The organism is Marinobacter sp. DSM 26671 (genome assembly GCF_900112835.1).
Lineage (GTDB): Bacteria > Pseudomonadota > Gammaproteobacteria > Pseudomonadales > Oleiphilaceae > Marinobacter > Marinobacter flavimaris.
The window spans coordinates 259630-317300 of sequence record NZ_FONF01000001.1 but is presented as its reverse complement, the minus strand read 5'-3'; the positions used below and the strand labels follow the sequence as shown (position 1 = coordinate 317300).

Below are 57671 nucleotides of genomic sequence, written 5' to 3'. Positions count from 1 at the left end.
CCGATGCTGGAGCCGACCTTCTCGGACCACAGCTACGGGTTCCGCCCCGGCCGGAGTGCTCATCAGGCGGTCAAGGCGATGCAACGGCATATCAACGACGGCCATCGTTGGGTGGTCGATCTGGATTTGGCCCAGTTCTTTGACCGGGTCAACCACGATGTGCTGATGGGCCTGCTGGCCCGTCGCATCACCGACCGACGGATACTCACTCTGATCCGACGGTACCTGCGAGCCGGCATGCTCGAAGGTGGGCTGGTCAGCCCGAGACGGGAAGGGACGCCGCAAGGTGGCCCTCTCTCACCCTTGCTCTCCAACGTGCTTCTGACCGAACTGGACCGGGAGCTGGAGCGGCGGGGACACCGGTTCTGCCGCTACGCGGACGACTGTAATATCTACGTTCGCAGCAAAAGAGCCGGTGACCGGGTGATGGCCAGCATGACCCAGTTCCTGACAACGCGCCTGCGCCTAACCGTGAACACAGGCAAAAGTGCTGTGGATCGCCCATGGCGTCGGAGCTTCCTAGGGTACAGCGTAAGCTGGCATAAAAGGCAGGTACGGTTGAGGGTTGCACCGAAGAGCCTGAAGGCTTTTATGACCAAACTGCGCCCGTTGCTGAAGCGATCCAGGGGGCAAGCGCTAACCACGACCATCCGGAATCTGAACCCGGTCCTGCGAGGGTGGGCGACCTACTATCGCCTTACCGCCTCGAAACGATCGGTGGCAGCGCTGGATGGTTGGATACGGCGACGCCTCCGTCTGATCCTGTGGCAGCAGTGGAAGCTGGCCCGCACTCGGGCCCGAAATCTAGTGCGGTTCGGTCTTACTGAAACCCGGGCTTGGAAGAGCGCGACGAATGGTCGTGGGCCCTGGTGGAACAGCGGCGCGTCTCATATGAACGTGGCCTTACCTCATCGGGTATTCGACCGCCTGTCTCTGATAAGCTTGCTGGATACGATGAACCGGCTTCAGCGCCGTCCATGAACCGCCGTGGTACGGAACCGTATGCCCGGTGGTGTGAGAGGACGGGGGAGGTAACTCCCCCTCCTACTCGATCAGCGAGTGACTTCGCTGATATTCGTTCCAAGGAGGAACCCGTCTCCTTCCGGTTCGCAGCGAATGACTTCGCAGACAGTCTCCAGCGGCGGAAACTGATCACTGCTGGAGTGAAGAACCGTGTGAAGTTCCTCGCCAACGTTCACGGCCTGCTCAACGTAGAGTTGCATGCCGGTCGCGCTCAGATCACGGCAGATCCCTTTGAAGCGGTTGCCCTGGCTGTCGCTGATCTCAATCTCCGAGTTCACCTGCATACGGTGGAAATCGCGTTTCTCCGAATAATCCTTCATGGCATCAGGCCCAGTTGTCGGTTTTTCTTGTTGGTTTGAGCATTGGAATGATCAGTGCCAGCAAAACGCCACCGAGAACGAGGCCCGCGCCCAGCAACATGAAATCGTATTCCTTGCTGGCTTCCAGACGTTCGTTTTCAGCCGTGAGCACTTCAAGGTCGTTGCGAATCTTCTGGTTCTCTTCCCGCAGCTCGCGGTTTCGACGTTCCAGATTGATGGAATCGGCGGCGATACTCTTGATCCGCTGAAGCTCTTCCTGGAGCTCCTGTGAACGGTCAGAAAGCGAGGCTTCGGAGCTTTCCAGCGCGTTGCGCTCAGTGACGACGTTAGACAGCTGCTCTTTTACCTGGGCGAGTTCAGCGCGCGTTTCTTCCAACTGACGGTTGGCCGTACGCAGGCGATCTGCAGCAATGGGTGTCTCGCTCAGGTATTGACTGGAAACCCAGCCCTCGGTGCCCTTGGGAGTGCGAACGAGGGTGTATCCGGAATCGGAGGCCTCGATGACTTCCAGCGGCGTGCCACTGGGAACCGCGTTTTCAATGATGCGGAACTGGGAACCTGCGCCTGACCTCACTGGCAGGTACAACTGGTCGTCAACCCAGACAGTCTTTGCCTGGGCAACAGCAATGGAGGACACTGCGAACAACACACTGATTGCTAGACGAAAAAGCGTCACTGGTTACGTTCCCTGAAATTCTGCGGTTGAAATCTGAGTCTGATTAAAAGCGCAATTTTGTCACAGATGCCCCGCCGTGCAAGCGTGCCATCATTACAATAAACTCATGGGCCCCCAAGGCCCGCTCACGGGAGGACGGCTTTGAAAGGCTTTACCACAACCTTGTCATAAACGCCTGCCTCCACATAAGGGTCGGCATCCGCCCAGGCCTGGGCCGCTTCCAGAGAGTCAAATTCCGCGATTACCAGACTACCGGTAAAGCCGGCATCGCCGGGCTCTGGAGTATCCAGCGCCGGATGAGGGCCAGCGACAAGTAATCGGCCCTCGGCTTTCAGGGCCTGAAGCCGGTCGATGTGAGCCGGACGCGCAGACTGGCGCAACGGCAGGCTGTTCTCGACATCTTCACTGATAATTGCGTAGTACATTCAGCTCTCCGAACAGGTTTTCAAAGACAGGATAGTTGATCAGACAATCAGCGGTCGTGTCGTGCAAGGGTTGGCTGGTACACTGTTAAACCCTGGCAAGCCGCCAGTTATCTGAAGATTCAGGATATTTTGTGACTATACCGCAAGACCCGCATTTGTGCATTGATCTGCATTGCCACAGCACGGCTTCCGATGGCGCGCTATCACCGGCGGCACTGGTCGAGCGCGCTGCCGGTCGGGGGGTTACCCACCTGGCCCTTACTGACCACGACACGATCGCTGGCCTTGCCGAAGCCGAGGCGGCTGCGCAGGCGCAGGGTATCATCCTGATTCCCGGGGTTGAGCTTTCCTGCCTCTGGAAAAGCCGGACCATCCACATCGTCGGTCTGGATTTTGATCCCGGGCAGGCCGGTTTCAGGCAGGCGCTGGAGCAGCAGAACGAGAATCGCTGGGCTCGTGCCCGCATGATCGCGGACCGTCTGGGTAAGCTTGGTGTTGATGGCCTTCTCGATAAGGCCTCCGAGGCTGCCGGTGGCGACGTGCCTGGACGGCCACATTTTGCACAGGTTCTGACAGAGGCTGGCGTTGTTCGTAATGCTGCCCAGGCATTCAAGCGATATCTGGGTAACGGTAAGCCCGGTGATGTAAAAGCTTTCTGGCCGGAGCTTCCAGAAGTCGTGCGCTGGATCACCGAGGCAGGTGGCGTTGCGGTTCTTGCCCATCCCCGAAAATACCAGCTTACGGCAACCAAACTCAGGGAGCTGACCGCGGATTTCCGAAGGGCAGGGGGGCAGGCAATTGAAGTGTCCACTTCAGGTCAATCCAGTGGTGATCTGGGGTTTCTTGCAGAGCTTTGTCGGAAAGAGAAATTGCTGGCATCCCAGGGCAGTGATTTTCACTTTCCCGGCGCTCCCTGGTGTGAGCTTGGCCGCATCATGAAAATGCCAGACGGGCTTGAGCCGGTCTGGCATTCGTTCAGACAACCTGTTCCGGGTGCGGCGCCGCCTTAATCCGGCGCATGGAACAGCAGGTACAGATCCGTCAGTGAGTCCGGGATGGCGTCGGCCATCTGCCGGGATAGCTTTTCACTGTTGCGAACCTTCTGGAAGTCCTCGTCATCGAACAGTCCTGAGAGTGTCAGCATAGGCACCATCAGGTCCGCCGCTTCTTCTTCGCTGGCTGCTTCGAGCCACTCTTCTTCGTGTTCCAGAAAGGTGTCCACGAACCCGGCGCACCAGTTTTCCAGCGCGTTCATGGGGTCGCCATCCTCCGGCTCCGGCAGTTCCAGAGACTGCCCCATGTCCAGGGAGTGGGCCATGTCATTGGCCAGCTGGGTCGAGCAGCGCCTGAACACCTCGGGAATCCCGGTGTCGGGCACCTGATCGGTGCCCGTGGCGAGGCGGAAGATTTCTTCCGCGCTCAGTTCAGCCGGGCCGACGACGCTGGCGCAGACCACCCCATGGAAACCGAAGAAATCCAGGGCTTCATCGCCCCAGGGCTCGGCAAAGAGGATGTCTTCCAGCGCTTCTATGTCGGAGTTCGATAGCATCAGTTAGTTACTCCCGGCCTTTTTGGCCTCTTCCGCGGCCTTCTGGCGCTTGCGGACTTCTCTTGGATCATTGTAAGCGCGGCCCGGTGTTACAGGAACGTCGACTGCCGGGGCATCGGCAGGCGTGTCCTTGGCTGTTGCCTCCGGAGCGGAAGGCGTCTCTTCCTTCACTGGCTCTGCGGTTTTGGGCTCAACTTTTTCGGGCTCGGCTTTCTTGGGCTCGGCCTTTTCGGGGCTGGCCTGCGCTGCTTCAGGCTGCTTTGGCTCCGGTTGAGCCTCGGGAGCCTTACGCTCTGGTGCTACCTTCTCCTCCGCTGGCTTTTCAGCCTTCTCGGGTTGTGGTGCCTCCTCCGGTTCTGCCTTGGCGGCTGGCGCTTCCTTGGGCTTCGCCGGCTGCTTCTTCGCCCGCGGCGCTTGTTCGCCGTCGGCTGTCGCCCTGGACTCCGGCTTTGGCCTCGGAGCTGCCTCTTTTTTCTCGGGAGCCTGGTCAGTCACCGGCGTTGGCTCATCAGTGGCCGCGGTGCTCTTGGCAGGCTCTTTGTCTGTGGCTGCGCCTTGCGCCTGCCCGGTAACGTTTTCGCTCTTTTCCTCAGGCTTCTCAAGGGGTTCGGAGCTTTGTTCAGCCTTGGCGGGCTCGGCTTTTTCAGGTTTCGCTTGGACAGCTTCCTGCTTTTCAACCGGGCTCTCTGCGGCGGGTTTTGTTTCCGCTGCCGGTTTCGCTTCCGGCTTGCTCTCCGACGGCGCTTTGTCTGCGGATGCCTTCTCGGGCTTCTGCTCTTTTGCCGGTTCTTTCTGAGCAGCTTCCGGTTTCGGTGCTTCGCTGGCTGCCGGCGCAGTCTCGGCCCTTGTTTCGGGCTTGTCAGACGCTTTGTTGACTGTTTCCTTTACCTGCTCGGCTTTCACCTCGGGCTTGGCATCGTCACGACCGTTTTCCGGCTGCGTGTCCTTCTGATGCTTCTCGCTACGAGCGGCTTTTCGATCAGCCGGAGCGGACGCCGGTGCATCAGACGGAGAGCCGTCGCGGTTGCGCTGGCGACGTGGCTTTCTGCGTTTCTCTTCTGAACCGGTCTTGTCCGCTGGACCGGACTTGGCTGCATTATCCTGCTGGCCCTGATCCTTCTGGTCCTTCTGCTCGCGATTATCCTTCGGGTCGCGCTGGGGCCTGTTGCGGCCGCGGCCCTGGTTGTCGCGACGGTTGTCACGACGATTTTCAGAGCCTTTGTTATCGGCGCTCTTGTTGTCGCCTCCGCGATTATCCTGGCCTTTGTTTTCGGATGCCTGGCGATTCTGGTTGCCACGGTTCTGGTCGTCGTTGCGGTTGCGGCCGCGGCCACGGTTGTCGTCACCACGGCCCTGCTGGCCGCCCTGGCGACGTTCGTTGCCACTGCGGTTGCCACCTGCACGCTGGTCATCACCGCGGGCTACCCGGGATTTGCGACGGTCCTGACGGCCCTGGTTGCGACGATCTTCGCGCTGGCTCTGGCTCTGCTCGCGATTCTCGACTTTCTGTTCTTCCTCGCCACTAAAGAAACCAGCGATCTTGCGTCCCAGCCGGCGGAAGAGGCCTTCTTCCTGTTCAGTGGTTTCATCAGCCTTCGGTGCGGCCGGGGCAGGCGCGGGTGCGGGTGCGCTCGGCCGGATCGCTTTTACCGCAGCCTGCTCGCGTACCGGCTTCTCAGGGGTGGGCGCCTCGAAGATTTCTTCTTCACGCTCGCTGTACTCCTGGGCCACCTGATGGCTGGAAATGTGCTCGGGCGTTGTTTCATCCTGACGCATCCGGATGATTTCGAAATGCGGTGTCTCCATATGAGGAACCGGCACCACGACAACGCTCACTTCCTGGCGGGCTTCAATGTCGGCCAGCTGCTTGCGCTTCTCGTTGAGCAGGAAAGTGGCGACGGAAACCGGCACAACGGCTCGTACTTCGCCGGTCTTGTCCTTTGACGATTCCTCGTAGATCAGGCGCATGATGCTCAGGGCGAGGGACTCGATGCCACGAATGGTGCCCTGACCTTCACATCGGGGGCACACTTCGCTGCGTGTCTCTCCCAGGGAGGGGCGCAGGCGCTGACGGGACATTTCCAGCAGGCCGAAGCGGGAGATCTTGCCCACCTGAACCCGGGCCCGGTCGATTTCCAGGGCCTCACGCATCTTCTGTTCAACTTCCCGCTGATGCTTCGCAGGCGTCATGTCGATAAAGTCGATGACAATCAGACCGCCCATGTCACGCAGGCGCAACTGGCGGGCGATTTCCTCTGCCGCTTCCAGGTTGGTCTGGAGCGCGGTTTCCTCGATATCCTGGCCTTTCGTGGCGCGGGAAGAGTTGATGTCGATGGAAACCAGGGCCTCGGTCGGATCAATCACGATGGAGCCGCCGGAGGGCAGTTTCACTTCCCGCTGGAAGGCGGTCTCGATTTGGCCTTCGATCTGGTACCGGCTGAACAGCGGGATTTCATCCTTGTACAGCTTGATCTTGTTTTCGAAGGTGGGCATGACTGCACGCACGAAATTCAGGACGTCCTCATAGACGCCATTAGCGTCAATCAGAACCTCGCCGATGTCCTGGCGAAGGTAGTCACGGACCGCACGGATGATAACGTTGCTTTCCTGGTGAATCAGGAAGGGTGCCTTGCGCTCGCCGGCGGCCTGAGTGATGGCCTCCCAGAATTGCACCAGGTAGTCCAGATCCCACTGGAGTTCTTCAGTGGTACGGCCGATGCCGGCGGTACGAACGATGATGCCCATGGATTTCGGCACCTGAACATCGTTCATCGCTTCTTTGAGCTGCGCCCGCTCATCGCCCTCAATGCGACGGGAGATGCCGCCGGCACGGGGGTTGTTGGGCATGAGTACCAGATAGCGACCTGCCAGGGAGATAAACGTGGTCAGGGCTGCGCCCTTATTGCCACGCTCTTCCTTGTCGACCTGCACAATTACTTCTTGGCCTTCGGAAACAACGTCCTTGATGTTGATTTTGCCTTCGATCTGGCCGGGCGACTTCTTGAAGTATTCCTTGGAAATTTCCTTCAACGGCAGAAAGCCGTGGCGCTCGGCGCCGAAATCCACAAACGCGGCCTCGAGACTGGGCTCGACCCGGGTAATGCGGCCCTTGTAGATATTGGCTTTCTTTTGCTCGCGGGAGCTGGATTCGATATCAAGGTCGAATAGACGCTGGCCGTCAACCAGGGCGACGCGCAACTCTTCGGGATGAGTTGCATTGATAAGCATTCTTTTCATGGAAAGAAAGAGTTCCTGTCGTTTGATTTGACAGAAAACCGGAGGGGATCGCATCAGCGAAGCAGGATGTGCGTGCCGCGGGCCCTGTTACATCAAGGGCGGACCGGCGGCCAGACGAATCAGACCCTTCTGGGGTTTGATCCTTTCGGTCTGAGACCAACGCCGACGATCCGGCTGCCTGTGGGCAGGGAGAGGTCGTGTAAGGTTCGTGTCTGTTGACGCATGTTATCCGTTTTCAGGTTCACTCAGGTGCCTGGGTCTCACGTCGTATTCGTATGCTGGACGGCCCGGCCCTGGGTGGCAGTGATTCTTCGCGATGTCGCCCGCGGTTTTCCGCGCGGTTTTTCTCTCTCCCGGGTACAGGATGCAGCCTTTCGAAGATCTGTCCTGGTCCTCCGGGAGCATTTCTCTCGCCGTTCCCGGTAGTGATTGGGTGCACGGCGTTCAAACTCTCGAATAGTGTCGGTATACTTCTGCCGCTCCGGCTTCTGACTTGAGTTGGTCAGGCCGTAGACAAACGGCAAAGCACGCCGGAATATAACAGTATTCATGCAGCCGTTCAATCCTGCAGTCACTCCAGTAGCCAAGGAACTTCATGTCTCGAAAGTCTGCGAGCAGAAAGCCAGCCCAAACGCGGCCCGAGAGGGCAAAAAAAACCAGCAGGGCCGGCAGTGAGAGTCAGGCTGTTCGTGGAGAAGTCCGTCAGGGCGTCCAGTGGGTTACCGTGGACGAAGACAACGATGGTCAAAGGGTGGATAACTTCCTTCTTGCCCAGCTTCGCGGTGTGCCCAAGAGCATTATTTATCGTGTCATCCGCAAGGGCGAGGTTCGGGTCAATAAAGGACGGGTCAAGCCTGATTCCCGGGTGAGAACTGGTGATCAGGTGCGTATCCCACCGATCACCCGAAAGGAAAAGCCGGATCAGGTGGCGCCCGGCTCCCGAGTGCAGGGCGTGATGGAATCCGCGGTTGTTTTCGAGAACGAGCAGATGCTGGTGGTCAACAAACCGTCCGGTATCGCCGTACACGGCGGCAGCGGCCTGAGTTTCGGGTTGATCGAGGTGCTTCGTTCCGCTCGCCCGAACGCAAAGTTTCTGGAGCTCGTTCATCGTCTGGATCGGGATACGTCCGGACTGATCATGGTGGCCAAGAAGCGGTCGGCGCTTCGGTATCTTCAGGATGAGCTGCGGCAGAAACGAATCCGCAAGCATTACCATGCGCTGGTCGCCGGCGACTGGCCGGCCAGCGTTGACCGGGTGGATGTGCCTCTGCTGCGCTACGAGATGCCCAATGGCGAGCGTCGGGTGAAAGTTGACGCTGCCGGCAAGGCCTCGCTGACGACATTCCGCTGCCTCGAGCATTACGCGGGCTACAGCCTTGTCGAGGCGTCGCCAATTACCGGTCGTACGCACCAGATCCGCGTGCACAGCGCCTGGGCCGGTCATCCGATTGCGGGTGACGACAAGTATATGGATGATGTCAGCCTCAAGGCGTTCCGGTCCATTGGCGGGCAACGGCTGATGCTGCATGCGCGGGCCCTGGAGTTTACCTTGCCGGTCTCGGGTGAGGCTATGCGCCTTGAGGCGCCTTACGACGATGCATTCAATGACGTGCTCAGGAAACTTTCCGGGCGTCTTAAAGGAAACGACCAATGAACGTCAGAGTAGTAATTTTTGACTGGGACGGGACCCTGGTGGACTCGGTTGAGCATATTGCTGACAGCCTGCATCAGGCGGCAACCGAGCTGGGCTTTCCCGCCCTGGAGCGTGAGGCGTACCGGGATATTATCGGGCTTGGCATGGTCGAGGCGTTGGAGAAGCTTTATCCCGGTATCAGTCGGGAAGAAATGAACAGGATTCGCGACGGATACGGGCGCTATTTCTTCAGCAAGGTGACAACGCCGCAAAACGTGTTTGACGGTATGGCCGACGTGGTCGCAGATCTGCGAGGATCCGGTCGCAGTTGTTCTGTGGCAACCGGCAAGAGTCGGCGCGGCCTGGACTTTGCGCTGGCTTCCAGCGGTCTTGGCGACCACTTCGAGATCACCCGTTGTGCCGATGAGACACGCTCCAAGCCCGATCCCGCCATGCTTGAAGAGATTCTTCGTTTCTATCGCATTGAGCCCGAGGAAGCGGTGATGATTGGCGATACCCGATACGATCTTGATATGGCCCGGCGTATCGGCATGCCCTCCATCGGCGTTGAGTGGGGTGTGCACAAGCGGGATGTGTTGGGTGAATATTCGCCCCATGCCATTGTTGAATCCGTGCCAGACCTCCGGCGGGTGCTGGGGCTGTAAACAGACCGAATTCATTGACGTTGCTGACAGGATGCGCACATGAGTGACTGGGAATCTGACAAGTCTGCCGATTGGGGTGACAAACCGGTGGAGCCTGAAAAAGAAAGTAAGCCGTTGTTCGGGCGCAAGTCACCGAAGCTTCCGCCCGAGTCCGGACGTGACTGGAAGCTCATCGAAAAACTCGTCATGTCGCTGCAGTCTGAGCAGCGCAAGAGCCGGCGCTGGGGTATCTTTTTCAAGTTCCTGACGTTTGGTTACCTGATTGCCTTGCTGTTTTTGATCAAGTTTCCCCTGGGCGATTCACTGGAGGGTGTAACCGGCAAGCACACGGCTCTGGTAGAAATAAACGGTCCGATCGCTGCCGACGAACTGGCCAGTGCAGACAATATTGTAGGTTCTCTGCGAACAGCCTTCGAAGAGCCAAACTCGGTAGCAGTGATTCTGCGCATCAACAGCCCGGGTGGCAGCCCGGTGCAGTCCGGGTATGTCTACGATGAGATCAAGCGCCTGCGGGAGGAATATCCCGAGAAAAAGGTCTACGCCGTGATCTCGGATATCGGCGCTTCAGGGGCCTATTACATTGCTGCGGCCGCGGATGAAATCTACGCCAATCGGGCCAGCCTTGTCGGCTCGATTGGGGTGGTGGCCGGTGGTTTCGGCTTTACCGAGGTTATGGAGAAGATCGGCGTGGATCGCCGTCTCTACACGGCCGGCGAGAACAAGGCGTTTCTTGATCCGTTTTCGCCGGAGCAGGAAGAGGAAGTCACGTTCTGGCAGAGTGTCCTCGAAAACACCCACCAGCAGTTTATCGAGGCGGTCAAGCAAGGGCGTGGTGACCGCCTGGCGGATGATGAGCGCCTGTTCAGCGGGCTGGTCTGGAGCGGCGAGCAGGCCGTTGAGCTTGGCCTGGCTGATGGGCTCGGCAGCGCATCACACGTTGCTCGGCAGATCATAGGTCAGGAGGAACTGGTGGACTACAGCCGTCGCAAATCACCGTTCCAGGATATTGTTGATCAGCTTGGTGTCGCCTTTGGCGAGGGTTTCGCCAGTCAACTGGTCGAGTCCCGGCTCGAGCTTCGGTAATGCCTTATGAGGCAGGCCGGTTTTCCAGCAGGGGATTCCGGCCCCATTGCCTCAGCAGATCGTTCAGGGCAATAAGGGGGAGGCCCACCAGGCTGTTCGGGTCCCGGCCGTCAAGGGCCTCGAACAGAGTAATGCCGAGGCCTTCCATCTTGAAGCTGCCGGCGCAGTCGTAAGGTTTCTCCCGCAATAGGTAGGCCTCTATCTCCTCATCAGCCAGTTCCCGGAACCTGACGTTAAACGGCTCGCAAAGGCTGTCGATTTTGCCGGAATCGGAGTCGAGCAGCGCCAAGCCTGTAAGAAATAGTACCCTGTGACCACTGCTCTGGCGTAACTGCTCTGTCGCCATTTCGTGGTTGCCGGGCTTGCTCAGTACCGAGCCGTCGGGCAGGCAGGCGACCTGGTCCGAGCCGATGATCCAGTGGCCGGGGAACCGGTCCGCCAATTCGCGGGCCTTGCTCTCGGCCAGACGTGTCGCCAGGGCCTCGCCGGTCTCGCCTTGATAGGGTGATTCGTCGATATCCGGGCTTGCGCAGGTGAACGGCAAGCCAAGCCGCTCCAGGAGCGCTCTCCGGTACGGTGATGAAGACGCCAGTAAAAGCGGTTTTGGGGGCATTGATCGAGTCCTTTAAGTACCTGGCCAGTGCATCTGTTGTGCGATTATCGTAAATTACACCTATCTGCACTGGAACCCCCGTGAAAAAGCAACGAAGTCTTTGACAGCGGCCGGCTGCGCCCCTAAAATTGCGCGCCTATGTCAAACGCGTCCAACGCCGAGTTGCCCAAATCTGTTGATCCTTACCGGTTAGCGGAACATAACAGCACACTGGAGGGAGTGATTCCCATCAGCGGGCTTGGCCGTTTTCGGGAATCCGTTCTCGGGTTTTCGGAAGGCGCTGCGTGCCGGGTCAAACTGTCTTTTTTTATGGATGGTGAGCGTCGTCGCGTTGTTTCGGGCGAGCTGGCGGCCCCGGTTGATCTGGAGTGTCAGCGGTGCATGGGCGCCATGAGCGTGACTCTGGTCTCCGAGTTCAAGCTGGGTCTTGTTACCAGTGACGAGCAGGCGCAACAGCTGCCGAAAGAACTCGAGCCGTTTTTGACCGATGATTTTACGGCGGACCTCTGGTCGATGGTGGAAGACGAGCTGTTGCTGGTTTTGCCACCGTTTCCGCTTCACGAACGGGACCAGTGTCCTGCCCGGGAAGATTTGGAAGCCTACGAGCCTGACAGCTCCGGGGCAGAGCCGGTGAGAAAGTCGGGTGAGAATCCGTTCAGTGTCCTGGCGGATCTCAAGAAGACAAAGCATTAACCGGGCGTGGGTCGTCCCTCGGGAGACCGGCGCACATTTAACGAACAGACGTTACTTATTCAGCAATACAAGTTTACGTTAACAGGTCAGGAGCATAATCATGGCTGTACAGCAAAACCGTAAGACCCGTTCCAAGCGTGGCATGCGCCGTTCACACGACGCCCTGAGCGCCGCTGCTCTGAGCACCGATGCGACTACTGGTGAAGTTCATCGTCGTCACCACGTGTCTCCGGACGGCTTCTACCGCGGCAAGCAGGTAATCGAAGCACGCGACGAGTAAACTCGTTGCCGCTATGCACCGTCCCGAGTCGGATGGCAGAACGGTGAAGCCGGTCACCATCACGATTGATGCAATGAGTGGCGACCGCGGCGCTGCTGTCGTGGTTGCCGCATCGCTGCGGGCGGTGCGTGAAAACGAAGCCTTGAGCATCGTTCTGGTGGGAATCCGGAGCGAGCTCGAGGCTTTGTTGCGTGAGGGGCACGCCCGAATTCGCATTGTCGAGGCGGCAGACGTTGTTCGGATGAACGAGCGCCCCTCCCACGCTCTCCGCCACAAGAAAAACTCTTCCATGGCCATCGCCCTGAGTCTTGTCCGCGATGGCGAGGCCCAGGGCTGCGTCAGTGCCGGTAACACCGGTGCATTGATGGCGTTCGGGCGCACCATTATCCGCATGTATCCGGGTATCGAGCGCCCGGCTATTGCCAAACTGATTCCCTCGCTCAGGGGGCGCTGTCACGTCCTTGATCTCGGCGCCAATGTCGACTCAACCGCCGAGAATCTCTATCAGTATGCCCTGATGGGGTCCCTGATGGCCTCTGCGATCTGCAGCCAGGCGGAACCAAGGGTCGCTCTTCTGAACGTCGGTGAGGAAGAGATAAAGGGCAATGAACAGGTGCGGCTGGCGTCTCATATGCTGGCCCAGTGCGATACCATCAACTACATCGGTTATGTGGAAGGTAGCGATCTGTTCCGGGACGTCGCCGATGTGGTCGTCTGTGATGGCTTTGTCGGCAATATAGCCCTGAAAACCGGCGAGGGTGTTGCCGGTCTCCTCATAGAGCTGATGGAACAGGCCTTCACACGAAATCTCTACGGCCGACTGGTCGGCCTGCTGGCCCGTCCGATTATCGGTCGGCTTCTGCAATTGATGGATCCTTCCCGACACAACGGTGCCAGTTTGCTCGGTCTCCAGGGCGTGGTGATCAAAAGTCATGGCAACGCCAATGAGCGGGCCATGTTGTCGGCCATTCGACAGGCCGTTCGGGAAGTTGAGCTGGAAGTACCCCGCCGTATCAACGAGCGTCTCGACGATCTCATGCTTTGAGTGCCTGAGACTAAAGTCTGTCCCGGTTTGGCCACGCATTCGCGGATAATTGGCCTAACTTGTACTATTGGCTAATCTCACGTAACCACCCAATGACGATAAGATCCCGCTTATGAAATCAGCCTTTATTTTTCCAGGACAAGGGTCGCAATCGGTGGGCATGCTTTCGGCTGCCGCTGAAGCCTGGCCCATCATCGACAGAACCTTTTCCGAAGCCTCCAATGTTCTCGGCTATGACCTCTGGGATCTCTGCCAGAAGGGGCCGGCGGAGGAATTGAATAAAACCATGGTGACGCAGCCTGCGCTCCTGACGGCCAGTATTGCCCTCTGGCGGCAGTGGTTTGTTGCCGGCGGTTCTTCTCCCGATTTTCTCGCCGGTCACAGTCTGGGAGAGTACAGCGCCCTGGTGGCGGCAGAGAGCCTCGATTTTGTTGAAGCGGTCAAGCTGGTTCGCCTGCGTGGTGAGCTCATGCAGGACGCTGTGCCGGCTGGAGAAGGGAAGATGGCAGCCATCCTTGGTCTTGAGGATGATGCCGTTGTGGCAGCCTGTCAGGATGCGGCACAGGGCGATGTGGTATCTGCGGTAAACTTCAATGCCCCTGGTCAGGTGGTTATTGCTGGCTCGGCAGCCGCAGTTGAACGGGCTATTGAAGCCTGCAAGGAAAAAGGCGCGAAGAAGGCCATGCCATTGCCTGTAAGCGTGCCATCGCATTGCGCACTTATGAAAGGCGCCGCGGAGGAGCTGGCGAAAGCGTTGGAGGATGTTCGCTTTAATGATGCTGTCATCCCGGTTATACAAAATGTTAACGCTGCCGCCGAGACCGAATCCGCTACACTGAAGGCCAACCTTCTCAAGCAGCTTTATTCTCCGGTGCTCTGGACGGACTCTGTGCGTGCCCTCGTTTCCAATGATGTCGAAGTTGCAGTCGAGTGCGGCACTGGAAAAGTTTTGGCAGGGCTGGCCAAACGTATCGACCGGGCTTTGGCCGTTCACAGTATCGAAGACCCGGATTCGCTGGCGAAGGCGCTGGACGCTTTCGGTCAGTCCTGAAACGAAAGGGAGTTATTCATGTCTCTGGAAGGTAAAACCGCACTGGTCACCGGTGCTACCCGCGGTATTGGTCAGGCCATTGCCCGTGCGCTGGCCGCGCAGGGTGCCGAAGTTGTCGGAACAGCAACCAGTGAAGCCGGTGCAGAATCCATCACCAACGATCTCCAGTCGGCCGGTTACAAGGGTTACGGCATGGTCATGAACGTTGCAGACCCTGCCAGCATTGAAGCCGGTTTGAAGGCGCTGACGGAGAAATCGGGGGCGCCCCTGATTCTGGTCAACAATGCCGGCATTACCCGTGATAACCTCCTGATGCGGTTGAAAGATGATGACTGGGCCTCGGTTCTGGAAACCAATCTGTCCAGCGTCTATCGGACCAGCAAGGCTGTGCTTCGTGGCATGGCCAAGGCCAAATGGGGCCGGATTATCAATATCAGCTCCGTGGTTGCCGGTATGGGCAATGCGGGGCAGGGCAATTACTGCGCCGCCAAGGCCGGGGTTGAAGGGTTTACCCGAAGCCTGGCCAAGGAAATGTCGAACCGCGGTATCACTGCAAATTGCGTGGCTCCCGGATTTATTGACACGGATATGACAAAAAAACTGGACGACAAGCAGCGTGGGGCTATGCTGGAAATCATACCCGCGGGTCGTCTGGGTGAGCCGGAAGAAGTGGCAGCCGTGGTTGCCTTCCTGGCATCAGATGCAGCCGGATACGTGACGGGTGAAACCATCAACGTGAACGGCGGAATGTACATGGGATAAGCCCCTTTCGGGGTCTGTGCGCAACCCCTTGTCGCACAACATGTTTATCAGAATCCCTGCTTGTTTGCAGGTAGGGTTTAAACTAAACTGGCAGCACTAGAGTTGCTTGGTTGACACACAAAGTGAGGACATTATGAGTACAGTTGAAGAGCGCGTGAAGAAGATCGTTTGTGAACAGTTGGGCGTTAAAGAGTCCGAAGTTCAGAACTCATCTTCTTTTGTAGAGGATCTTGGCGCTGACTCACTGGACACCGTTGAGCTGGTTATGGCGCTGGAAGAGGAATTTGAAACCGAGATTCCAGATGAGGAAGCCGAGAAGCTGGCCAGTGTTCAGGACGCGATCGACTATATCGTCGCGCACACCTGATACTCTGCAATTAAGTAAGCCAGGCAAAAAGCCGTCCTTGTGAAACATCGAGGGACGGCTTTTTTATTGGCTGAATATCAGCTTCAATCTGCGTTCAGATTCATTCGGACAAGTTCAGGTGCAACAGGTTATGGCTAAACGGCGAGTTGTCATTACAGGTATGGGCATGCTGTCTCCAGTCGGCAATAGTGTGGCGTCGTCCTGGGAAGCGATTCAGGCTGGCCGGAGCGGGATTGGTATGATCGACCGCTTTGACGCGTCTGCCTATAACACAAGGATTGGAGGGGCTATCCGGGATCTGGATATGGAGTCCTATCTCTCCCCCAAGGACGCCAGAAAGCTCGATGCGTTTATTCACTATGGCCTGATTGCCGCCCAGCAGGCGGTGGACGACAGTGGCCTGGAATCGTTCGACAGACTTGACCGGGACCGCGTGGGTATTGCGATTGGCTCCGGCATCGGTGGCCTTGAGTACATTGAGAAAAGCGTTCTCACCATGGGCAAGTCCGGGCCCCGCAAGGTTTCTCCGTTTTTCGTGCCGGCGTCTGTCGTCAACATGATTTCCGGTAATGCAGCGATCCGCTTCGGCTATCGCGGTCCCAACATCGCCATTGTTACCGCCTGCACAACCGGAACCCATAATATCGGATACGCAGCCCGAACTATTGCCTACGGTGATGCAGAGGTCATGCTTGCCGGTGGCTCGGAAATGGCGACCACGCGGACCGGAATGGCTGCCTTTTCAGCCGCCCGCGCGCTGTCGACCCGAAACGATGAACCGGAAAAGGCCAGTCGGCCGTGGGATAAAGATCGCGATGGCTTTGTGCTCAGCGATGGTGCCGGTGTGGTAGTTCTGGAAGAGCTTGAGCATGCGAAGCAGAGAGGGGCCACCATATACGGCGAAGTCGTTGGCTTTGGTATGAGTGATGACGCCCATCACATTACTGCACCGCCGGAGAATGGTGAGGGCGCGGCCCGCTCCATGGTCAACGCTATCCGGGACGCCGGCCTGAAACCGGATGAAATCGACTATATCAATGCCCATGGCACATCTACACAGGTGGGCGATATTGCAGAAGTGGCGGCTGTACGGACGGTATATGGCAGCCATGCTGAAAAGCTGGCTATGAGCAGTACCAAATCCATGACCGGACACCTGCTTGGCGCCGCTGGTGCGGTAGAGGCAATCTTCTCCGTATTATCGATACGCGATGGCGTCTTGCCTCCAACCATCAATCTGGACAATCCCGATGAGGGGTGTGACCTGGATCTCGTTGCTCACAAGAGCCGACAGGCCGATGTGCGGGTAGCGCTCTCCAACTCATTTGGATTCGGCGGTACCAACGGAACCCTGATTTTCCGCCGTTACGAAGGCTGATCCTGGACGTGTTTCGTCTGTTCTGGGCCGATGAAAGCGGCCTCCCTGCTGATGACCGCGGTTTGGCCTACGGCGACGGGCTGTTTGAAACGATCCGCATGGTTGAGCAGAAAGGAGTCCTGCTTTCGCGACACCTTGAGCGCATGGTTCGTGATGCCGGTCGGTTGGGCATCGAGGTTTCGCGAAGGGATCTGGCGAACGTTTGTGTCCAGGCGGCGCAGCGCTTTGCCGGTCGATTCAGGGGGGAAGGCTGGATTCTCAAACTGACCCTGACCAGGGGCAGCGGTGGGCGGGGTTACCGGCCTGCTCCCGGGATGGAGCCAAACCTGCTGGTGTCGGCTTCACCGTTGCCTCCGATGCCGGATATTGCCGGAGAGGCCGTTGACTTCTCGAAAGTCCCCCTGTCTGTTAATCCTGTCTTGGCAGGTATCAAGTCTCTGAACCGGATCGAGCAGGTATTGGCCGCCGCTGAACTGGGGCCATCCCTTTTCGAGGTCATCATGGCTGATCACGGCGGCAATCTGGTGGAGGGTACCCGCACCAATCTTCTGCTCCGGCAAAGCGATGGCTGGGTGACACCGCCGGCATCCAGCCTTGCGGTTGCCGGCGTTCTCAGGCAATGGGTGCTTGAACGGCTGAGGCAACAGGGGGAAAGGGTGTCGGAGCGTCCGGTTGCTGTAGACGATGTCCTCGGTCCGGATTGCCATGGGCTATTTCTTCTGAATAGCGTTCTTGGGTTTGTTCCGGTTCGCACTATTGCCGGTCATGATTTGCCTGTCGATGGTGGACTTGCGACAATCTTCAATCCTCTCGAAACACTGGAATAAATCGTTTGTTCAAGAAGTTATTGCTTGCGTGTGTTTGTGCTGCTGTCCTGATCTCAGCGGGAACCGGTCTGTGGGTGTGGCAAGGCTTGAAAGGCCTTGAAAAGCCAGTCGAGTTCGAAGAGCCGCTGCTTTTTCAGGTTCCCCAGGGTGCGTCTTTCACGGAAGTGGCGGGTCGCCTTGAAGATGAAGGATTGGTCTCGGACCGGCTGTGGCTCAGGCTATATGGTCGCCTTGACCCTGGGCAGACCCGAATCAAGGCTGGCGAGTATGAATTCCTTGATGGCATGAGTCCCGTCGACATGATTGGCATCATGGTCTCCGGCGATACCAAGCACTGGTATGTGCAATTTATCGAGGGATGGACTTTTCAGGATATGAGGGCAGCACTGGCAAACGCCGAGCGATTGCAAAAGCTCACAGGCGAGTGGTCCAGTGAAAAGATCATGGCGGCTGTCGGTGCGGAAGGGGAGCATCCTGAGGGGCGGTTTTTCCCGGATACCTACGCCTTTACCAGCACCGAGTCCGATCTGGATCTTCTGAGGCGTGCCTTCAGCCGTATGGAATCAGTGCTGGCTGAGGAGTGGGCAGCACGGGAAGATGGGTTGCCCTATGAAAACCCCTATGAAGCTCTGATCATGGCCTCTATTGTGGAGCGCGAAACTGGCGCCCCGGAAGAGCGCGACCAGGTTGCAGGGGTATTTGTTCGCCGCCTCCAGAAGGGAATGCGCCTGCAAACCGATCCCACGGTTATTTATGGTATGGGCGATAGTTATCAGGGCCGTATCGGCCGTAAGGATCTGCGCACCTACACGCCCTACAACACATACAGAATCAATGGACTGCCCCCAACGCCCATCGCCCTGCCTGGCCGTGAATCCATTCACGCGACCCTGCATCCGGATGATGGAGATGCGCTCTATTTCGTTGCCCGTGGCGATGGTACCCACAAATTTTCACGCACACTGGCGGAACACCAGAAGGCTGTGCGTGAGTTTCAGCTTAACCGACGTGAGGATTACCGCTCCTCGGTTAAGCAGGGTGGAGAATGAGCATGAGAGGGCAATTCATTACGTTTGAAGGTACAGAAGGCGTTGGCAAGTCCACTCAGTTGGCGAATGCCGCCAGTACCCTCGAGAACCTCGGTGTGGATGTGTTGGTAACCCGTGAGCCTGGCGGCACCCCCATGGCCGAGCACATTCGCGAGCTGCTGCTGGCAACCCGGGATGAGGTGGTTCACGAAACCACGGAACTGCTGTTGATGTTTGCAGCCCGCGCCCAGCACTTACATACGAGAATCCTGCCGGCACTCGACGCTGGTCAGTGGGTGCTGTGCGACCGGTTCACCGATGCCACATTTGCCTATCAGGGAGGTGGGCGCGGTGTGTCGCAGGAGCGGATTGCATTGCTGGAAAACCTGGTTCAGGGTAACGTCCGTCCTGATCACGTGATATTGTTCGATGCGCCAGTGGAAACCGGAATGGCCAGAGCAAGGCGTCGGGGTGAACTGGACCGGTTTGAGCAGGAAGATCTGGAGTTTTTTCAGCGAATCAGAAATACCTACCTCGACCGTGCCAATGAGGCCCCGGATAGATATCATATTATCAACGCGGCGCGCCCACTGAATCAGGTTTCCGAGGAGGTTGTCCAGCTGCTTACCGGTTTATTGAGCCCGACTGGTCATGGCTGAGGCCAGCTTGGTAGTTTTGGAGGTTTAGCCTTCATTCGTGCACTTTTTGTAAGGTTCTGCTTTAATTGATGTACATTCTCAATTAAAGACTGGCAGTCTTGATGGTCGACGCAAAACTTCTAAAACTCCCCAGCGCAGCGCATCAGCACCGCCACGAACATCATCAGATCGTGATCGGTGTCAGAGGGGAAGCCGAACTGAGTGTCGACGGGACAGGGGCTCGTCTGGATACCTGGAGAGCCTGTTTCGTGCCCACGGAAGCCCAGCACGATTTTTGTGGCAGTCACTCCAACCATGTTCTGGTCATTAATCTTGATCCACTGACTCCCGCGTTTAACACTCCGGCCCATGCGGATTACGAGCGGATGATGCGAGTCTTTGAGAAGCCGCGCACCCTGCAAATGGACAGTCGTTTGCAGGGCTTTGTCCAGTTCACCGCTACCGAATTTGATCGCGCGCCAGAGAACGCAACGCTCCAGCAGCACCTGGCTACCAGTATTCTCTACTGCATGGCCGACAGGATAGCCGGCGGGCAGACGCAATCTCCCGATCGGAACCCCGTAAGCCCGGAAGTCGTTCGATCGTACATCCTCAATAACCTGCACCGAAAAATCACCGTTGAGGAAATGGCGGGGAAGGCCTGTCTCAGTGTCAGCCGCTTTCACGAGGTATTCAGGGATGCCGCTGGTATAACGCCCCATCAATTCCTTCTTCAGACGCGTCTGGAGCAGGCCTCTGAACTTCTTGTCTCAACGTCACTCTCGGTATCTGAAATCAGTTACAGAACCGGCTTCTCATCTCAGAGCGCTTTGACCAACGCGTTACGAAAATACAAGGGAACCACGCCGTCCAGGCTACAGGCGGGTGCTTACGCTGCCTGATTCCGTGTTCTGAGCCCTACAACCGTAGGATTGTGCAAAAGAATCGTAGGATTTCGTAAGCCTGGCGTCCGTAGTAATACTAACTTATAGCGGTTGGGAGCCTGGCTTGAATGGCTGACTGCATTGGCGTCAAGAACCCGAGATGAGGATCACGCCGCGCAGGTGAGTCACTGAACAATCCCGTTCCGATAAGGAACAATTTTCGTGTGAACAAGAAGAACAGTGCAGCGCGTTGTCGGCAGGTCAGTTCTGTGCTTCGCGAGCGAACCTGATTCCGACTCATTAAACCGGAGGAGCCCTATGGCTATTGGTGTTTGGATAAGTCTCTTTGCATATTTTGCGCTCATGATTGCCATTGGCATATTCGCGATGCGCAGATCTACCTCATCATCTGAGGATTACATGCTAGGCGGACGGGCGCTCAGTCCGAAAGTGGCCGCCCTTTCGGCGGGTGCCTCGGATATGAGTGGTTGGCTGCTTCTGGGTCTTCCCGGAGCTTTGTATGTATCTGGCCTGGGTTCCGCGTGGATCGGTATTGGCCTCTTTGTCGGTGCGTTTTTCAACTGGACGCTGGTTGCACCGCGCCTTCGGGAACAGACGGTTCACTATGGGAATGCCATTACCATTCCGTCTTTCCTTGCTAACCGCTTCCCGACTCAGGCGTTATCGCTGAGAACGGTATCCGCTATCGTTATCGTCATCTTTTTTGCGGTTTACACTGCGTCCGGTCTGGTTGCTGGCGGCAAACTGTTTGAAAGTGCGTTTTCCGGTATTTTCAACTTTGGTGGCTTGAGTGATTACGCGGTGGGTATTGTCATTACGCTGGGCGTGGTGCTGGCCTACACCGTTGTGGGTGGTTTCCTGGCAGTAAGCATGACGGACTTCGTGCAGGGCTGCATCATGATGCTGGCACTGGTGATCATGCCCGCGGTTGTGCTATTCGGAGAAGGCGGTGGCGGTTTTGGCCAGGCTGCTGAAACTCTGAACTCGGTCGATCCCACGCTTCTGTCATGGACGGAAGGCCTGACCTTCATCGGTTGGTTGTCTGCGGTTACCTGGGGCCTGGGGTATTTCGGTCAGCCTCACATTATCGTGCGCTTTATGGCCATCCGTACCCTGAAGGATGTTCCGATTGCCCGTAATATTGGCATGGGCTGGATGGGTATCTCCCTGATTGGTGCGATCTCGCTGGGTGTTTTCGGCCGGGCGTATGCCGTTCGTAACGGTATGGATATTGCGGATCCGGAAACGATCTTCATCATTCTGTCCGATCTGCTGTTCCATCCGCTGATCACCGGTTTCCTGTATGCAGCTCTGCTTGCGGCAGTTATGAGCACCATCTCGAGTCAGTTGCTGGTGTCTTCATCTTCTTTGACTGAAGATTTCTATCGACTGTTCCTGCGCAAGGAAGCAACCGATAAGGAGTGCGTCAATATTGGCCGGGTGTGTGTGGTGCTGGTTGGCCTGGTTGCCGCGGTCATTGCATCCGATCCGAATTCACAGGTTCTGGCCCTTGTCAGTAATGCCTGGGCCGGCTTCGGTGCAGCTTTTGGTCCGCTGATTATCCTGTCGCTGATGTGGCCGCGCACGAATGGTGCCGGTGCCATTGCTGGCATGGTAGTGGGTGCAGCTACGGTTATGATCTGGATTTCTCTGGGTTGGAACGGTGAGTTTATGGGTGGTCCTGGTGTTTATGAGATCATTCCTGGCTTTATTGCTGCTTTCATCGCCATTGTTGCGGTGAGTATGGCTACCGAAGACGCAAACGAGTATCAGCACATTACACGCTAGGGCGCTAGCAGCTGGGCGCCGGAACTTCAGGTTTGGCGCTTATGCGAGTCGTGCTGATGTCAACAAACCCTCGCCTCAAGGGCGGGGGTTTGTTGTATCTGACGCCGGAGGCCTGTTGGTGGAAGCTGGAATGACTTAGACCATAGGCGATGGTTCATGATTTGAGCTGGTAGATCTCTGTCCGAGCCGCTACATTAATTAAGGTCAGATTCCAGCTTGAGAAAACAATAATCGCGAAAGGACAAAGGGTTATGAGAAACAATCGATATATGAAATCAACACTGAGCCTGCTTGCGGCGGCTATGGTTTCTTTTTCCTCGGGGGTGCACGCCGAGGGTAATTATGTAATGGGCACTGCGACTACGGGTGGCACCTACTATCCGGTTGGCGTCGCTATTTCCACGTTGGTTAAGGTAAAACTGGAACCAACGACCAATATTTCCGTGTCCGCCATCAGTTCAGCCGGATCAGGCGAAAATCTGAAGTTGATGGACGAGGGGCAGATCCAGTTCGGTATTTTGCAGGGGCTATACGGCGCCTACGCCTGGAACGGCACAGGGCCAGTACCACAGGCCTATAAAAATCTGCGCTCGGTTTCCATGCTTTGGCAGAACGTTGAGCATTTTGTGGTCCGTAACAACGTGGTTGAGACCGGTACTATTTCGGATATGACCAACCTTTACGATGAGAGCTTCTCTATTGGAGCCCGGAATTCCGGTACTGAAGGTTCCGGTCGTTTTATCCTGGGCAAGGTCGGAATTGATCTGGAGCAGGTGGACATCGCCTATCTCGGCTATGGTCCCAGCGCTGACGCCATGCAGAATGGAAACATCGATGGTATGAACATTCCGGCCGGTGTCCCCGCATCTGCGGTTACCCGTGCCTACGCCAACCTCGGTGGCGAAATAACAACACTGGACTTTACCGAGGCGCAGCTGGCCGAGGTGAACAGTGATTTTGAGCTCTGGACGCCCTACCTGATCCCGGCTGGTACCTATCCGAACCAGGACAAGGACATCAATACTATCGCCCAGCCGAACATCATGGCGGCCCGAGCGGATGTCCCGGAAGAGGACGTGTATCAAATCACCAAGACAATTTATGCCAACCTGGCGTTTCTGAATAACATTCATCCGGCAACCAAGGCCATGGCGCTGGAGAAAGCGATTGCCGGTCTGCCGATGCCGCTGCATCCCGGGGCTGCGCGTTTTTACCGTGAGCAGGGAATTGAGATTCCAGAACGGCTGATTGCGGAGTAGTTGTGGCAGACCAATCAACAGGCGGGCCTCTCAGCGAGGTCCGTGATGAAAGTGCCAGCGAAGCTGGCGAACGCCTTGATCACCGGCTCTTCGGGCCGGTGATTTTTGGCCTCGCGATTCTCACCTCACTGATACACCTCTATTTCAACACGGTTTCTACGCTGTCAGAGCTCTGGACCTCAGCTTTGCACTTTGGTCTTTTCGGACTGATCTGTGCGTTGACCACCCCCATGTTCAAGGCTCGCTCAGTGGCTGGTAAGCGGGCTGTGCTTGGCATCGATGTTTTTCTTGGTCTGGCGGCGATGGCCTGTGCCGCTTACCTGATTCTGTTCGAGAACGCGCTCTATGAGCGAGGCGTTAATTTCAGTACCGGTGACTGGATCGTCTCGATTGCAGCGGTATTGCTGATCCTTGAATTTGGCCGCAGAACAGTGGGTTGGTTTATCCCGGTACTGTGCATTCTGGCGTTATCCTATGTCGCCTGGTGGGGCCAGTATGTTGACGGCATTTTTAATTTCCCGGGGCTCACCTGGGAGACTGTGCTGTTTCGCTCCTACATTGGCGGGCAGGGTATGCTTGGGTCGATTGCCCGGATCTCCTGGACCTATGTCTTCATGTTTATTCTGTTTGGGGCCTTCCTGGTAAAGTCCGGTGCCGGAGACTTTATCATTGAGCTTGCTCGCTGCGCTGCGGGGCGCTTCGTTGGCGGCCCGGGATTCGTTGCCGTATTTTCTTCAGGACTGATGGGTTCGGTGTCTGGCTCAAGTGTCGCTAATACTGTATCTACCGGTGTGATCACGATTCCGCTGATGCGTAAGGCCGGTTTCCCTGCCCGTTTTGCTGCAGGGGTTGAGGCAGCGGCCTCGACGGGTGGTCAGCTGATGCCACCGGTGATGGGCGCGGGGGCCTTTATTATGGCCTCTTATACGCAGGTGTCCTATCTCACGATCATTTCTGTCGCCGCATTGCCGGCGCTGCTCTACTTCCTTTCGGTGGCCATGTTTGTCCGTATTGAAGCCAAACGCAGCCACGCCACCCGGCTGGAGGATGCTGAAGCGCCTACGTTGAAAGAGGTGCTGAAAGATGGCTGGCATTTTCTGATGCCCTTGGTGGTGTTGGTTGCAGCGCTGGTTTATGGATTCACGCCTACCTACGCGGCCGGAATAGCCATCCTCTCCGTGATCGTCGCCTCGTGGCTGTCGAAGCATCCCATGGGGCCTCGGGACATTCTGGACGCCCTGGTGATGGGTGCCCGCAATATCACCACAACAGCGATTCTGCTGATCACTGTGGGGCTGATAGTGATGGTGGTGTCCACTACCGGGATCGGCAATACTTTTTCAATCATGATTACTGACTGGGCCGGTGGCAGCCTGTTGATCACCATCCTGCTGGTCGCCCTGGCGTCGCTCATCCTTGGTATGGGCCTGCCGGTAACGGCAGCTTATATCGTGCTCGCCACACTCTCCGCGCCGGCTATCTACAACCTGATTGCACAGAGTCAGCTGCTGGACCTGCTTGTGAGTGGCAACCTCCCGGAGCAGGCCAAGTCCATCTTCATGCTGGTAGCACCCGATAAAATGGAGTTGCTGAATGCGCCCATGGACACGGCTACGGCGCAGCAACTGCTGGCCTCCGTTCCGGACACCTTCAGCAGTCAGCTGCTTGAGCAGGCACTGTCACCGGCAACCCTGTCGATAACCCTGGTGGCGGCGCATATGGTGATCTTCTGGTTATCCCAGGACTCCAACGTGACACCGCCGGTCTGTCTCACGGCCTTCGCCGCGGCGGCGATTGCCGGCACACCACAGATGCGGACCGGCTTTACCGCCTGGAAGTTGGCCAAGGGCCTTTACATAGTGCCGCTACTGTTCGCCTACTCACCGTTGATTACCGGGAACTTCACCGAAATGATTCAGGTGTTCTGCTTCGCGTTATTCGGCGTTTACGCCATCGTAGCGGGGCTTGAAGGATACCTTGAGCATCCGCTGAATCCAGTGGTGCGTCTGCTGATGTTCCCCATCGGTTTGTTGATGCTCTGGCCCCATGGCCAGGTGCTGCTGGATGGCGCTGGCCTGGTGATCTTTGTCTTTGCGTTCGTGTGGAGTAGCCGCCAGGGCCGCCGGATGGCCACGCCAGCAGCTGCATGACAGGACCCTGACGATGACACTGTTTGAGATCCTGGCTCTGTTAGCGCTGGGTGGCATTGCCGGCTTCATTAACGTGTTGTCCGCGGGAGGGTCCATGCTGACCCTCCCGTTGCTTATGTTCCTGGGGTTGCCGCCGCAGGTGGCCAACGGTACCAATCGGGTGGCCATTACGTTGCAGAGCATCACTGCGGTGGGCAGTTTCTACCGCATGGGGCATGGCAACCTGATGGTCAGTCTGCACCTTGCTGTGCCGGCAATTCTCGGTTCGCTCCTGGGCGCCTGGGTTGCGACCTGGGTGTCAGACGCGGTGTTCGAGGTCGTCCTGGTGTCGGCCATGATCGGTGCCTCGGTATTCATGCTGTTACCTCAGCCCTCACTGAATACCCGCCCCCTGACCACAGACCGGCTGAGTCCGGGCATCTACCTGGCGATGTTTGTGGTTGGCATGTACGGCGGGTTTATACAGGTCGGCGTTGGTGTGCTGTTCATCGTGGTGCTTTACCACATGCTGAAAATCGACCTGAGGCAGGTGAACGTGCTCAAGGTTTCCATCGTGCTGCCCTTTACCTTTGCCGCGCTGGTGGTATTCGCTATCAACGATCAGGTGCGCTGGAGTGTCGGGCTGACCCTGGCTCTTGGCAATGTCACCGGTGCCTTTATAGCAACCCGGGTAAACATGAGCAAGCAGGGCGCGCGCTGGGTCAAGGGAATAACCCTGATAATGGTGGCGGCTATTCTGGTTCGACTGATCCTGTACTGATCATGATTTGAGGAGGTATAGAAAAAATGAAAGCAATGGTCATTGAAGAGTTTGGCGGGCCGGATGTGTTCGTTGAGCGGGAAGTGGACACACCAGAGCCTGATGAAGGTCAGGTTCGCATCAGGGTGGTGGCTTCCAGTGTGAACCCGCTCGAAACCAAAATTCGTTCAGGGCTGGTGAAAACCGGCCCGGCAATGCCCGCGATCCTGAATGGTGACGTCTCGGGAGTGGTGGATAAGGTTGGCCCCGGTGTGGCCGGCTTTGCCGAAGGCGATGAAGTGTTTGGATGCGCCGGTGGCGTCGGGGGCTGGCAGGGCGCGCTGGCAGATTTCATGATCGCCGATGTTCGATTGCTGGGTAAGCGTACTCCGGCCATGGAATTGCCTCTGGCTGATTGTGCGGCATTGCCGCTGGTGTTCCTGACTGCCTGGAGCGCCCTGGTCGATCGGGCGGGGATTCAGCCCGGTGAGCATGTGCTGATTCATGCCGGCACCGGTGGCGTCGGCCACGTTGCCATCCAGATTGCCAAATACCTGGGTGCCCGGGTCGCCACCACCGTCTCAAACGAAGCGAAAGCGGAGCAGGCGCGGGCACTGGGTGCCGACGACATTATCTTTTACCGGGATGAGTCGGTAGAGGACTACAAGCAGCGCCTGACAAACGGCAAGGGCTTCAGCCTGGTGTTCGATACCGTCGGTGGTGGAAACGTGGACAAGTCCATTGAGGCCGCGGCAGTGAATGGTCGCCTGTGCTCAATCAATACCCGGTCAACCCATGATCTCAGTCAGATGCACGCCAAGAGTCTGACCCTGCACGTGATCTTCCGTTCGATTTCGCTATTACACGGGATCGGCATGGACGATCAGCCACGATTGGTGAAGGCATTGTGTGACATGCTGGAGCAGGGCAAGGTCAAACCGTTGCTGGATACTCAACGCTACAAGTTCACCCAGATCAGTGACGCGCATCGTCGTATTGAGTCGGGTGAGGCTGTCGGCAAAATCCTGCTTGAGCGATAAGCTTTTCGGGGCATAAAAAAACGCCAGCCCGAGGGCTGGCGTTTTTCGTGGAGATTACCGTAAAGGCTTGATGCTCAGGCGACATTCGCCTCAGCAGCCTTCTTGGTGTAGTTCTCCATCTGGTCGAAGTTGAGATACTTGTAGATCTCTTTCGACATGCTGTTCAGGTCCTTCGCGTACTCCATGTACTCCGCAGGGGAGGGGAGTTTGCCCAGAACCGCACCCACAGCCGCCAGTTCCGCAGACGTCAGGTACACGTTGGCACCATCGCCGAGGCGGTTCGGGAAGTTACGGGTGGAAGTGGACAGTACCGTCGACTTCGGAGCTACGCGTGCCTGGTTACCCATGCACAGGGAGCAGCCCGGCATCTCGGTGCGAACACCGGCGGTGCCGTAGGTGTTGAAGTAACCTTCTTCCATCAGCTGCGCCTGATCCATCTTGGTCGGCGGCGACATCCACAGACGCGTGCTCAGCGGGCCTTTGTGCTGCTCAAGCAGTTTGCCGGCGGCGCGGAAGTGACCGATGTTGGTCATGCAGGAGCCAATGAATACTTCGTCAACCTTGTCGCCAGCCACTTCGGACAGGAACTTGGCATCGTCCGGATCATTCGGGCAGCATACGATCGGCTCTTTGATGTCAGCCAGATCGATTTCGATGACGTGTGCATACTCGGCATCTTTGTCGGCACGCATGAGCTTCGGATCAGCCAGCCACTCTTCCATCTGCTGGGCACGACGCTCCAGGGTACGCGGATCGCCGTAACCCTCGGCAATCATCCAGCGCAACATGGTGATGTTGGAACGCAGGTACTCGGCCACGGAGTCTTCAGACAGGTTGATGGTACAACCCGCGGCGGAACGCTCGGCGGAAGCGTCAGACAACTCGAACGCCTGCTCAACGGTCAGGTGCTCAAGGCCTTCAATTTCCAGGATGCGGCCGGAGAATTCGTTGATCTTGCCTTTCTTCTCAACGGTCAGCATGCCTTGCTTGATGCCGTACAGCGGGATGGCGTGTACCAGATCGCGCAGGGTGATGCCGGGCTGCATTTCGCCCTTGAAGCGAACCAGAACGGATTCCGGCATGTCCAGAGGCATAACGCCGGTCGCCGCGGCAAACGCTACCAGACCGGAACCGGCCGGGAAGGAGATGCCCATCGGGAAACGGGTGTGGGAGTCACCACCGGTGCCCACGGTGTCCGGCAGCAGCATGCGGTTCAGCCAGGAGTGGATGATGCCGTCGCCCGGGCGCAGTGAAACACCGCCGCGGGTACGGATAAAGTCCGGCATGGTGTGCTGCATTTCCACGTCAACCGGCTTCGGGTAGGCAGCGGTGTGGCAGAAAGACTGCATAACCAGGTCAGCCTGGAAGCCAAGACACGCCAAGTCTTTGAGTTCGTCCCGGGTCATCGGACCGGTGGTGTCCTGGGAGCCTACGGTGGTCATGTGCGGCTCGCAGTAGGTGTTCGGACGAACGCCTTTGCCTTCTTCCAGGCCACAGGCCTTGCCAACCATCTTCTGGGCCAGGGTGAAGCCTTTGGTGCCGGCTTCGGGATCTTTTGGCAGGCGGAACAGGTCGGTCGCGCCCATGCCCAGTGCTGTGCGGGCCTTAGCAGTCAGGCCACGACCGATGATCAGCGGGATACGGCCGCCGGCCTGAACTTCGTCCAGGATCACATCAGACTTGAACTTGAACTCGGAGATAGTCTCGCCGGCCTCGTTCAGGATCTTGCCGTCATACGGGCGGATCTCGATAACATCGCCCATGTTCATGTCGTCGACGGGGGCTTCGAACACCAGGGCACCGGCATCTTCCATGGTGTTGAAGAAGATGGGAGCGACCTTGTTACCGATGCAGACACCGCCGGCACGCTTGTTCGGCACGCCCGGAATGTCGTCACCGAAGAACCACAGAACGGAGTTGGTGGCCGACTTACGGGAGGAACCGGTACCGACAACATCACCTACGAAGGCTACAGGCAGGCCTTTGGACTTGATCTCGTCGATCTGGCTCATGGGACCGGTAACGCCGGGCTCTTCCGGCTTCAGGCCGTCGCGTTCCATTTTGTAGGCAGCGCGGGCATGCAGCGGGATGTCCGGACGGGACCAGGCATCCGGAGCCGGAGACAGGTCGTCGGTGTTGGTTTCGCCAGTGACCTTGAACACCACCATCTTGGTGCTCTCTGGTACCTTCTTCTTATTGGTGAACCACTCGCCGTTGGCCCAGGATTCGATAACTGCCTTGGCAACCGGATTGCCAGCGTCCATCTTTTCCTTCACGTCGTTGAAGGCGTCGAACATCAGCAGGGTGCGCTTCAGCTGCTCACCGGCCAGCTCGGCCAGCTCGGAGTCGTCCAGAAGATCAACCAGGGTCGCAATGTTATAGCCACCCTGCATCATGCCCAGCAGCTTGACTGCTGTCGGCTTGTCCAGCAGCGGAGAGGAGGCTTCGCCTTTTACGATAGCAGTCAGGAACGCGGCCTTTACGTAGGCGGCTTCGTCGACACCCGGCGGTACGCGGTTTTCCAGGAGATACACCAGGGTGTCTTCCTCGCCGGCCGGCGGGTTTTTCAGCAGATCGACCAGAGCAGCAGTCTGCTCGGCGTTCAGGGGCTTGGGAGGAATACCCAGGGCTTCACGTTCAGCAACGTGTTCACGATAGGCTTCTAACACGATATGGACCCTCATCAGTTGGAATGTCCCGCGCCGTTGGCTTCATGCCTGGCGGGAGGTTTTTGGCGGAAAGGCCGCAGGAGCCTCTGAATAATGCCTCAAATCACCGATGGGGTTTCAGGATTTATTCAGAGACTCCTTAATCTGGCGCTGTATTCTATAGGAAACCCCTTATAAAGTTAAGTTGGACAGAGGTCGGAGAGATCTGTTATCTGAGCTATAATCGCCGACCTCAAATCAACGACCGAATTCTGACATGAATGAAGCCCTGCAAGAGATTCACGACTTCCTGCCGTGCCGGACCCCGAAACAATGGATCGACAACGCCCTGGCCAACCAGGATCTGATGCTGATTGATCACGCCCATTGCGAGAAAAAAGCTGCGTCGACGGCATTAAGCCTGATGTATCGGTATGTCAAAAACACCGAGTTATTGAACAAGATGTCCAGACTGGCCCGGGAAGAGCTCCGGCATTTCGAACAGGTTCTTGCGATTATGACGAAGCGGGGTGTGGACTATCGCCATCTTACCCCGGCCCGTTATGCCGCAGGCTTGAGACAGCAGGTCCGCCAGGATGATCCGGGGCGGCTGGTGGATGTGCTTATTGTGGGTGCGATTATCGAGGCGCGGTCGTGCGAGAGATTTGCCGCGCTGGCGCCGTTTCTGGACGACAGACTGGCAGATTTTTATACCAGCCTGCTTAAATCCGAAGCCCGACACTATCAGGATTATCTGAAACTGGCCGAGCAGGCTGCCGGTGGCCCGATAGATGCACGCGTCTCGGAATTTCTGGCGACCGAGAAAGAGCTGATCGAGGCCCCGGATACCGAGTTCCGGTTTCACAGTGGGCCAGTATCATCGTAGCTGTCGGCATAGATCGATCCAGGCGTCAATGCCTGCGCTACGGTATTTTTGTTTGTGCATGATGAAGTAGAACTGTCGGTCAAAGCGGCGATGTTCCGGAACAGTCAGCGGGACCAGGCTGCCACGTTTGAACGCGTCGGCCAGCACCACTTCCGACAGGCAGCCGATGCCGAGGTCTGTCTCTACGGCGCGCTTGATGGCTTCTGTGTGTTCCAGTTCCAACAGTACGTTCAGATCGGGCAGCAGGCCGTGCATACCCCGCTCAAAGCTTTGCCGGGTTCCAGACCCTGGTTCTCTCATGATCCAGGTGGCGTTGCGAAGGTCCTCATCCGAGAGCGAACCTTTGCTGGCCAGGGGGTGACTGGGAGAACAGAACACTACCAGTTCATCGCCTCGCCAGGGCAGGACATCCAGTTCCTGCGACTGTAGCTCCCCTTCGATCAGCCCGATGTCTAGCTCGAAATCCCTGACTCGCCTGGCAATCGTGCTGGTGTTGGCTACCTCCAGCGAGACCCGTGGATGGGTAGGGGTATTCATGTATTGGGCCATGACGCCCACGGCCAGATAGTTACCAATGGTAAGAGTGGCACCCACTTTCAGGGCACCTGCTTCGGTGTGTTTGCTGAAGGCCTGCTCCAGTTCATTGGCCTGGGCAAGGACGGCCTCCACCTTGGGGCGGTAAAGCCGCCCCAGCTCGTTTAACTGGAGCCGTTTGCCAACGCGGTCGAACAGCTGGATGTCGAACTGGTTTTCCAGTTCTTTCAGCGCACTGCTGGCTGCCGATTGCGACATGGCCAGCGATTCGGCAGCACGGGTAATGTTCTGGAAATGGGCGGCTGCCAGGAAAACTTCCAGCTGTCGAAAACTGTACTTCATAACTTTTCGCTCTTAATCGGCTCACTCGAATAAGGTTATGAGAATATCCCATTTTCCCGATAGGTTAGTGTCGGGTTAGACTTAGCGCAATCCAAAATTGAATCATTCGCCGTAAGAAAGCGTAACGAACAGGCAAGAGGTTTACATGAGCAACCTGATTAAAGAGAAAGTTACCAGCGTCCATCACTGGAACGATACCCTGTTCAGCTTTACCACAAGCCGTGATCCGGGCTTCCGTTTCAAGAACGGGCACTTTGTCATGATCGGCCTGGAGACCGAGGGTAAGCCTTTGATGCGCGCTTACAGTATCGCCAGTGCCAATTACGAGGAAGAGCTTGAGTTCTTCTCGATCAAGGTCCAGGACGGCCCACTGACCTCCCGCCTTCAGAAAATCCAGGTAGGTGACGAAATTCTGGTGAGCCGTAAGCCGACAGGGACGCTGATTCTGGACAACCTTCTGCCCGGAAAGAATCTGTGGCTGATCAGTACCGGCACCGGTTTGGCGCCTTTCATGAGCATCATCAAGGACCCGGAAGTCTACGAGGCGTTCGATAAGGTTATTCTGACCCATGGCGTGCGTTACGTCTCCGAGCTGGCTTATCAGAAGGAGATCGAGGAGCTGCCGGAGAACGAATACTTCGGCGAAATGGTCCAGGGCAAGTTGGTTTACTATCCGACCGTAACGCGGGAAGACTTCCGCAACCAGGGGAGGCTGACCGATGCCATGGAAACCGGCAAAATCACCCGTGATCTCGACCTGCCGGATTTTGACCCGGAGAATGACCGGTTCATGATCTGCGGCAGCCCAAGCATGCTCAAGGACACCTGCGCCATCCTGAACAACATGGGCTTCAAGGAAGCCCGGGGCGGCGATATGGGTCATTACGTGATTGAGCGGGCGTTCGTGGAGCAGTGAGCTCGCGGGCTGAATCCGCCTCGAAAAAAGCCGGAGCGTGATGCTCCGGCTTTTTTGTGTTTGTATCTGACAGAATGGGTCGTATAAACGGCAAAGGGCTTTGGAGGCGGAGCAATGGCAGGACGGCAGTTAACGAAGAAAAACGTCATCAGCTTTTTAGTGGCACTGGCGGTCGGGGTAATTCTTGGCACCGTGGTTCAGACCCAGCTAAACCTGTGGGCCCTTCAGACTATGGGGGTGGCGGTTGGGCTTGAAGCTCGCATTTCTGCCACCGGGCATGATCTGGTCTCTTTTGCGCCGCTCTACCTGCTCCTCTTTGGACTCAGTTTCCTTTTTTCCCAGGGCGCTGCGGCCGTCGTTTCCCGTTTCGTGGGGCGCGGACTTCGGGTGCCACTGTTCGCCCTGGCCGGGGCATCCGGGCTGTGGGTTGCACTAGTGTTGGTTAATGCCCTGGCTCCCATGCCAACCCTGATTGCGGCGACCCGAACCGGGGGAGGTCTGCTTGCCATGCTGTTAACCGCCGCATTTGCCGGAGCCCTGTTCGCCAGACTTACTGCCAGGCCTGCCACCGGGGTCAGTAGCCACGCCTCAGGAACCCTGCTGGCCTTTTGCCTGGCGGTTGGCCTCGGGGCGCTGCCAGGTCCGACACAGGCCCAGTCCTTGAGCGACTACACCGTCGAGACGTTGACTTCCGGGCTGGAGCATCCCTGGTCCCTGGCGTTTCTTCCCGGTGGTGGCGCCCTTGTGACGGAGCGGGCAGGGCGGTTGCGGATGATTTCAGAGGAGTGGGAGCTCGGCCAGGCGCCGATTACCGGAGTTCCGCCGGTTTTCAATGATGCTCAGGCAGGTCTGTTCGATGTGCTGTTGTCGCCGGACTTTGAGAATAACCAACTGGTCTTTCTCGCCTACGCTTGCGGGACGGCCTCTGCGAATCACCTGTGCGTGGCCCGTGGTCAGTTGCAGGCGGAGGCCTTGACGGAGGTTGTCGAGATATTCCGTGCCAAGCCGGCCAAGGAAGGCAGCGCCCACTACGGTGGCCGACTGGCCTGGCTTCCGGACGGTACGCTGATCGTGACGCTGGGAGACGGATTTGACTATCGGGAGCAGGCGCAGAACCTGTCCAGTCATCTGGGCAAGATCGTGAGGCTGAACCCGGATGGCAGTGTTCCCGCCGACAACCCCTTCGTTGGCAGGGAAGGCGCTCTGCCGGAAATATACAGTTACGGGCACCGGAACGTTCAGGGGCTGGTGTTTGATTCCGTCGAAAACGTCTTGATTGCCCATGAACACGGCCCCCGCGGCGGTGATGAGATAAATATTATCGAGCCGGGACACAACTATGGCTGGCCCGTGATCACGCACGGCATCGACTACACCGGCGCCATGATCACGCCCTTTGTTGAGCGGGAAGGTATGGAGCAACCGTTGTTGCACTGGACCCCTTCAATTGCCCCTTCAGGCATGACCCGCTATCGGGGTGTGCTGTTTCCGGACTGGCAGGGAAACCTCCTGGTCGGCGCCCTTGCCGATAAAAGCGTTCACCGCGTCACACTGGAAGCTGGCGATGCAAGCGACGTAGAGAGTCTGTTCGAAGCAATGGGCGAACGGATCCGGGACGTGGCTACCGGGCCTGATGGGGCGGTGTATCTGCTCACTGACAGTGCGGATGGACGGATTCTGCGTATCCTGCCTTAGTCTCGGCTCTGGGGTCTTTGGGCCCGGCCAGTGTATAGTAGGCGGTTTTCAGAAAGAGGGAAGCCGCTATGTTTCATCTGGAACTGGAACCACGTTTCAGCGATACCGATGCCCTCGGGCATATCAGCAATACCACTCTGCCGGTCTGGTTCGAGCAGGCCAGGACGCCGGTTTTCCGTATTTTTCACCCGACCCTAGAAGCCGAGACCTGGCCGCTGATCATTGCACGACTTGAGATTGATCTGATGGCACAGAGCTACTGGCATATTCCGGTCAAGATCAAAACAGGTATCGGTAAGATCGGCAATTCCTCATTTCATGTGATTCAGGAAGCCTGGCAGGGCGACAAGCAGATTGCCCGGGGTGTCGCCGTGTTAATTCACTTTGATTACGAAATCGAGAAGGCACTGCCGATTCCGGATGACATAAAAGCCAGGCTGGCAGAACATGCGGTAGCGTGATCGCGCACAATTCTGACTTTCCCGGAGGCGCTGGTGTTTGGTAAATACCTTGTATTGCTCTCTCTGATGAGTGTTTTGGTGGTCACTGGTTGTGATTCCACTAATGAGGATAACGCGCCCGAATCAGATGGCCCACAGCTTACTTCACTGACTGGCCCGGATGTCGATGTCTCCCTGGCACTGACCTCCGCTCAGCTGGACTGGGTAGGCCAACAGATTTTCCGGAACGAGTGCGCAGGGCGTTTTCAGTGTCTGGTCCACTGGAACGACGGCGAGGCGTTTCCGTCATTGGGTATTGGTCACTTCATCTGGTATCCGGAGGGCGTTGAAGGGCGATTCGTGGAAAGTTTTCCGGCCCTTATGGAATACATGGAACAGCGTCAGGTCGATATTCCCGAATGGTTGCGAGCGCTCGAGCCTTTTGACGCTCCCTGGCGCGAAAAAGCAGACTTTCTGGCTGTAGACGATTCGCTACGAGTAGCAGAGCTGCGAGAGTTTCTGGCAGGTACCCAGGGGATCCAGGCTGAATTCATATTCCGTCGCGCCAGGCAATCGCTTGCAAAGGTTATTGAGGCAGCCCCGGATAACCAAAAGCCAGAGATCGCTGCCCGGCTGGAGTCTCTGAGCCAGACGCCCGGTGGCGTTTACGCCATCATCGACTATGTGAATTTCAAGGGCGAGGGGCTTTCGCCTACGGAGCGCTACGAGGGCCAGGGCTGGGGGCTGCTTCAGGTGCTTTTGGAAATGTCTGAATCACCAGATCAGAGCGCCCTTGTTAAATTCAGGGAAGCAGCTGACACCGTTCTGACGCGACGGGCAGCAAACGCGGAGAATCCCATCGAGCGGGAGCGCTGGCTGCCGGGGTGGCGGAAGCGCCTCGAGACCTACGCAGAGCCCCCAGTCTTCAAAATTTCGAAATAATTTTGCATAAAAACTAGTTCATTTCCCGAACCTTGTTCTACTTTTAATAGGCGCGGCCCTTGGTCTGCCTTTTTTTGGCGCATGGGGTTGGAGCGAAAGCGCCGAACTGGTGCATGAAATGGTATTACTTCGTTCCAGATTCGCCTGAAACGCACCGGTGATTGATAAAAATAATATAAATCATCGGCTTACGCCGAGTGGCTTGCAAATTGCTGATTACACTCGTCGCGATAAAACCAACTGATGTTCGGAGAAAAGACAATGAGAAAGACGAAATCGATTGCCCTGGGGATTGCTCTGGCCGTAGGTACGTTCTCGGCCACTGGTGCCATGGCAGCTACAACTCTGGAGAACGTCAAGGAGAAAGGTCACCTCCAGTGCGGCGTGACCAGCGGTTTGCCTGGCTTCTCGCAGCCTGATGAAAAAGGTAACTGGACCGGTATCGACGTGGATACCTGCCGCGCGGTTGCTGCAGCCATCTTCGGTGACGCAAACGCGGTTGAGTTTACTCCACTGACTGCAAAGGAGCGTTTCACCGCCCTGCAGTCGGGTGAAATCGACATGCTCTCCCGTAACACCACCTGGACACTGACCCGCGATGCGTCCCTGGGCCTGAACTTTGCCGGCGTGAATTATTACGATGGTCAGGGCTTTTTGATCAACAAGGGTATCGGTGTGGACGATGCCACCCAGCTGGACGGTGCCACCATCTGTATCCAGGCCGGTACTACCACCGAGCTGAACCTGTCGGATTACTTCCGCGCCAAGGGCATGGAATTCAAGCCGATCGTGTTCGACACCTCCGAGCAAACCGTTCAGGGCTTTGCGGCGGGTCGTTGCGACGTTCTGACCTCCGACCGTTCGCAGCTGGCGGCACTCCGCTCGAAGCTGTCCGATCCGAGTTCAGCCAAGATCCTGCCGAACACCATTTCCAAGGAGCCCCTCGGCCCGGTTGTTCGCCAGGGTGACGATCAGTGGTTCAACATCGTCAAGTGGGTGCTCTCCGTGCAGATCAACGCCGAAGAGCTGGGCGTGACCAGCGCCAATGCCGACGACATGCTGAAGTCCGACAACCCGAATATTCAGCGCCTGCTGGGTACCGATGGCGACATGGGTGCCAAGCTTGGACTGCCGGATGACTTCGGTTATCAGGCCGTGAAACTGGTTGGCAACTACGGTGAAATGTATGACCGTAACGTAGGACCGGATACCCCGCTGGGACTGGATCGCGGAATCAACGCGCTCTGGACTGAAGGCGGTATCATGTATGCGCCGCCGGTCCGTTAAGACCTGAAGGCATACGGCGAAGTCTCCTGTGGGAGGCTTCGCCGTTATCTCTGATGCTGTAAACCACAGGGAAGCTCTTCAGGACAATCCATGAAAAAACAAACAATCGATACCCGACCTGCAGGGCCCAAGCCCTGGTACGACCCCCGGGTCCGCTCACTCTTCTTTCAGGCGGTAGCCATTGCCCTCGTGTTCTGGGGCGGATGGATTCTCGTCGATAACACGCTTTCCAACATGGAAAGCCGTGGCATCAGCACCGGTTTCGGCTTTCTCGGTGAAACCGCCGGGTTCGGCATCATCATGAATCTGGTGCCTTATGATGCAACCATGTCTTATGGCCGAACCTTCTGGGTTGGTCTAACCAATACATTGCTTGTTTCCGCGATGGGTGTCGTTGCCGCCACCATTCTCGGTTTCATCATTGGTGTTGCGCGACTCTCGAGTAACTGGCTTGTGGCCAAAATGGCGCTGGTTTACATCGAAGTGATCCGCAACATACCGCTGCTTCTGCAGATTTTCTTCTGGTACTTTGCCGTACTCAGTAATCTTCCGTCACCACGCCAGAGTGTTGATGTCGGCGGAGCGCTGTTCCTGAACAACCGGGGCCTTTACCTGCCAGATCCAGTGACCCAGGAAGGTTTCGGGATTGTCTGGGGCGGTATTCTGCTTGCCATCGCTGCTGTCGTCGGGATTCGGATATGGGCGAAAAAACGCCAGTTGGCGACCGGACAGATCTTCCCGACCTTCAAGGTCGGCGTGGCTATTCTGGTGCTGGTACCGATTATCTCTTATCTCTTGGCCGGTCGGCCTCTAGAGTGGGATTTGCCAGCGCTCAGGGGCTTCAACTTTGGCGGGGGAATTACCATCATTCCGGAGTTGGCGGCTCTGTGGATTGCACTGTCGCTGTACACCGCCAGCTTCATCGCTGAAATCGTCCGCTCCGGTATTCTGTCGGTCAGCAAGGGACAAACCGAGGCCTCCAAGGCTTTGGGGCTGCCCAATGGTCTTACCCTCAGGTTGGTGGTGATACCGCAGGCCATGCGGGTCATCATTCCGCCGCTCACCAGTCAGTATCTGAATCTGGTGAAAAACTCCTCCCTGGCAACGGCCATCGGTTACCCGGATCTCGTGGCGGTCTTCATGGGCACTACGCTGAATCAGACGGGGCAGGCCGTCGAGGTTGTCGCCATTACCATGGCGGTGTATCTGACCATCAGTCTGCTGATCTCGCTGTTCATGAATATCTACAACCGGGCTGTGGCCATTAAGGAGCGATGATGACCGAGTCAACCATGAAAGCACCCAAGAAGGCGCTCCGTCCGGTCAAGTGGATGCGGGAGAACCTGTTCTCCGGCTGGTTCAACACGGTATTGACGCTGGGTGTGGCCTATCTGCTGGTGACCAGTGTAGGGCCTTTGCTCAACTGGTTTTTCCTCGACGCCAACTTTGTTGGCAGTGATCCGAGCGCCTGTACGGGAGCGGGTGCCTGCTGGCTGTTTATCAGCCAGCGTCTGAATTTCTTTATCTACGGATTCTACCCGGATGAACTGCAGTGGCGGGTCGACGTGATGTTCCTGCTGCTGGCGGTTTCCTTTGTACCCCAGTTCATCGAGCGGTTCCCCGGCCGCAAGTGGCTCGGGCTGTTCGGTATCTTTGGTTTGCCCATTGTTGGCTACTTCCTGATTCCCGGAGGCAGTTTCGGCCTGGAAGAAGTGCAGAGCTCGAAATGGGGCGGCCTGATGCTGACCCTGATCCTGGCTTACATCGGGATTATTGCGTCCTTGCCCATTGGCATATTGCTGGCGCTGGGTCGTCGCTCCGAGATGCCGATCATCCGCGGGATCTGTGTGGTCTTTATCGAGGTATGGCGGGCGGTTCCGTTGATCACGGTTCTGTTCATGGCTTCGGTGATGCTGCCGCTGTTTCTCCCGGAAGGTGTGAACTTCGAGAAACTGGCGCGGGCGCTGATTGGTATAACCCTGTGGCAGTCCGCTTACATGGCGGAAGTGATTCGCGGTGGCCTGCAGGCCATTCCCCGGGGCCAGTATGAGGCTGCCGATGCTCTGGGGCTGGGATACTGGCGCAAAATGGGGCTGGTCATCCTGCCGCAGGCTCTGAAGATGGTTATTCCGGGTATCGTGAACACCTTCATTTCCCTGTTCAAGGACACCACGCTGGTGTTGATTATCGGCCTCTTCGATATCCTCGGCACAGTCCAGTCCACGGTTACCGATCCGGCCTGGCAGAATGTTGCCATCGAGGGCTATGTATTTGTGGCGTTCTGTTTCTGGGTCTTCTGCTTCGGCATCTCCAGATACAGCCAGAACCTTGAACGAAAACTAGACACTGGTCATAAGACCTGACGGGTAATCCTATGACAGACCAAACACAAACCTCAGAAATGCAGACCCCGCCGAAGGACCAGCCGGGAAAAAAACCGGGGATTATCCGGGTTGAGGGCATGCACAAGTGGTACGGGGACTTCCATGTTCTCAAAGATCTCAACCTGACCGTTGATCAGGGCGAGAGAATTGTCATCTGTGGGCCATCCGGCTCGGGAAAATCCACCTTCATCCGTTGCATCAACCGGCTGGAGGAGCATCAGCAGGGCAAAATCATTGTTGATGGTATCGAGCTGACCGATGATGTCCGCCACATTGATACGGTTCGGCGGGAAGTCGGCATGGTGTTTCAGCACTTCAACCTCTTCCCGCACCTGACCGTCCTGGAAAACTGCTGCCTGTCGCCGATCTGGGTGCGAAAAACGCCCCGAAAGGAAGCGGAGGCATCAGCGATGGAGTACCTTGAGCGGGTCAAGATCCCGGATCAGGCTAACAAATTCCCGGGGCAGCTTTCGGGCGGCCAGCAACAGCGTGTGGCGATTGCCAGGGCCCTGTGCATGAAGCCCAAGATCATGCTGTTCGACGAGCCAACCTCGGCCTTGGATCCGGAGATGATCAAGGAAGTGCTGGACGTAATGATTGAATTGGCGGGAAGCGGTATGACCATGCTCTGCGTAACCCATGAGATGGGTTTTGCCAAGACGGTGGCGGACCGTGTGATTTTCATGGACGGTGGCGAGATCGTGGAGCAGGCGCCTCCCCACGAGTTCTTTACCAACCCACAGGAAGCCAGAACTCAGAAGTTCCTCCAGCAGATACTCGCGCACTGAAACCAAGAATAAAAAAAGCCGGGCATTTGCCCGGCTTTTTTACAACGGCTCCTTGAATAGCTCGGGCTCCTTGCCTGGCTCTGCCTCAAGCCACCAAACGTTCTTGTCCCAGTCTCCCAGTACAATACGCTTTGCCGGCGACCCGTTGGCCGTCAGTTCATGAACCGCGGGGCGATGGGTGTGGCCATGGATCATTCGCTGGACACCGTGCGTTTCCAAGTCCTTGACCACTTCCTCGGGGGTTACGTCCATGATGAACTCCTCCTTGCCCTGATTTTTCGCCATGCTGATTTCCCGTAGCTGGCGGGCCATTTGCTGGCGGTCTTCCAGGGGGCGCTGGAGTATCATCTGCTGCCACTGCGGGTTACGCATGTTGGCCCGGAACTTCTGGTATTCCACATCGGCGGTGCACAGGCTGTCGCCATGCATCAGCAGGGTAGGGGTACCGTACAGATCAATCACCGTCGGATCGTCCAGCAGCGTTGCGCCGGCCCGGTCGCAGAAGTCCTGGCCGATCAGAAAGTCCCGGTTGCCGTGCATCAGGAAAATCCTGGTGCCGCTGTCCCGCAGTTTTCGAAGGGCAGTCGCAATCTGCTCCTGGAGCGGCGTGCGTTCGTCATCTCCTATCCACGCCTCAAAGAAATCACCGAGAATATACAGCTGATCAACACCACTGGCTTTCCCGTCGAGAAAGCCCAGAAATGCCTCAGTAATATCCGGGCGGGATTCCTCGAGGTGAAGATCTGAAATAAACAGCGTGGTCACGCGTCCTCCAGAACCTCGGCTTTTTCGATTACCACGTCATCGGCAGGCACATCCTGGTGGCCTGCACGCATGGTGGTGCGCACTGCTCGAATCGCGTTTACCGTGTCCATGCCGTCGGCCACTTTGCCGAACACGCAGTAGCCCCAGCCTTCCGCGTTTTTGGCGGTGTGGTCCAGGAAGCCGTTATTCTCAACGTTAATAAAGAACTGGGCTGTGGCAGAGTGCGGGTCCATGGTGCGTGCCATGGCAATGGTTCCCTGCATGTTGCTCAGTCCGTTATCGGCTTCGTTCTGAATCGAATCGCGGGTTTTACGTGGGGTCATGCCCGGCTCGAAGCCGCCGCCCTGAATCATGAAATTGCTGATCACACGGTGAAAAATCAGGCCATCGTAAAAACCGTCGCGAACGTACTGTTCAAAGTTTTTGGCGGTTTCCGGTGCCTTGTCGTAGTCCAGTTCCAGCTTGATGTCACCGTAGTTGGTTTTCAGCAGAATCATCAGGTTTTCCTGTTCAGAAAGGTTAGGTACGTTAACGGGCCCATTGTACTCAAGAGTTTCCCGCTATGCATGAGTCCGGCAAGGATTTGTGAGTATAATACGCGGTTTAAGATTCACTCCCCTTTTAACAGAGATTGTATGAGCGCCGAGTCGAAGAAAGCCCACAACTTTATCCAGAGCCTGATCGAAGACGCCATCGCCAGCGGAGAACATGCCGGCAAGGTGGTCACCCGATTCCCGCCGGAGCCTAACGGCTACCTGCATATCGGTCATGCCAAATCGATCTGCCTCAACTTTGGCATCGCCGAGACCTTTTCCGGCGACTGTAACCTGCGGTTTGACGACACCAACCCGGAAAAGGAAAACCAGGAATACATCGACGCCATCAAGCAGGATGTGGAATGGCTCGGTTACGAGTGGGCTGGCGACGTGCGGTACGCATCGGATTACTTCGATGCCCTCTATGAATTCGCCGAGGAGCTGATCACCCGGGACAAGGCTTACGTCTGCGCCCTGACGGCCGATGAAATGGCCGAGTATCGCGGTAGCCTAAAAGAGCCGGGCAGAAACAGCCCTTACCGGGATCGGCCGGTGGAAGAAAGTCTGCAACTGTTCCGCGATATGCGGGACGGCAAGTACCAGAACGGCGAGCTGGTGCTGCGGGCCAAGATTGATATGGCCTCTCCGAACATCAACATGCGGGATCCGATCCTTTATCGTATCCGTTATGCCGAACACCATCAGACCGGCAACAAGTGGTGCATCTACCCGATGTACGACTTTACGCATCCGATTTCCGACGCCATGGAGGGAATCACCCATTCCCTGTGCACACTGGAGTTCGAAGATCACCGGCCTTTGTATGACTGGGTGCTGGATAACATTTCCGGCCCCTGCCATCCGCGTCAGATCGAGTTTGCCCGGCTGAATCTGAACTACACCATCACCTCCAAGCGGAAGCTCAAGCGTCTGGTGGATGAGAATGTAGTTGATGGCTGGAACGATCCGCGTATGCCAACCATTTCCGGTATGCGCCGGCGTGGCTACACGCCGGAGTCCATCCGCACCTTCTGCGACATGATCGGGGTGAACAGGGCCGGCGGCACTGTGGATGTGGGTATGCTTGAGCACACCATTCGTGAAGACCTCAACACCCGGGCCCCGAGAGCCATGTGTGTGATGCGCCCGTTGAAAGTCACACTGACCAATTACCCGGCGGATCAAAGCGAAACGCTCACCTTGCCAGTGCACCCGCAAAATCCGGATATGGGCGAGCGGGAAGTCCCCTGGACCCAGACTCTGTATATCGACCGGGAAGATTTCGAAATGGAGCCGCCGCGTAAATGGAAGCGGCTGGCCCCGGACCAGGCAGTACGCCTCCGTGGCGGCTATGTGATGACCTGCCGGGAAGTGATTCGTGACGACAGTGGCCAGATTGTCGAGCTCAAGTGTGAGTACGATCCCAACACCCTGGGCGTCAATCCCGAGGGCTACAAACCGAACGGCGTGATTCACTGGGTTTCGGCGAGTGACAGTGTAGAGGCAGACATCAATCTGTATGACCGCCTGTTTAACCACGAGTCGCCGGACAGTGACAAGGAAGGCGATCTGATGGATCACCTGAATCCGGAATCGCTGGTGGTTCTCAAAGGCGCGCGCGTCGAAAAGAGTCTTGTCGCGCCCCGTATGGATCTTCCATACCAGTTCGAGCGGGAAGGCTACTTCTTCTGTGATCAGGCCCATACCGAGGCTGCCGGTCGGCCGGTATTCAACCGCACTGTTACGCTCAGGGATTCCTGGGGCAAGGGGGGCAAGTGATCCGCATCTACAATACTCTGACCCAACAGAAGGAAGAGTTTCGGCCAATTGAGCCTGGCAAGGTCCGGATGTACGTCTGCGGTATGACAGTCTATGACTACTGCCACCTGGGGCATGCCCGGGTGCTGGTAGCCTTTGATGTGATTACCCGTTACCTGCGTCATCGCGGTTACGACGTGAACTATGTTCGCAATATCACCGATATTGACGACAAGATCCTGCGCCGTGCGGATGAAAACGGTGAGCCCTATGACGAACTCACGGACCGGATGATCAAAGCCATGCACGAAGACGAAGCCCGTCTCGGCGTGCTGTCACCGGATGAAGAGCCCCGAGCTACCGCGTATATCGACGAAATTATCGCGATGATCCACAAACTGATTGCCGGCGGCCACGCCTACGCAGCGGACAATGGTGACGTCTACTTTTCGGTCGATTCCTTCGATGACTACGGCAAGCTCAGCAAGAAAAAGCTGGAGGATCTTCTGGCGGGCGCGCGGGTGGATGTTCAGGAAGCCAAGCGAAGCCCTGCAGATTTCGCGTTGTGGAAAGCGGCAAAGGCAGGGGAGGTCAGCTGGCCGTCGCCCTGGGGCGATGGTCGTCCTGGCTGGCACATCGAGTGCTCTGCGATGTCCACCTGCTGTCTCGGCGACACATTCGATATTCACGGCGGTGGCCCGGATCTGTTGTTCCCGCACCATGAGAACGAGATTGCCCAGTCAGAATGTGCCACTGGCCACACTTTTGTGAACACCTGGATGCACGCGGGTGCCATCCGGGTGAACAAAGAAAAGATGTCCAAGTCCCTGGGTAACTTCTTCACCATCCGCGAGATCATGGAGAAGTACCCGGCAGAAGTGGTCCGTTACTTCCTGGTTTCCAGCCACTATCGTAGCCAGGTGGATTACTCTGAGGAAAATCTGGCTGAGGCCGGCCGAACTCTGACCCGTTTGTACCATGCGCTCAGAGGCATCGTGCCCGTCAAGGCCGCCGATGTGCCGGAATCCGAGCACGACGAGCGGTTTGCCGAGGCGATGGACGATGACTTCAACACCGCGGGTGCAATTGCCGTCCTGCACGCTGTTGCCAACGAAATCAATCAGCATCGTCGCGATGGTCGTGAAGACGATGCCAAGCAAAGTGCGGCGATTCTGGTAAGGCTTGGTGGTGTTCTGGGGCTGCTGCAGCAGGATCCCGAGGCGTTCTTCCAGGCAGACACGGGTGGTGAGCTTAGCGCCGAAGACATTGAAGCAATGATCCAGGCCAGGGCTGATGCCCGCAAGGCAAAGAATTTTGCCGAGGCCGACCGGATCCGCGACGAGCTCCTCGAGAAAGGTATTATTCTGGACGATTCCCGAGAGGGGACGACCTGGCGTAAAGCCTGAATTTCCGGGAGCTGCCGGTTGGTCAGACCAGTTTTGCGCCTGCAGGAATGATCTTGTAAGGATTTTCCCTTACAATGCGGCGCTCAAATTAGAATGCCCCCTCAAGATGAAGGGGGAGTCGGGAAACGTAACCCACTGAGGCAGACAACGATGACAGAACGCGTACAAGTCGGCGGCATTCAGGTCGCAAAGAATCTGTATGATTTCGTGAACAACGAAGCGATCCCGGGCACCGGAATCGATGCCGATAAATTCTGGGCAGAATTTGACAAGATCGTGAACGAGCTGGCGCCACGCAACCGTGAATTGCTGGCCAAGCGTGATGCTATCCAGGAAAAAATGGACAGCTGGAACCGGGATCACAAGGGCCAGAAGCTCGACATGGGCGAATACAAGTCTTTCCTGAAAGACATCGGTTACCTGGTTGACGAGCCTTCCGAGTTCAAGATCTCCACCTCCAATGTCGACCCGGAAGTGGCAACCATGGCCGGCCCTCAGCTGGTGGTGCCGATCATGAACGCCCGTTTTGCTCTGAACGCTGCGAACGCGCGTTGGGGTAGCCTGTACGATGCGCTGTACGGTACCGACGCGATTTCCGAGGAAGACGGCGCTGAAAAAGGCCGTGGCTACAATCCGGTTCGCGGTGCCAAAGTTATCGAGTGGGCCCGCAACCTGCTCGACAGCTCGGCACCGCTGGCCTCTGGCAGTCACAAAGATGCTGCCAAGTATGTAGTTGAAGGTGGCAAACTGGTCGTCAAGCTGCAGAACGGTGAGTCCACGGGCCTGAAAGACGAAGCCGGCTTTGTTGGCTACACCGGTGCTGCTGATGCGCCCACCGGCGTGCTGCTGGTCAAGAACGGCATGCACTTCGAGATCCAGATTGACGCCACTCACCCGATTGGCAAAGACGACGGTGCCCACGTCAAAGACGTACTGATGGAGTCTGCACTGACAACCATCATGGACTGCGAAGACTCCGTGGCCGCTGTAGACGCTGACGACAAGGCGCTGGCCTATCGCAACTGGCTGGGCCTGATGAAGGGCGATCTGCAGGAAACCTTCGAGAAAGGTGGCGAGCAGTTGACCCGCAAGATGAATGCGGATCGCACCTACACCGCGGCAGATGGCAGCGAGCTGAGCCTGAAAGGCCGCAGCCTGATGTTTATCCGTAACGTCGGCCACCTGATGACCAACCCGGCCATCCTGCTGAAAGACGGTAACGAAGTGCCGGAAGGCCTGATGGACGGTCTGATCACCTCACTGATCGCCATTCACGACATGAAGGGCAATGGCAAGTTCCAGAACAGCACCAAAGGCTCCATGTATATCGTGAAGCCTAAGATGCACGGGCCGGAAGAAGTGGCATTCACCAACGAATTTTTCGGTCGTGTAGAGGATGCATTGAGCCTGCCGCGCTTCAGCCTGAAGGTCGGCATCATGGACGAGGAGCGTCGCACCACAGTTAACCTGAAAGCCTGTATCCATGCCGCGAAAGAGCGGGCTGTGTTTATTAACACCGGTTTCCTGGATCGCACCGGGGACGAGATACATACCTCCATGGAACTGGGTCCGTTTATCCGCAAGGGTGCGATGAAGCAGGCGACCTGGATCAATGCCTACGAGCAGTGGAACGTGGACATCGGCCTGGAAACCGGTTTCCGTGGCGTTGCCCAGATTGGTAAGGGCATGTGGGCCATGCCTGACCTGATGGCCGGCATGCTGGAAGCGAAAATCGGGCATCCGAAGGCCGGTGCGAACACTGCCTGGGTTCCATCTCCCACGGCGGCTACACTGCACGCCACTCACTACCATCAGGTAAGTGTGGCTGATGTCCAGAAGCAGCTGGAAAGCCGCACCCGCGCCGCTCTGGAAGATATCCTGACAGTACCGGTGATGGATGATCCCGCTTCTTTGAGCGCCGAGGACATCCAGCAGGAGCTGGACAACAACGCCCAGGGCATCCTCGGTTACGTTGTGCGCTGGATTGACCAGGGTGTTGGCTGCTCCAAGGTGCCGGACATCAATGATGTCGGCCTGATGGAAGACCGTGCGACTCTGCGTATCGCCTCCCAGTTGCTGGCCAACTGGCTGCACCATGGTATCTGCTCTGAAGATCAGATCATGGAGACCATGAAGCGTATGGCAGCGGTGGTCGACAAGCAGAACGCCGGTGATTCGGCGTACCGCCCGATGGCCGGCAACTTCGATGACAGTGTCGCCTTCCAGGCAGCGCTGGATCTGGTTCTCAAGGGCCGCGAGCAGCCTAATGGCTACACCGAGCCGCTACTGCACGCTTACCGCCTGAAGGCGAAAGCCAAATACGGGCAGTAAGAGCTGCGAAATAAAAAACCCCGCTTCGGCGGGGTTTTTTGTGGCACGTCGGATCAGGCAGGGCCTGAACCCTGACTCCGGGCTTAGTCCCTGTGCAAGACATCAGCCGCATAGAGGGTGTTTTGCAGCAGGGTGGCGATGGTCATCGGCCCTACGCCGCCGGGAACCGGCGTTATGTAGGCCGCGCGCTCCGAAGCGGCTGCGAAATCAACGTCGCCATGCAGTTTCCCGTCGTCCATCCGGTTGATGCCCACATCAATCACGGTTGCACCCGGTTTTACCCAATCGCCCTTGATCAGGCCTGGCTTGCCGACGGCTGCAACGAGGATGTCAGCCTCACGAACAAATTTCTCCAGATCCGGCGTGAATCGGTGACACACGGTTGTCGTGGCACCCTTCAATAGCAGCTCCATGCTCATGGGGCGGCCGACGATGTTGGAGGCGCCAACGATGACGGCGTGCTGGCCCTTGTAGGGCGTGTCGATGCTGTCGAGCAGGGTAATGATGCCGGCCGGTGTGCAGGGGCGCAGGGTGGGCTTACGCTGCATCAGGCGACCGATGTTGTATGGATGGAAGCCATCAACGTCTTTATCTGGCCGGATTTTTACCAGAATCGGATCTGCATCGAGATGCGAGGGCAGAGGGAGTTGCACCAGGATCCCGTCCACGGTGGGGTTCTCGTTCAGCTCATCAATCAGTGCTTCCAGCGCTTCCTGGGAAGTGTCTTCCGGCAGATCGTATGAGAGTGAGAGGATTCCCGCCTGGTCGCACGCCTTCCGTTTATTGCCCACGTAAACGTGGGATGCGGGATCGTTGCCGACCAGGACTACAGCCAGTCCGGGCGCCCTGAGCCCCTGTTGGGTTCTTGCTTCCACCCCTGCGGCGACTTGCTGTCTTACTTCGGCGGCAATCTCTTTTCCGTTGATCAGTTTGGCGGTCATGTCTCGTCTTGTCGGTTGGGCATCGGTAAATTGAAGGGTCGGCATTGTCTCATGCTTCCGCCGGAACTCCAATTGGACGGTTGTCTGGGCGGCGCGCGCCGGAACTTTTGTCAGGGCGCTTTGTCACTGAAGAGACTGTTGTTTCAGGGAATTTGGAAATACGTGTTGACGGGACCCTCCGGCGCCGGTAATATGCGCGCCAACTTTGCTGAGGCACTTGTTGTTCAGTTCAGACGGGGTATAGCGCAGTCTGGTAGCGCGCCTGCTTTGGGAGCAGGATGTCGGGAGTTCGAATCTCTCTACCCCGACCAAATTTCTGAATGTTCAGGTGGGCGAACGGTTAAGCGCCCGTAGCTCAGCTGGATAGAGCACCCGCCTTCTAAGCGGGTGGTCGCAGGTTCGAGTCCTGCCGGGCGCGCCATCAAGTCGTTGGCTTGGTCCGCGCCGGAGCGACCGTAACCAGCAAAGTTGAAAAGTAAAGGCATGTCCCGATGTGGTGGACGTAGCTCAGTTGGTAGAGCTCAGGATTGTGACTCCTGCGGTCGAGGGTTCGATCCCCTTCGTCCACCCCACTTTTCTTTCAGAGTAGATTCCGCGTTTGTTGAATAGATTGATGGCAGGCTTGCCATCGGGCATTCTTCATTCTGTTGTGCGCGAGTGGCGGAACTGGTAGACGCGCTGGATTTAGGTTCCAGTGGGGCAACCCGTGAGAGTTCGAGTCTCTCCTCGCGCACCACCCCTTTCTTTTTTCTCTTTCGTCCCCATCTCTGTCTTCAAGATTCGGCCGGTCCCGTGACTGTGCAGCATCAAACTGCATTGCAGGGTGATTCTCTCGGCGGTGCAAAGCATGATAAACTACCGGCTTTTAATTTTCGGTCCTTTTCCGGGAATCTCCCTGGGACCGGACTTTTAGGTTTAATTTCATTCACATACCGAACCTGTAATTTGAGGATCTTCCATGCAAGTGTCTGTTGAAACGACCTCCAACATCGAGCGTCGAATGACGATTGGTGTGCCCGCCCAGGAAATCGACCAGGCGGTCCAGAAACGCCTGCAGGAAACAGCGCGTACCGTGCGCCTGAACGGTTTCCGTCCGGGTAAGGTGCCCATGAGCGTCGTCAAGCGTCGTTTCGGTGACAGCGTCCGCCAGGAAATCGTTGGCGAGGTTATGCGCGACAACTACATCAAGGCACTGCAGGAACAGGATATCAACCCGGCAGGTTGGCCGAAGTTCGAGCCAAAGACCATGGAAGAGGGCAAAGACCTTGAATTTGTCGCCATCTTCGAAGTGCTGCCGGAAATCGAGCTGGGCGATCTCAGCAAGATTTCAGTCGAGAAGCTGACTTCCGAGATCACCGACAAAGATGTCGACAACATGATCGACAACCTGCGTCGTCAGCAGGCCACCATGAAAGAAGTCAAGCGCAAGTCCAAAAACAAGGACGTGCTGACCATTGACTTCAAAGGTTTTATCGACGGTGAAGAATTCGAAGGCGGAGCCGCTGAAGGCCATCGTCTGACTCTGGGCTCCGGCCAGATGATTCCGGGCTTTGAGAAGGCCATCGTTGGTGGTAAGGCCGGCGAAGACATGGAAATTGAGGTTACCTTCCCGGAGGATTACCACAACGAAGATCTGGCGGGTAAGCCGGCCAAGTTCGAGATCAAGATTCACAAGGTTGAAGAGCCGCAGTTGCCGGAACTCGACACCGAATTCTTCAAGAAGTTCGGTATTGATGCCGAAGACGAAGCGACTTTCCGCGAAGAAGTCAAAAAGAACATGGAGCGCGAGCTCAAGCAGGCGGTTTCCAACAAGGTCAAGAACGACGTTGTTGACGGTCTGCTGGAAACCACTGAGCTGGATATTCCGGCTGCCCTGGTTGATCAGGAAATCGATCGTCTCCGTCAGGACGCCGTCCAGCGTTTCGGCGGCCAGATTGATCCGCAGCAGCTGCCCAAGGAAATTTTCCAGGAGCAGGCTGAGCGCCGCGTGAAGACTGGCCTGCTGTTCCAGGAAGTGGTCAAGAAAAACGACCTGAAAGCCGACCCGGCCAAGGTAGACGAAAAGATCCAGGAGATCGCGTCTACGTATGAACAGCCAGAAGAAGTGGTTGCACACTTCAACAGCAACCCGGAGCAGAAGTCTCAGATTGAGTCTTCAGTCCTGGAAGATGCAGTTGTTGACCACGTGCTGGAGCAGGCCCAGGTCAAAGAAAAGAAAGTCAAATATGAAGAGGCCGTTCAGGCCGGTCAGCCCCAGCGCTGATTTTGCCCGGGATCGGAGTAGAAAGCCGGTCCCGAAGGCCGACCCCTGAGAACAGCCGGCATGCCCGGCTGTTTTCATCTGGGGCCGCTGCTGGCAAAGTATGGGGTGCAACTTTATTGAAACTGCCGTGGCGCGAGTCCACGACCCATTGTCCATAAGGAGTTCAGGCGCATCATGACGCAGAAACCAATTGATGGTCCCGCAATGGTTACCAATTCCGGACTGGTACCGATTGTTATCGAGCAGACAGCTCGCGGCGAGCGGTCGTTCGACATTTATTCCCGTCTGCTCAAGGAGCGGGTGATCTTCATGGTGGGTCCGGTTGAGGACCACATGGCGAATCTGATTGTGGCCCAGCTCCTGTTCCTCGAGTCTGAAAACCCGGACAAGGATATTCACCTCTATATCAACAGCCCCGGCGGCTCGGTAACTGCAGGTATGTCTATCTACGACACCATGCAGTTTATCAAGCCGGATGTAGCCACACTTTGTGTTGGCCAGGCGGCCAGCATGGGTGCCTTCCTTTTGGCGGGCGGTGCTGCCGGGAAGCGGGCGTGTCTGCCGAACTCCCGAGTGATGATCCACCAGCCGCTGGGTGGCTATCAGGGTCAGGCAACGGATATCGAGATTCACACCCGTGAAATCCTGAAGATTCGTCATACCCTGAATTCGATCCTGGCCCATCACACCGGTCAGGATCTGGAGACTATCGCCAAGGATACGGACCGTGACAACTTCATGGATCCGGCTCAGGCGAAAGAGTATGGGCTGATCGATTCAATACTTGATAAGCGCGTACCGAATAAATAATACTGGAAGTAATCGCATCATACTTGGCCGGCGTATCAGGCAGTGGCGCCGGCAAAACGAGATCAGAGGTATTTCAATGGCAGATGAAAGAAACGGCAGGGGCGACGATAACGGCAAGTTGCTCTACTGCTCGTTTTGTGGAAAGAGCCAGCATGAAGTCCGAAAGCTCATTGCAGGGCCCTCGGTGTTCATCTGCGACGAGTGTGTCGACCTGTGCAATGACATTATCCGGGAGGAAATCCAGGAGAATGCACAGGAAGAGCCGAGCGATCGCCTTCCTACACCGGCCGAGATCCGCAATACCCTTGATGAATACGTGATTGGTCAGGATCGGGCCAAGGTCGTCTTGTCGGTGGCGGTCTACAACCACTACAAGCGTTTGCGTTATGGCGAAGGCAAGGGTGATGTCGAGCTAGGCAAGAGTAACATTCTGCTGATTGGCCCAACCGGTAGTGGTAAAACTCTGCTGGCCGAGACTCTGGCGCGGATGCTGAACGTGCCCTTCACGATCGCCGACGCCACCACGCTGACTGAAGCCGGTTACGTTGGTGAGGATGTCGAGAACATCATCCAGAAGCTGCTGCAGAAATGCGATTACGATGTCGACAAGGCCCAGCGGGGCATAGTCTACATTGACGAGATCGACAAGATTTCCCGCAAGTCTGACAACCCTTCCATTACCCGGGATGTTTCCGGTGAGGGTGTTCAGCAGGCACTGTTGAAGCTGATCGAGGGTACTGTTGCATCGGTCCCGCCGCAGGGAGGTCGCAAGCATCCGCAGCAGGAATTCCTGCAGGTTGATACCGGCAATATGCTGTTTATCTGCGGTGGCGCCTTTGCCGGATTGGACAAGGTGATTCGCGAGCGTACCGAGAAGAACAGCATCGGTTTCTCTGCTTCGGTTGCCAGCCAGGACGATGCCAAGAACACCGGCGACGTTATAAAGGATGTGGAGACCGAGGACCTCGTGAAGTACGGCCTGATTCCGGAGTTTGTGGGTCGTTTGCCGGTAGTGGCAACCCTAAACGAACTTGATGAAGAAGCGCTGGTGCAGATTCTGACCGAGCCCAAGAACTCCCTGACCAAGCAGTACCAGAAGCTGTTTGATATGGAAGGGGTCGAGCTTGATTTTCGTGAAGATGCGCTTCGGGCTGTTGCCCGCAAGGCCATGGAGAGAAAGACAGGCGCCCGTGGTCTGCGTTCCATTATGGAAGCGACGCTTCTGGACACCATGTACCAGATTCCCTCTGAGCATGACGTGACCAAAGTGGTGATCGATGAGAGCGTGATCAGCGGGGACTCCGAGCCCTTCAAGATCTACGCCAGCAGTGATCACGCCAAGGCTGTGCCCGAGGATTGAGTCTAGGTTAGCGGTTGAAATGAGAAGGGGCGGCAACGCCCCTTTTCGCGTTTTTGTATCGCGATATTCCCGCCCTGTTTCGTTTAGTAAAAAGATTGCAATTTTTGCGGGCGCCCCAATGAAGGGTGATATGCTGAAAGAAATACCGTCAGAGGATTCCCAATGACCCGTATACCCGAAGATGCCGTGCAAGAGTACCCGCTGCTTCCGCTGCGTGACGTAGTGGTGTTTCCGCACATGGTGGTCCCACTGTTTGTGGGCCGAGAAAAATCCATTCAGGCTCTCGAAGCCGCGATGGAAGGAAGCAAGGAAATCCTCCTGGTAGCCCAGAAAGACGCCTCTACTGATGAGCCGGGTCCGAAGGATGTGTTCGAGATGGGCACGCTGGCAACGGTTCTGCAGATGCTTCGCCTGCCCGATGGCACCGTCAAGGTGTTGGTAGAGGGCAACGCCCGAGCCACCATCAGCGATATCTCCGAGGGTGAGTACCTGTCCGGTGGCGCTGTCCTGATGGATGAAGAAGGGCTGCCCGAGCGCGAGCAGGAGGTCCTGATAAAGACCCTGATGGACGAGTTCGAGAAGTACGTGAAACTCTCCAAAAAGGTCCCTTCCGAGGTCTCCAATGCTCTCACCGGTATTGAGGAGCTTGAACGCCTGGCCGACACCATGGCTGCTCACCTGGAAATGCGTATTCCGGAAAAGCAGGAACTGCTGGAAGCGCTGGATATCCGCAAGCGGGTGGACTTGCTGCTCGGTAAGCTGGATGGCGAAATCGACCTGATCGAGGTTGAGAAGCGCATCCGTGGCCGCGTGAAAAAGCAGATGGAGCGCAGCCAGCGCGAGTACTACCTGAACGAACAGATGAAGGCTATCCAGAAAGAGATGGGTAACCTGGGCGAAGGCAACAACGACTTCGAAGAGCTTGAGCAGAAGCTGGAAGAAGCCGGATTGCCGGAAGAGGCCCGCAAAAAGACTGAAACGGAGCTGAACAAGCTCAAGATGATGTCTCCGATGTCTGCGGAAGCGACCGTCGTCCGTGGTTATATTGACTGGATGCTGGCGATTCCCTGGAAGAAGCGCAGCCGTGTCCGTCACGACATCGAAAAAGCCCGTGAAATTCTCGATCGGGACCACTATGGCCTCGATGAAGTCAAAAAGCGTATTCTCGAATACCTTGCGGTTCAGAGCCGTGTGAAGAAGGTCAAGGGTCCTGTGCTCTGCCTGGTTGGTCCTCCCGGTGTGGGCAAGACTTCGCTCGGTCAGTCCATTGCCCGTGCGACCAACCGGAAGTACACCCGGATGGCCCTGGGCGGCGTGCGTGATGAAGCTGAAATCCGCGGCCACCGGAAGACCTACATTGGTGCGTTGCCCGGCAAGCTTCTTCAGAAGCTGTCCAAGGTGGGCGTGAAGAATCCGCTGTTCCTGTTCGATGAAATTGACAAGATGGGCATGGATCATCGTGGTGATCCGGCCTCAGCGCTGCTGGAGGTCCTCGACCCGGAACAGAATCACACCTTCAACGATCACTACCTCGAAGTGGATTACGATCTCTCCGATGTGATGTTCGTGTGTACCTCCAACTCCATGGACATTCCTCCCGCCCTGCTGGACCGGATGGAAATCATCCGTATCCCGGGTTACACGGAGGACGAGAAGGTCAATATTGCGCTGCGTTATCTGTTGCCGAAGCAGATCAAGGCCAACGGCCTGCGCAAGGATGAGCTCAAGTTGCCAGAGGACACCCTTCGCGACCTGATCCGCTATTACACCCGTGAAGCCGGTGTACGTGGCCTGGAGCGCGAGATTGCCAAGATCTGCCGCAAGGTGGTGCGTGACCATGTGGAGAGCGGAGAGAAGGTCTCTGTCACTCTCACGCAGGACATGCTCGAAGATTACTCGGGGGTCAAAAAATTCAAGTACGGCCTCGCCGAGGAAAAGAACGAGATTGGTCAGGTGACCGGTCTGGCTTGGACCCAGGTGGGTGGCGAACTGCTGCATATTGAGTGCGCCCTCACGCCTGGCAAGGGCCGGGTCGTGAAGACGGGTTCCCTGGGTGATGTCATGCAGGAGTCCATCCAGACGGCATTGACGGTGGTACGTAGCCGGGCACCCGGTCTTGGAATTGCCGATGATTTCCACGAGAAGCACGATCTGCACGTGCATGTACCGGAGGGTGCGACACCGAAAGATGGTCCCAGTGCCGGTATCGGTATGTGCACAGCGCTGGTTTCTTCTCTGACCAAGATTCCGGTTCGCGCCGACGTTGCAATGACCGGTGAAATCACTCTGCGTGGACGTGTTCTTGCCATCGGTGGTTTGAAAGAAAAGCTTCTGGCAGCGCATCGGGGTGGCATCAAGACGGTGATCATTCCGGATGAGAATGTCAGGGATCTCAAGGAGATACCTGAAAACATCAAGGAGTCGCTGGAGATTCGTCCGGTGAAGTGGATCGACGAAGTGCTGGATATTGCACTGGCCTATCCACCCGAGCCCAGGGCTGAAGATTCATCTCCGGAAACGGGTTCTGGCAAGCCGCGTGACGAAGAAGGCGACGCGTCAGAGCGCATAAATACACATTAAAGCCTTGATGAGTTGTTGACATGCCTGAGAGCCCATTGGTATAACTGTTTCGCCGTGAAGCAGCCAATACCAAGGGCTCCCGCGCAGTCAGTCCCTATTCCGAATGCCGGTATAAAGCCGAAAGGAATAAGAAAAGTGAAGAATGGAATTCTCCGACCGCTTATGCGATAGTCGAGAACGTCCGAGAAAAAACAAACCAACCTATAACATCTTCAACCTGAAATCGAAGGGGTTTAGTGTGAACAAGTCCGAACTTATCGATGCAATTGCAGAGTCCGCAGATATCTCCAAAGCCGCCGCTGGCCGTGCTCTGGACGCAATGACCAACTCAATCACCGGTGCCCTGAAAAAAGGCGATCAGGTAACTCTGATCGGTTTTGGTACCTTCTCCGTAAAAGAGCGTGCTGCTCGTACCGGTCGTAACCCGCAGACTGGTGCCGAGATCAAGATTCCGGCCTCCAAAGTGCCTGGGTTCAAAGCAGGCAAGGCCCTGAAAGACGCCGTTAAGTAACGGTTCTTTCTCCGGTGGCTTCTGTCGCAGGAAGCCACCCAAGAAGAATTCAAGGCGCATTCCACACCGGGTGCGCCTTTTTACGTTAGGTCCGCCCTTCGCCGCGCGCTGAAACGAATAAAACTGCACTACCTTGAACAGGGATCCGGGAGAAACATGCTTCAAGATATTCGGAACAATGCCCAGGGCACGATCGCCAAGGTCATCATTGGTCTTCTTATTGTGTCGCTATCCATCTGGGGGATGGACGCCATTGTCGGCGGCTTCTCCGGCGAGCCTGAGGTGGCAACCGTCAACGGCGAGGATATTACCGAGCGGGAGTTTCTCCGCGTGGTCCAGATGGAGAGCCAGCGCCGGCTATCCAGAATGGAAAACCCGGATCCCTCGATGCTTGACGAAGACCAGATTCGCACAGACGTTCTGGATTCCCTGATCCAGGAGCAGGTCCTGATCCAGGATGCCAACGCTCAGGGACTGGAGCTCAATGATGCTGATATCGATGCGTTGATTACCCAGATGCCGCAGTTCCAGGTGGATGGCCAGTTCAATCGCGACCGCTTTGTGGCCACAGTCCGTAATATGGGCATGGGCGTGGGCGAGTTTCGGGAAGCCATGCGCAAGCAATATGTGGTGAACCAGATCCGTGCGGGTATCGTTCAGAGTGGCCTGGTGGCGGATGAGAATGCCGAGCAGCTGCTCCAGATTCAGAACCAGACACGCAGTTTCCGGGTACTGGATATTCCTGCCAGCTCAGTGGCGGACGCGGTATCGGTTTCTGATGCTGACGTTGAAGCCTTTTATGAAGAAAACTCGGGTGCGTTTCAGCAGCCGGAGCGTGTAGACGCTGCCTACATCACGCTTTCGCTGGGTGCCCTTGCTGAGAGCATTGAAGTTGACGATGCGGAGCTTCAGGCCTATTACGAGCAGCAGGCTGCCGATCTGGCCAGTGAGGAGCGTCGGGCGTCCCACATCCTGATCGAAGAGGGCAGTGACGCAGACGAAACCATGGCAACGATCCAGGAGCGCCTGGCGGCCGGGGAGTCATTTGCTGACCTGGCGCGGGAGTATTCCATTGATACCGTTTCGGCCGAAGACGGCGGCGACCTGGGCTATGCCGGTCGTGGCATTTACGCCGAGCCCTTCGAGGAAGCCCTGTTTGCCCTTGAGGAAGGCGAAGTTTCCGAGCCGGTTCGGACATCGTTCGGGGTTCATCTTATTCGCCTCGAGGATGTCAGGGAGTCCGAGGTGCCGTCTCTGGATGAAATGGAAGACCAGCTCCGTCGTGAGCTGGCCCGTGAAAAGGCTCGTGAGCAGTTTGCTGAAGTCCGGGCAGAGCTTGCCGACTCCGCGTATGCCGCCGATGATCTGGCCGGCCCTGCCGAAGAGCTCGGGCTTGAGGTGCGGGAGGCCAACGGCGTTACCCGTGACGGTGGTCAGGCGCCGTTTGACCACGCCGGTCTGGTACGACAGTTGTTTTCCGAAGATGTCCTCGACGCGGGTTACAACACCGAGTTGATCGATGTGGGTGACAACGTGTCTGTCGTTGCCCGGGTGAATAAGTATCATGAAGCCGAGCAGCTGCCCCTGGATCAGGTTCGCGATCAGATCCGGACGACGCTGGAGCAGCGCAAGACGCGGGAAGCTCTTTCTGAAAGGGCTGACGCGATTATCGCTGACCTTGAGTCAGGTGAGAGCCCCGAGGGTATTGGTGAGTGGTCCAGCTATGAAGGGCTGGCACGGAACGCCTCCGAGGCAGGTCCCGCCATTCTCCAGCAGGTGTTTTCTTTGCCGCGCCCGGCGGATGGCGCCCGGTTTGGCAAGGCTGTGATGGCCAATTCTGCCGCGGTGATCGCGCTGGACGAGGTCACGGACGGGCAGGTCTCGGAAGATGGCACCGAACTGAACCAGCTTCGGGAATTCCTGGCATCTCTCGAAGGCCAGAGGGAATACGCCGCGTACCAGCAGTTCCTTCGAAACCGGGCGGAGGTCGAGAGACCCTGATATCCGCCTCATGAAAAAGGCGCCGAATGGCGCCCCGCGATCAACGAAAAGCCCGGTGCGAATGCCCGGGCTTTCTTGTATCTGCTGACCTCTTCTATTGTGGCACTGAGGCTCAGGTCGGTGGGAAGCGGGTGGGCTTGAGGCTTTCCTTGATCTTCTTGAGGTGCCCGAGGAAATCCGCGCCGCGTTTGAGGGTTACGCCGGTTGCAAGAATGTCGATAACGCTCAGATGAATGATCCGAGAGGACATTGGCATATAGACCTCAGTGTCCTCCGGCGCGGTGACGCCCAGCACCACCGTGCAGCTTTCCGCCAGGGGGGAATCGGGGTTGGTGATACCGATCACCGTAGCACCGTTGGCCCGCGCAAGTTG

51 protein-coding genes and 4 tRNA genes (2 of these 55 only partly in view) are annotated in these 57671 nt (G+C 56.9%); 43 read left to right on the top strand and 12 right to left on the bottom strand.

Annotated features, from left to right (window positions below; genetic code table 11):
- Positions 1 to 981 carry the 3' portion of a group II intron reverse transcriptase/maturase gene (gene ltrA / locus BM035_RS01395; protein WP_092029913.1) on the top strand. It extends 411 nt beyond the left edge of the window, so only the last 981 of its 1392 coding nucleotides appear in the window; the start codon falls outside the window, past its left edge; it ends in the stop codon at positions 979 to 981.
- A gap of 71 nt (positions 982 to 1052) precedes the next feature.
- Here the strand turns inward: ltrA and BM035_RS01390 are convergent, their stop codons facing one another.
- The 3 genes from BM035_RS01390 to BM035_RS01380 form a co-directional block, all read right to left on the bottom strand.
- Positions 1053 to 1343, bottom strand: coding sequence for a PilZ domain-containing protein (locus BM035_RS01390; protein WP_008174945.1), 291 nt, complete (start codon positions 1341 to 1343; stop codon positions 1053 to 1055).
- A gap of 4 nt (positions 1344 to 1347) precedes the next feature.
- Positions 1348 to 2019, bottom strand: coding sequence for a TIGR04211 family SH3 domain-containing protein (locus BM035_RS01385; protein ID WP_039882073.1), 672 nt, complete (start codon positions 2017 to 2019; stop codon positions 1348 to 1350).
- 125 nt (positions 2020 to 2144) lie between these two features.
- Complete coding sequence (locus BM035_RS01380) at positions 2145 to 2444, bottom strand: YciI family protein (RefSeq protein ID WP_008174948.1); 300 nt, start codon at positions 2442 to 2444, stop codon at positions 2145 to 2147.
- A 131-nt stretch (positions 2445 to 2575) separates the two neighbouring features.
- Between BM035_RS01380 and BM035_RS01375 the strand changes: the two genes are divergently transcribed.
- On the top strand, positions 2576 to 3454 hold the full coding sequence (locus BM035_RS01375; RefSeq protein ID WP_039882074.1) for a PHP domain-containing protein: 879 nt from the start codon (positions 2576 to 2578) through the stop codon (positions 3452 to 3454).
- Here BM035_RS01375 and BM035_RS01370 read toward each other — a convergent pair.
- On the bottom strand, positions 3451 to 3993 hold the full coding sequence (locus tag BM035_RS01370; protein ID WP_008174953.1) for a YecA/YgfB family protein: 543 nt from the start codon (positions 3991 to 3993) through the stop codon (positions 3451 to 3453). The two genes, BM035_RS01375 and BM035_RS01370, sit on opposite strands and share 4 nt — an antisense overlap.
- A 3-nt stretch (positions 3994 to 3996) precedes the next feature.
- Positions 3997 to 7230, bottom strand: a complete 3234-nt coding sequence (rne, locus tag BM035_RS01365) for a ribonuclease E (RefSeq protein WP_092029911.1) — start codon at positions 7228 to 7230, stop codon at positions 3997 to 3999.
- 595 nt (positions 7231 to 7825) lie between these two features.
- Here rne and rluC point away from each other — a divergent pair.
- From rluC to BM035_RS01350, 3 genes are read left to right on the top strand one after another with little or no spacing between them, the layout of a single operon-like run.
- The gene (gene rluC / locus BM035_RS01360) at positions 7826 to 8884 is read left to right on the top strand and encodes a 23S rRNA pseudouridine(955/2504/2580) synthase RluC (protein ID WP_092029910.1); all 1059 of its coding nucleotides are present in this window, start codon (positions 7826 to 7828) and stop codon (positions 8882 to 8884) included.
- Positions 8881 to 9528, top strand: a complete 648-nt coding sequence (locus BM035_RS01355; RefSeq protein ID WP_053112398.1) for an HAD family hydrolase — start codon at positions 8881 to 8883, stop codon at positions 9526 to 9528. The genes rluC and BM035_RS01355 overlap by 4 nt, the downstream gene beginning before the upstream one ends.
- A 39-nt stretch (positions 9529 to 9567) precedes the next feature.
- A complete protein-coding gene (locus BM035_RS01350) occupies positions 9568 to 10611 on the top strand; it encodes a S49 family peptidase (RefSeq protein ID WP_092029908.1) in 1044 nt (347 codons plus the stop codon).
- Positions 10612 to 10615: 4 nt separating this feature from the next.
- On the opposite strand, the gene BM035_RS01345 is transcribed toward BM035_RS01350, so the two are convergent.
- Positions 10616 to 11224, bottom strand: a complete 609-nt coding sequence (locus tag BM035_RS01345; RefSeq protein ID WP_092029906.1) for a Maf family protein — start codon at positions 11222 to 11224, stop codon at positions 10616 to 10618.
- 138 nt (positions 11225 to 11362) lie between these two features.
- On the opposite strand from BM035_RS01345, the gene BM035_RS01340 reads away from it, so the two are divergent.
- The 16 genes from BM035_RS01340 (at position 11363) to BM035_RS01265 (ending at position 27174) form a co-directional block, all read left to right on the top strand.
- Positions 11363 to 11917, top strand: coding sequence for a YceD family protein (locus BM035_RS01340; protein WP_008174965.1), 555 nt, complete (start codon positions 11363 to 11365; stop codon positions 11915 to 11917).
- 100 nt (positions 11918 to 12017) lie between these two features.
- The gene (rpmF, locus tag BM035_RS01335) at positions 12018 to 12197 is read left to right on the top strand and encodes a 50S ribosomal protein L32 (protein WP_008174968.1); all 180 of its coding nucleotides are present in this window, start codon (positions 12018 to 12020) and stop codon (positions 12195 to 12197) included.
- Positions 12198 to 12240: 43 nt separating this feature from the next.
- The gene (plsX, locus tag BM035_RS01330; RefSeq protein ID WP_014577545.1) at positions 12241 to 13242 is read left to right on the top strand and encodes a phosphate acyltransferase PlsX; all 1002 of its coding nucleotides are present in this window, start codon (positions 12241 to 12243) and stop codon (positions 13240 to 13242) included.
- A 112-nt stretch (positions 13243 to 13354) separates the two neighbouring features.
- Positions 13355 to 14293, top strand: a complete 939-nt coding sequence (gene fabD / locus BM035_RS01325) for an ACP S-malonyltransferase (RefSeq protein ID WP_039882075.1) — start codon at positions 13355 to 13357, stop codon at positions 14291 to 14293.
- A gap of 18 nt (positions 14294 to 14311) precedes the next feature.
- A complete protein-coding gene (fabG, locus tag BM035_RS01320) occupies positions 14312 to 15055 on the top strand; it encodes a 3-oxoacyl-ACP reductase FabG (protein WP_092029904.1) in 744 nt (247 codons plus the stop codon).
- Positions 15056 to 15188: 133 nt separating this feature from the next.
- Positions 15189 to 15422 carry an acyl carrier protein gene (gene acpP / locus BM035_RS01315; RefSeq protein ID WP_012136033.1) on the top strand — a complete coding sequence of 78 codons (234 nt, stop codon included), beginning with the start codon at positions 15189 to 15191 and terminating at the stop codon, positions 15420 to 15422.
- A gap of 130 nt (positions 15423 to 15552) precedes the next feature.
- Positions 15553 to 16800 (top strand): beta-ketoacyl-ACP synthase II, encoded by a 1248-nt coding sequence (fabF, locus tag BM035_RS01310; protein WP_092029903.1) that lies wholly within the window; start codon positions 15553 to 15555, stop codon positions 16798 to 16800.
- Positions 16801 to 16808: 8 nt separating this feature from the next.
- Entirely contained in the window at positions 16809 to 17627 is an 819-nt protein-coding gene (locus BM035_RS01305; protein WP_092029901.1) for an aminotransferase class IV, read from the top strand.
- 5 nt (positions 17628 to 17632) lie between these two features.
- Positions 17633 to 18676, top strand: a complete 1044-nt coding sequence (gene mltG, locus BM035_RS01300) for an endolytic transglycosylase MltG (protein WP_008174981.1) — start codon at positions 17633 to 17635, stop codon at positions 18674 to 18676.
- Complete coding sequence (tmk, locus tag BM035_RS01295) at positions 18673 to 19314, top strand: dTMP kinase (RefSeq protein ID WP_039882076.1); 642 nt, start codon at positions 18673 to 18675, stop codon at positions 19312 to 19314. Before mltG ends, tmk begins: the two co-directional genes overlap by 4 nt.
- A 101-nt stretch (positions 19315 to 19415) precedes the next feature.
- Positions 19416 to 20195 (top strand): helix-turn-helix domain-containing protein, encoded by a 780-nt coding sequence (locus tag BM035_RS01290; RefSeq protein WP_008174983.1) that lies wholly within the window; start codon positions 19416 to 19418, stop codon positions 20193 to 20195.
- A gap of 300 nt (positions 20196 to 20495) precedes the next feature.
- A complete protein-coding gene (putP, locus tag BM035_RS01285; RefSeq protein ID WP_008174984.1) occupies positions 20496 to 21986 on the top strand; it encodes a sodium/proline symporter PutP in 1491 nt (496 codons plus the stop codon).
- Positions 21987 to 22237: 251 nt separating this feature from the next.
- Positions 22238 to 23245: a TAXI family TRAP transporter solute-binding subunit gene (locus BM035_RS01280; RefSeq protein ID WP_092029900.1), complete on the top strand. Its 1008-nt coding sequence runs from the start codon at positions 22238 to 22240 to the stop codon at positions 23243 to 23245.
- A 2-nt stretch (positions 23246 to 23247) separates the two neighbouring features.
- A complete protein-coding gene (locus BM035_RS01275; RefSeq protein ID WP_008174987.1) occupies positions 23248 to 25395 on the top strand; it encodes a TRAP transporter permease in 2148 nt (715 codons plus the stop codon).
- A gap of 13 nt (positions 25396 to 25408) precedes the next feature.
- Complete coding sequence (locus BM035_RS01270) at positions 25409 to 26155, top strand: sulfite exporter TauE/SafE family protein (RefSeq protein ID WP_008174989.1); 747 nt, start codon at positions 25409 to 25411, stop codon at positions 26153 to 26155.
- A 26-nt stretch (positions 26156 to 26181) separates the two neighbouring features.
- The gene (locus BM035_RS01265) at positions 26182 to 27174 is read left to right on the top strand and encodes a zinc-dependent alcohol dehydrogenase family protein (protein WP_008174991.1); all 993 of its coding nucleotides are present in this window, start codon (positions 26182 to 26184) and stop codon (positions 27172 to 27174) included.
- Positions 27175 to 27248: 74 nt separating this feature from the next.
- Here the strand turns inward: BM035_RS01265 and BM035_RS01260 are convergent, their stop codons facing one another.
- The gene (locus BM035_RS01260) at positions 27249 to 29843 is read right to left on the bottom strand and encodes a bifunctional aconitate hydratase 2/2-methylisocitrate dehydratase (protein WP_008174993.1); all 2595 of its coding nucleotides are present in this window, start codon (positions 29841 to 29843) and stop codon (positions 27249 to 27251) included.
- A gap of 256 nt (positions 29844 to 30099) precedes the next feature.
- On the opposite strand from BM035_RS01260, the gene BM035_RS01255 reads away from it, so the two are divergent.
- Positions 30100 to 30708 carry a tRNA-(ms[2]io[6]A)-hydroxylase gene (locus BM035_RS01255; RefSeq protein ID WP_092029898.1) on the top strand — a complete coding sequence of 203 codons (609 nt, stop codon included), beginning with the start codon at positions 30100 to 30102 and terminating at the stop codon, positions 30706 to 30708.
- Here the strand turns inward: BM035_RS01255 and BM035_RS01250 are convergent.
- Positions 30700 to 31584, bottom strand: a complete 885-nt coding sequence (locus BM035_RS01250) for a LysR substrate-binding domain-containing protein (RefSeq protein WP_092029897.1) — start codon at positions 31582 to 31584, stop codon at positions 30700 to 30702. The genes BM035_RS01255 and BM035_RS01250 overlap by 9 nt on opposite strands.
- A 145-nt stretch (positions 31585 to 31729) precedes the next feature.
- On the opposite strand from BM035_RS01250, the gene BM035_RS01245 reads away from it, so the two are divergent.
- The 8 genes from BM035_RS01245 to BM035_RS01210 all read left to right on the top strand — a co-directional run bounded on the left by BM035_RS01245 (position 31730) and on the right by BM035_RS01210 (position 40036).
- Positions 31730 to 32500 (top strand): ferredoxin--NADP reductase, encoded by a 771-nt coding sequence (locus tag BM035_RS01245; RefSeq protein WP_008174999.1) that lies wholly within the window; start codon positions 31730 to 31732, stop codon positions 32498 to 32500.
- Positions 32501 to 32614: 114 nt separating this feature from the next.
- Positions 32615 to 34195 (top strand): PQQ-dependent sugar dehydrogenase, encoded by a 1581-nt coding sequence (locus BM035_RS01240; protein ID WP_092029895.1) that lies wholly within the window; start codon positions 32615 to 32617, stop codon positions 34193 to 34195.
- Between the two features lie 68 nt (positions 34196 to 34263).
- Positions 34264 to 34656 (top strand): acyl-CoA thioesterase, encoded by a 393-nt coding sequence (locus BM035_RS01235; RefSeq protein WP_053112380.1) that lies wholly within the window; start codon positions 34264 to 34266, stop codon positions 34654 to 34656.
- Positions 34657 to 34689: 33 nt separating this feature from the next.
- The gene (locus tag BM035_RS01230; protein WP_092029893.1) at positions 34690 to 35577 is read left to right on the top strand and encodes a hypothetical protein; all 888 of its coding nucleotides are present in this window, start codon (positions 34690 to 34692) and stop codon (positions 35575 to 35577) included.
- A 261-nt stretch (positions 35578 to 35838) separates the two neighbouring features.
- Positions 35839 to 36864, top strand: coding sequence for an amino acid ABC transporter substrate-binding protein (locus tag BM035_RS01225; RefSeq protein WP_008175006.1), 1026 nt, complete (start codon positions 35839 to 35841; stop codon positions 36862 to 36864).
- 90 nt (positions 36865 to 36954) lie between these two features.
- Positions 36955 to 38142 carry an amino acid ABC transporter permease gene (locus BM035_RS01220; RefSeq protein ID WP_092029892.1) on the top strand — a complete coding sequence of 396 codons (1188 nt, stop codon included), beginning with the start codon at positions 36955 to 36957 and terminating at the stop codon, positions 38140 to 38142.
- Complete coding sequence (locus BM035_RS01215; protein ID WP_053112375.1) at positions 38142 to 39227, top strand: amino acid ABC transporter permease; 1086 nt, start codon at positions 38142 to 38144, stop codon at positions 39225 to 39227. Before BM035_RS01220 ends, BM035_RS01215 begins: the two co-directional genes overlap by 1 nt.
- Positions 39228 to 39265: 38 nt before the next feature.
- On the top strand, positions 39266 to 40036 hold the full coding sequence (locus BM035_RS01210) for an amino acid ABC transporter ATP-binding protein (protein ID WP_014577526.1): 771 nt from the start codon (positions 39266 to 39268) through the stop codon (positions 40034 to 40036).
- Between the two features lie 39 nt (positions 40037 to 40075).
- Here BM035_RS01210 and BM035_RS01205 read toward each other — a convergent pair whose 3' ends face one another.
- Together BM035_RS01205 and BM035_RS01200 are read right to left on the bottom strand one after the other, a co-directional pair.
- Complete coding sequence (locus BM035_RS01205; protein WP_092029890.1) at positions 40076 to 40801, bottom strand: UDP-2,3-diacylglucosamine diphosphatase; 726 nt, start codon at positions 40799 to 40801, stop codon at positions 40076 to 40078.
- Positions 40798 to 41298, bottom strand: coding sequence for a peptidylprolyl isomerase (locus BM035_RS01200; protein WP_008175011.1), 501 nt, complete (start codon positions 41296 to 41298; stop codon positions 40798 to 40800). The genes BM035_RS01205 and BM035_RS01200 overlap by 4 nt, the downstream gene beginning before the upstream one ends.
- Before the next feature lie 138 nt (positions 41299 to 41436).
- Between BM035_RS01200 and BM035_RS01195 the strand changes: the two genes are divergently transcribed.
- From BM035_RS01195 to BM035_RS01185, 3 genes are all read left to right on the top strand, one after another.
- A complete protein-coding gene (locus tag BM035_RS01195; RefSeq protein WP_092029889.1) occupies positions 41437 to 43116 on the top strand; it encodes a glutamine--tRNA ligase/YqeY domain fusion protein in 1680 nt (559 codons plus the stop codon).
- A complete protein-coding gene (cysS, locus tag BM035_RS01190) occupies positions 43113 to 44501 on the top strand; it encodes a cysteine--tRNA ligase (RefSeq protein WP_092029887.1) in 1389 nt (462 codons plus the stop codon). The genes BM035_RS01195 and cysS overlap by 4 nt, the downstream gene beginning before the upstream one ends.
- A gap of 150 nt (positions 44502 to 44651) precedes the next feature.
- Positions 44652 to 46832, top strand: coding sequence for a malate synthase G (locus BM035_RS01185; protein ID WP_092029885.1), 2181 nt, complete (start codon positions 44652 to 44654; stop codon positions 46830 to 46832).
- Between the two features lie 83 nt (positions 46833 to 46915).
- On the opposite strand, the gene folD is transcribed toward BM035_RS01185, so the two are convergent.
- The gene (folD, locus tag BM035_RS01180; protein WP_041645301.1) at positions 46916 to 47773 is read right to left on the bottom strand and encodes a bifunctional methylenetetrahydrofolate dehydrogenase/methenyltetrahydrofolate cyclohydrolase FolD; all 858 of its coding nucleotides are present in this window, start codon (positions 47771 to 47773) and stop codon (positions 46916 to 46918) included.
- Between the two features lie 234 nt (positions 47774 to 48007).
- Here folD and BM035_RS01175 point away from each other — a divergent pair.
- The 10 genes from BM035_RS01175 (at position 48008) to BM035_RS01130 (ending at position 57298) form a co-directional block, all read left to right on the top strand.
- Positions 48008 to 48084 (top strand) — tRNA-Pro (locus tag BM035_RS01175).
- Between the two features lie 33 nt (positions 48085 to 48117).
- Positions 48118 to 48194, top strand: a tRNA-Arg gene (locus BM035_RS01170).
- 75 nt (positions 48195 to 48269) lie between these two features.
- Positions 48270 to 48345 (top strand) — tRNA-His (locus BM035_RS01165).
- A gap of 79 nt (positions 48346 to 48424) precedes the next feature.
- Positions 48425 to 48509 (top strand) — tRNA-Leu (locus BM035_RS01160).
- 222 nt (positions 48510 to 48731) lie between these two features.
- Positions 48732 to 50036 carry a trigger factor gene (gene tig, locus BM035_RS01155; protein WP_008174593.1) on the top strand — a complete coding sequence of 435 codons (1305 nt, stop codon included), beginning with the start codon at positions 48732 to 48734 and terminating at the stop codon, positions 50034 to 50036.
- A gap of 174 nt (positions 50037 to 50210) precedes the next feature.
- Complete coding sequence (gene clpP / locus BM035_RS01150; protein WP_039882061.1) at positions 50211 to 50846, top strand: ATP-dependent Clp endopeptidase proteolytic subunit ClpP; 636 nt, start codon at positions 50211 to 50213, stop codon at positions 50844 to 50846.
- Between the two features lie 76 nt (positions 50847 to 50922).
- A complete protein-coding gene (clpX, locus tag BM035_RS01145; protein WP_008174598.1) occupies positions 50923 to 52206 on the top strand; it encodes an ATP-dependent Clp protease ATP-binding subunit ClpX in 1284 nt (427 codons plus the stop codon).
- 162 nt (positions 52207 to 52368) lie between these two features.
- Complete coding sequence (lon, locus tag BM035_RS01140; RefSeq protein ID WP_008174599.1) at positions 52369 to 54786, top strand: endopeptidase La; 2418 nt, start codon at positions 52369 to 52371, stop codon at positions 54784 to 54786.
- A gap of 238 nt (positions 54787 to 55024) precedes the next feature.
- Entirely contained in the window at positions 55025 to 55297 is a 273-nt protein-coding gene (locus BM035_RS01135) for an HU family DNA-binding protein (protein ID WP_008174603.1), read from the top strand.
- Positions 55298 to 55453: 156 nt separating this feature from the next.
- Complete coding sequence (locus BM035_RS01130; protein WP_008174605.1) at positions 55454 to 57298, top strand: SurA N-terminal domain-containing protein; 1845 nt, start codon at positions 55454 to 55456, stop codon at positions 57296 to 57298.
- Positions 57299 to 57410: 112 nt separating this feature from the next.
- Here the strand turns inward: BM035_RS01130 and BM035_RS01125 are convergent, their stop codons facing one another.
- Positions 57411 to 57671, bottom strand: the 3' portion of a protein-coding gene (locus tag BM035_RS01125; protein ID WP_008174607.1) for a MurR/RpiR family transcriptional regulator. Its footprint extends 612 nt past the window's final position; 261 of the gene's 873 nt are visible here — the last part of the coding sequence; its start codon lies off the right edge, out of view — the gene reads right to left on this strand; it ends in the stop codon at positions 57411 to 57413.

Bases quoted from the DNA above. Each gene is read 5' to 3' on its own strand.
- BM035_RS01390 (WP_008174945.1), bottom strand. From the start codon at position 1,343: ATGAAGGATTATTCGGAGAAACGCGATTTCCACCGTATGCAGGTGAAC.
- BM035_RS01380 (WP_008174948.1), bottom strand. From the start codon at position 2,444: ATGTACTACGCAATTATCAGTGAAGATGTCGAGAACAGCCTGCCGTTG.
- BM035_RS01370 (WP_008174953.1), bottom strand. From the start codon at position 3,993: ATGCTATCGAACTCCGACATAGAAGCGCTGGAAGACATCCTCTTTGCC.
- rne (WP_092029911.1), bottom strand. From the start codon at position 7,230: ATGAAAAGAATGCTTATCAATGCAACTCATCCCGAAGAGTTGCGCGTC.
- rluC (WP_092029910.1), top strand. From the start codon at position 7,826: ATGTCTCGAAAGTCTGCGAGCAGAAAGCCAGCCCAAACGCGGCCCGAG.
- BM035_RS01355 (WP_053112398.1), top strand. From the start codon at position 8,881: ATGAACGTCAGAGTAGTAATTTTTGACTGGGACGGGACCCTGGTGGAC.
- BM035_RS01350 (WP_092029908.1), top strand. From the start codon at position 9,568: ATGAGTGACTGGGAATCTGACAAGTCTGCCGATTGGGGTGACAAACCG.
- BM035_RS01345 (WP_092029906.1), bottom strand. From the start codon at position 11,224: ATGCCCCCAAAACCGCTTTTACTGGCGTCTTCATCACCGTACCGGAGA.
- BM035_RS01340 (WP_008174965.1), top strand. From the start codon at position 11,363: ATGTCAAACGCGTCCAACGCCGAGTTGCCCAAATCTGTTGATCCTTAC.
- rpmF (WP_008174968.1), top strand. From the start codon at position 12,018: ATGGCTGTACAGCAAAACCGTAAGACCCGTTCCAAGCGTGGCATGCGC.
- fabD (WP_039882075.1), top strand. From the start codon at position 13,355: ATGAAATCAGCCTTTATTTTTCCAGGACAAGGGTCGCAATCGGTGGGC.
- fabG (WP_092029904.1), top strand. From the start codon at position 14,312: ATGTCTCTGGAAGGTAAAACCGCACTGGTCACCGGTGCTACCCGCGGT.
- acpP (WP_012136033.1), top strand. From the start codon at position 15,189: ATGAGTACAGTTGAAGAGCGCGTGAAGAAGATCGTTTGTGAACAGTTG.
- fabF (WP_092029903.1), top strand. From the start codon at position 15,553: ATGGCTAAACGGCGAGTTGTCATTACAGGTATGGGCATGCTGTCTCCA.
- tmk (WP_039882076.1), top strand. From the start codon at position 18,673: ATGAGCATGAGAGGGCAATTCATTACGTTTGAAGGTACAGAAGGCGTT.
- BM035_RS01290 (WP_008174983.1), top strand. From the start codon at position 19,416: ATGGTCGACGCAAAACTTCTAAAACTCCCCAGCGCAGCGCATCAGCAC.
- putP (WP_008174984.1), top strand. From the start codon at position 20,496: ATGGCTATTGGTGTTTGGATAAGTCTCTTTGCATATTTTGCGCTCATG.
- BM035_RS01280 (WP_092029900.1), top strand. From the start codon at position 22,238: ATGAGAAACAATCGATATATGAAATCAACACTGAGCCTGCTTGCGGCG.
- BM035_RS01270 (WP_008174989.1), top strand. From the start codon at position 25,409: ATGACACTGTTTGAGATCCTGGCTCTGTTAGCGCTGGGTGGCATTGCC.
- BM035_RS01265 (WP_008174991.1), top strand. From the start codon at position 26,182: ATGAAAGCAATGGTCATTGAAGAGTTTGGCGGGCCGGATGTGTTCGTT.
- BM035_RS01255 (WP_092029898.1), top strand. From the start codon at position 30,100: ATGAATGAAGCCCTGCAAGAGATTCACGACTTCCTGCCGTGCCGGACC.
- BM035_RS01250 (WP_092029897.1), bottom strand. From the start codon at position 31,584: ATGAAGTACAGTTTTCGACAGCTGGAAGTTTTCCTGGCAGCCGCCCAT.
- BM035_RS01245 (WP_008174999.1), top strand. From the start codon at position 31,730: ATGAGCAACCTGATTAAAGAGAAAGTTACCAGCGTCCATCACTGGAAC.
- BM035_RS01240 (WP_092029895.1), top strand. From the start codon at position 32,615: ATGGCAGGACGGCAGTTAACGAAGAAAAACGTCATCAGCTTTTTAGTG.
- BM035_RS01235 (WP_053112380.1), top strand. From the start codon at position 34,264: ATGTTTCATCTGGAACTGGAACCACGTTTCAGCGATACCGATGCCCTC.
- BM035_RS01225 (WP_008175006.1), top strand. From the start codon at position 35,839: ATGAGAAAGACGAAATCGATTGCCCTGGGGATTGCTCTGGCCGTAGGT.
- BM035_RS01220 (WP_092029892.1), top strand. From the start codon at position 36,955: ATGAAAAAACAAACAATCGATACCCGACCTGCAGGGCCCAAGCCCTGG.
- BM035_RS01215 (WP_053112375.1), top strand. From the start codon at position 38,142: ATGACCGAGTCAACCATGAAAGCACCCAAGAAGGCGCTCCGTCCGGTC.
- BM035_RS01210 (WP_014577526.1), top strand. From the start codon at position 39,266: ATGCAGACCCCGCCGAAGGACCAGCCGGGAAAAAAACCGGGGATTATC.
- BM035_RS01200 (WP_008175011.1), bottom strand. From the start codon at position 41,298: ATGATTCTGCTGAAAACCAACTACGGTGACATCAAGCTGGAACTGGAC.
- BM035_RS01195 (WP_092029889.1), top strand. From the start codon at position 41,437: ATGAGCGCCGAGTCGAAGAAAGCCCACAACTTTATCCAGAGCCTGATC.
- BM035_RS01185 (WP_092029885.1), top strand. From the start codon at position 44,652: ATGACAGAACGCGTACAAGTCGGCGGCATTCAGGTCGCAAAGAATCTG.
- folD (WP_041645301.1), bottom strand. From the start codon at position 47,773: ATGACCGCCAAACTGATCAACGGAAAAGAGATTGCCGCCGAAGTAAGA.
- tig (WP_008174593.1), top strand. From the start codon at position 48,732: ATGCAAGTGTCTGTTGAAACGACCTCCAACATCGAGCGTCGAATGACG.
- clpP (WP_039882061.1), top strand. From the start codon at position 50,211: ATGACGCAGAAACCAATTGATGGTCCCGCAATGGTTACCAATTCCGGA.
- clpX (WP_008174598.1), top strand. From the start codon at position 50,923: ATGGCAGATGAAAGAAACGGCAGGGGCGACGATAACGGCAAGTTGCTC.
- lon (WP_008174599.1), top strand. From the start codon at position 52,369: ATGACCCGTATACCCGAAGATGCCGTGCAAGAGTACCCGCTGCTTCCG.
- BM035_RS01130 (WP_008174605.1), top strand. From the start codon at position 55,454: ATGCTTCAAGATATTCGGAACAATGCCCAGGGCACGATCGCCAAGGTC.